The organism is Lacrimispora amygdalina (assembly GCF_003432035.1).
GTDB lineage: Bacteria > Bacillota > Clostridia > Lachnospirales > Lachnospiraceae > Lacrimispora > Lacrimispora amygdalina.
Genome location: NZ_QOHO01000007.1, coordinates 1 through 50,515, shown reverse-complemented (window position 1 = coordinate 50,515; position 50,515 = coordinate 1). Strand labels below are relative to the sequence as shown.

Here is a 50,515-nt window from a genome sequence, read left to right as displayed (position 1 = left end):
AGCCGGTGGTCATGATTTATAGGATTTTTGAAATCCGACCCCGATGAAAAAGTCTTATCAGCCCGCATTTTGCGGGCTGATGTTAGCCGAGTCGGGGAAGCTTTTGACCCCGGCTCTTTAACCTGCATCATTTTCGCCCCCATGGTTCATCCCTGCTTTTGAAGAAAAATAAGGCGAGAATTTACTAGTTAAGGAATTTATAAATGGTTGCGATTGTGCGACTTGATGGATATGAAAAACTGGTCTATATGCGACATTTTTCTGAAAAAGCAACCGGAAGACGAACAGGAGGCCATAGCAATCCAAACAGTTATCAGGTGCAAAGGGAAAATCCTATGTTTTTCAAATTTGCCTAACGAGATGTTTAATTGCCTGAATCCCAGTTACAGTAAATTCTTCAGCGAGATAGATGGTAAGCCCGCATCCTAATATTATTGGAAATTTGGTTAACGTATATAGTAATAATAATGCTTTTTAAGCAGCGTATATATTATGAAATTACAATTATTCGATAAGATATTTCACTGCGATAATCGCTATCAAATGATATTCTATTAATTGAAAAACAACGGGGTACTACTCAAATTTACAATAATTTATTGGGAGGTTAAACTATAATGGAGAGTAGAAAAGCATTGAAGTCTTTAGCAATTGCGCTGGTCCTAATAATTTTAGGAAGTATTTTTGCAAGCGTAATTAATTCGGATTTTAATTCTGTAAAAGTTTCACAGCTAAGTTTTGATACAGAAAGAGGAACTTTAGCGGCGAACTTGTATATGCCAAAAGGTGCAGGTCCCAATAATCCCAGACCGGTTATTGTACTCACACATGGCTATCTGAATTCAAAGGAAATGCAAGATGCAACAGCAGTTGAGATGTCACGAAGAGGATTCATTGTTTTAGTAGTGGATCAATATGACCACGGATTGTCACGTTGGTCGGCAGATATTCCAAACGGAACAGAGCTTGGAACATTCTGGGTGTTCTCAATGTCTGACGCGGTTACATATGCTTATAACCAACCTTATACGCTAAAGGACAAAGATGGTAATGGTTATATTGGATGTAGCGGACATTCAATGGGTGGTTTATCAACAGTTATGGCTGTATTTTTTGATGAAATGCAATCATTGCAAAGTGGACATAGAATGATATATGCAGCAATTCCTGAAAGTGCTGATTTTACATTCACAAACAATGTTGCTCCCCTTGAAACAATTTTAGCTTCATACGGCAACAGAACAATGGGTATCGTATCAGGGCATTATGATGAGTTCTTCTTTGGTAATAAGGGAGAAGGAATGTTCTATAAAGATTTTATTAATAATAGTGAAAGTGGAGCTGTGTTTTTAGGTAAAAATAATGATGCTGAAAGAAAATCAGGAGAATTTTATGATGTTCCATCAGGTGATCTGGTGCTTGACGGAAAAACCGTAAGAGAATCACAAGCTGGAAAACATATTGTGTATTTAGTGAACGAGACACATGCACAGAACCATTTTTCTGTTACAGTTGAATCACACATTATCGACTTCTTCCAGACTGCTTTTAAGGGAGTTTATACACCTGATATGACTCTTGTAAATATGGTATCAGCTAATCAAGCGTGGTGGTTAAAAGAAGCAGGTAATTTTGTAGCATTAATCGGATTCTTTTTATTCTTCGTACCATTTATCTCGTTAATAACGAAGAACGGATTCTTAAAAAATGCGGTTACAGAAGAAGTATCTGCTGTACCGTTACCAAAAAAGAAATTGGACAAAGTAATTTATTGGTCTGTAGTTATGGTATATACAATATTACCGGCGTCTTTATTCGTGACATTAACTAATATAGATGAGATGTTCGTCCAGGTTGCAGGTAGTATTAAGCTTCTTAGAACTATAATGATAATATTTGCTGTAATCATGCTATTAATTGGTATTATAAGTAAATTGAAAGCTTCAAAAGATAGCAGCGGAAGATTTGCAAGCTATGCAATGGGGGCGTTTATAACAACTGCAATCTCTGTAATCGATATACTTATTTTGTTTAAGTTTAAAGCTTTTGCTCAAAGTGCTTACTTTAACTCAACAACTTCTAACTGGTATGCCTTCTTTAGCTTAAATCTTGGACTGCTATTCGCAATTATAGTTGTAATGATGTATTACTTCATTAATAAACCAAGTGGTGCAGGACTTGCTGAATATGGTTTGAAAGTAAAGCCGGTTTCGATATTTGCTGCATTTTTAACTGCTGCCATTACAGTAATTGCAGGATATATAATTCTGTTTATTATAAATAATGTATTAAATGTTGATTTTAGAATATGGACTTTTGCCGTAAAAACATTTAAATCAGAACACTTTATAACAATGCTAAAATACTTACCGATGTTTTTCGTGTTCTACCTCGTTATATCAATTTCAATTAATGCAACTACAAGAGCTTTAAAACATGGCAATTTAGTAGCAATATTGTCTACAACAGGCGGTCTAGTGTTATGGTTTGTTTACCAATATGGAACATTCTTCATTACAGGAAAAGCTCATTGGTCAAATAGCGGTATGATTTCAATCGGACTTTTAGGGTTGATTCCTTCGTTGTTAATAGCAGCTATATTCACTAGAAAAATATTCGAAAAGACACATAATGTGTGGACTGCAGCATTCTTGAATTCAATGCTATTTACTATGATACAGGTGGCAAATACTATCCTGCTATGGAACCTGGTTAATCCATAATATACATCCAATAAAAAATGGGGTAAACTGTACCCTGATAGTAAGACACAGAAAAAGAGGCTGTGTTTAACTATTGGGGTACTTTTTGTTATATAATACTGTAAAAAGATTATGGAGGTTTTTATGGGAGGTAAGCGAATAGGTGAAGGGAGTATTAAATTATAGTATAAATTGCACAAAAAATGATCATATATTTGGTAATTGTTAGGCATTGTTTTTAAAAAATCCTTATGGTAGAATCAATATAGTTTCCACGGTAAACAATATTAATTCGAAAGAAGGGATTTTAATTGGAATTAGAATGGTTAGGCAGATATCGAAAGCTAGTAAATTCACTAATACGATTTTCAAATAACTACGCTTTAACATTAAATAAAGAACTAATGGGTGAAGAAGTTAAGTATTCGTTTGTTCAGATTCAAGTTATTGAATACTTAATTGAAAATGAAGACCATGTATTTAACATGTCTGAGATTGCTAAAGCTTTAGGGATATCAAGCAGTTCTTTTACGAAATTAACAAAGAAACTTGCTGATAAGGGATTACTGCAAAAGTATCATGTAAAAGGAAACAAAAAAGACATTATTATCCAAGCTACACCGTTTGGACGTAATATCTACAATGAGTATACTGAGAGATATGCTAAGAGAATTTTCCAAGAGATGTTTGAGATTGGAGATAATTTAAAAGACAGTGAACTTAACATGTTTACTCAAATGATTGATTCTCTTTATGAAAGAGTAATATGGAAAGATGGAGAACCTATTATACTAGTAGCCATTGATTGATCATACATTCGGAGGTGTGTTGATTGAATGATGTCAAGAGTTTTAGTAATATAGTAGATTTAGATTCTTGGGAAAAGCTTCAAAATGCAATATCTGAAGTAACAGGTATGGCAATACATACGGTTGATTACCGGGGTATTCCGATAACCACACATAGTGGATGCAGTGAATTCTGTTCACATGTCAGGAGCGAAGAGAAGCTTAGTAATTTATGTCAAAAGTGTGATGCGAGAGGAAGCCTTGAAGGTGTTTTGAAAAAAAGACCGTATATATATCAATGTCACTTCGGTATCGTAGATATAGCCATCCCAATAATAGTTGAGGATTCATACTTAGGAGCTGTAATGGCAGGTCAAGTACATGTTAAAGGTGAATCGGAAGAAGAACTTGAGCAGATTCTGACAATCGATTCATATGAAACAGAGGCAATAATAGATAAATACAGGAAATGTTACAACAAAATTCCTTCCTATACAAAGGAACAACTTGACCATATGACTAAAATGCTTTTTCATTTATGTTCATTTTTTGCAACTGAAATACTAAAAAAAGGTAACAATGATTCAGCTAATATAGATATAGAGAAAAAATTATTAATAGGAGAACAGAGTTTTTATTATCCTAACCTCTCTAATCAGATAATTATGAAGGCAATTAATTATATGTATTCCGAGAAGGAAAAAATGATCACATTAACCGAAGCAGCTGATTTTTGCCATGTAAGTGCACCCTATTTTAGTAAACTATTTGCAAAAGAAATTGGTGAACCATTTACAACATTTATAACTAAACTGAAAATATCCTGGGCAAAAGATTTCCTGAAAGGTTCAGATATGACAGTTAGTGAAGTAAGCATAAAGCTTGGATTTAGTGAACCGGGATATTTTATTAAGATATTTAAAAAGATTACCGGTGAAACGCCAATGGGCTACCGTAATCGCTGCAAGAATTATGGGGTAGGTGGTACAATACAAATTGCTCGTGTTAAATAAATTTATTAGGGGCTGTAGCAAAATCAGTTTATGAACTGATTGTGCGACAGCCCCTTATTCGAGAAGTTTTTATCGGAAATGCTGGCGTCACACCTTTCCAGGGCTCAGGTCTTACGGTTGACAAGAAAATTAAATAGTGGTATATTTATAACATAATGTTAGAAATATACCACTATTGGAGGTCTTTTATGAAAGTCAATAAACTGGGTTTCCTGTCCATTCTCGCTTTGTTAGGCTTTATGGGTTTCACTGTTAGTATTCCGTTTTTCGGTTTCTTCGGCTTTGCCCAATACATCCGGTATTTTTTTGTAACACCGGATGAGCTGTTTCAGCAAAATGTCAGAAAAGCGGCAAGTTATGGTTTCTTTTCCGGTGTATGGGCCACTGGTCTTGCCATTGCCGTACATTTCCTGTTTCCAGCAATTCTGCCAGTCAACATTGTATTGGTATCGTGCTACGTTGTCTCTATGATTTGTTTTACAATCAGTCTCGTGGTACTGGAAATAAATGAACAGCGGGAGATATAAACATGGCCTTAATTACTAAATTGCGGGAATACAGAGCAAAGCAAAGCTTAACACAGGATGAACTTGCTGTACTTGTTGGAGTGCGGCGGGAAACGATTATTAACTTGGAAAAAGGCAGGTATAATCCATCATTAAAACTTGCCATGGATATTGCTAAGGTATTTTCTTCTACAGTGGAGGAATTGTTTTTCTTCTATGAGGATGAATAAATCTTTATGAAATGAGTTGGTATTTCTAAAAAAGATATTGGAATTGATAAAAAGGATGCTCTGCAGCAAAGCGTCCTTTTTTGGTTGATAAAAAGTTACTTACCAAATCCTCCTTTATACAGCCGGGCAGCATTAATTTAACAGTTTCTTTATATTGTAAAATCCTCACCCATTGCACCGCCTGTATAAATAAGTTGTATATTTTTTGTACATAAATGTTAAAAAAACGTAAAATAATTGGGAAAAATAGTTGGAATTTGATGCGTTAAATATTTAACTTGTTCAAAAATTAGAGTTTTCTCTTTTTTCTGGAATAGTTTTCCATATTTCGCATTTTTATATTAAAACTGTGTAAATTGTACAGATAATAAAACATTGACAACGTTTTTTCGTGTGATATAATGAGCTCGAATTGATCAATTATGTAATTTGACATCATGGGTTGTGGCATTTGAATAACTGAAGATAAAATTTTTGTGATTTCCTGACAGATATTATAAAAAGTAAGGTGATGAATGTATGGGTGCGATTACGGTATTGATATTATTTCCTCTGCTTGCAGCACTTGCTGTATATTTGGTGAGAGAGGATGAAGTAAGAAACAAAATTGTCCGGGTGAGTGCAGGTATAACAGCAGTTTTGACACTGATTGTTGTCTGTTTGTTTTTCAATAAGGGAATTGCTTATACATACCTCTGGGAAAAAGCAATTGATTTCATTATGGCAGCGGTGGAAGTGGCTCTTGCCGCTTATATCATTGTAACCGGAATACGTTATAAAAATTATGCCATCTCAATTCTTTCTTTTTTGCAGACGGCAGCCATGCTTTGTTTTGAACTGACTGTAAAGAGCCGGATTGAAGTTGATAAAGCTATTATCTTTGACAAGCTTACCGCAGTCATGGTGGTAATTGTGGGAGTGGTCGGCAGTCTGATCTGCATTTATGCGGTTGGTTATATGAAAACATATCATATTCACCATACGGAATATGAGGATCGAAAGGGCTTCTTTTTTGCAGTTTTATTCTTATTTCTTTCTGCAATGTTTGGTATTGTGCTGAGCAACCAGCTCACCTGGATGTATTTTTGCTGGGAGCTTACGACCTTCTGTTCTTATTTGCTTATCGGGTACACAAAGACGAAGGAGGCAAGAAACAATTCGTTTCGTGCACTTTTCATTAATCTTTTAGGCGGAGCTGCTTTTGCTGCCGGAATCATCATCATCGGCATCAGCAGACATACGCTGGAGCTGTCAGTTTTTACAGCCGGAGAGCCGGATGCATTCCTTATGATTCCAGTATTTCTTCTGTCTCTGGCAGCACTTACGAAATCGGCTCAGCTGCCGTTTTCTTCCTGGCTGCTTGGAGCCATGGTGGCGCCTACCCCCACATCAGCATTGCTTCATTCCGCAACCATGGTGAAAGCAGGTGTGTATTTAATCATCAGGCTGGCCCCTCTTCTTGGTGACTCAGCGGTGGGAAAAACCGTAACACTTGTGGGAGGAGTGACGTTCCTGGCATGTTCTTTCATGGCGATCTCCCAGAGTGACGCAAAAAAGGTTCTGGCCTATTCCACACTGGCAAATCTGGGACTCATTGTTATCTGTGCCAGCGTCGGGACAGAGGAATCCATCTGGGCAGCGATTCTGCTGATTATCTTTCATGCAGTATCCAAATCCCTGCTCTTTATATCCGTTGGTTCTGCAGAACATCAGATTGGAAACCGGAATGTGGAAAACATGGATATGCTTCTGGGAGTTTCAAGAAAACTTGCGCTGTGTATGATGATCGGAATTGCCGGAATGTTCCTTGCTCCTTTTGGCATGCTGATTTCCAAATGGGTTGCAATGAAAGCATTTATTGATTCAAATAATATTCTGATTGTTATCATCCTTGCCTATGGCAGCGCGGCAACGTTGTTCTACTGGGCGAAGTGGATGGGAAAGCTTGTGTCAAAAGTTAATATGAGACAGCAAAGTGAAAATAAATTCCACCTGGATGAAGAGATTCCTATTACCATACTTGCAGGTTTGGTGGTAGTATCCTGTTTTACTTTCCCTGTAGTCTCCAAATACGCCCTGATCCCGTATTTGAGCGGAGTTTTTCATAATCAGGCTTTGATGCCCATCGGGGAAGGTGATATTAAGCTGATGCTGTATATGTTAAGCATGCTTATAATACTGCCAGTCAGTTTTATCCCTGTTTATAAGAATGATAAAAGAAGAAAAGCTCCGATTTACATGGCAGGTGAAAATACAGGGGACAATGAAACCTTTTACGCATCCTTTGGCGGAACGCGTCAGGTTGAGCTTCGGAACTGGTATATGGACGGCTATTTTGGGACAAAGCGGTTATCTTTCTTTAGTGACATTTTATCTTTTGTCATTCTTGTATGGGGAGTGATTCTGCTGATTGGAGGGATTGCATCATGATGAACTTACTAAGGGTTATGGGGATCATTATTCTTGCACCTGTTATGGGAGGACTGTTAACCGGTATGGACCGGGTCATCACAGCCCGTATGCAGGGCAGGCAGGGTCCCCCGGTTGCCCAGCCATTTTACGATGTGCTGAAACTGATGCAGAAGGAGTCCATTGAAGTCAATTCCATGCACCGCTTTTTTGTGTATGTTTCAATGGTATTTGCCGTATTTACCACGGTTATCATACTTTTGGGCGGCGATATTTTATTGGCAATCTTCGCATTGACACTGGGATCTGTGTTTTTTGTCCTGGGAGGCTACGCATCAAACTCTCCTTATAACACCATCGGATCAGAGAGAGAGCTTTTACAGATCATGGCTTATGAACCAATGGTGCTTCTTACCTGTATCGGTCTGTATTATGCGGAAAAAAGCTTCTTTATTAAAGATATTATTATGACTGACAAACCATCGATTCTTTATCTGCCCGGAGTCTTTATGGGATTGGTATTTATATTGACCTTTAAACTGAGGAAATCACCCTTTGATTTAAGCATGTCCCACCATGGACATCAGGAAATCGTCAAGGGCATTACAACCGAGTATTCCGGAAAGGATCTGGCTGTTATTGAGGTTACCCACTGGTATGAGGTGATCATCTCTTTATCTCTTGTTTATGTATTTTTTGCTACCTCTGCACCGGGCAGTCGTGCAATTGCAGTTGTCGCCTGTCTTTGTGTGTACCTGTTTGAAATTATTGTGGATAACTGTGCAGCAAGGCTGAAATGGCAGCATGCGCTTAATTCTGCGTGGATTGTTACGGGAGTAATGGGTACGGTGAATCTGGTGATTCTTTCATTCTTTATGAAATGATGCCCTGAGAAAATTGAGGAGAGTACATATGAATGTAAATGTGGTAAAGAAATCACCCTGGATTCTGCATTATGACGGCACAAGCTGCAATGGCTGTGATATCGAGGTACTGGCGTGTCTGACACCATTATATGATGTGGAACGTTTTGGTATTATCAACACCGGTAATCCCAAGCATGCGGATATCTTACTTATAACCGGCAGTGTCAATGAACAGAATATTCCGGTTGTGAAGCAGCTCTATGAACAGATGCCGGAACCAAAAGCAGTGGTAGCAGTTGGAATCTGCGCAACCTCCGGCGGCATCTTTGCAGAATGCTATAACGTAGCCGGTGGAGTTGATAAGGTAATTCCAGTGGATGTTTATGTACCGGGATGTGCGGCACGTCCGGAATCAATTATTGACGGTGTGGTGAAAGCCCTTGATATTCTGGAAGAGAAGAAAAAGGCTATGCCCAAAAAGCGGATTGGAGAAACATGAAAGAACAAATATTAAGAGAAATCTCCGCCAATGATCTGCTGACGGAGATCATGAAAATAAAGAATGATGGTTACCGGCTGGTAGCAATTTCCTGCACGAATAAAGATGGAATGGAATTAACCTATTCCTTTGATAAGGATTATGAACTGCTGAATATAAGGCTGATCACAGATACGAAAACCGAACTGCCAAGCATCTGCATTCTTTATCCATATTCTTTTCTTTATGAAAATGAGATAAAGGAGTTGTTCGGGGTAAAAATAACAGGAATTTTGCCGGATTTCAATGATAACCTTTATAAGATTCCGGTGAAGACACCATTTGGCATGAACGAATAGCTGCTGTGGCAGCCCGCAGCAGTACGGAGGTTATTTATGGGAAACAGGACGATTGTTCCGTTTGGTCCGCAGCATCCGGTTCTTCCGGAGCCGATCCATCTTGATCTGGTGCTGGAGGATGAAACGGTTGTAGAAGCAATTCCTAGAATTGGATACATTCACAGAGGCTTGGAAAAGCTGGTGGAAAAAAGAGATTATCAGCAATATTGTTACGTTGCAGAACGGATCTGCGGAATCTGCTCTTTTATGCATGGAATGGGATATTGTATGTCCATTGAGCGTATTATGGATGTAGAGGTGCCGGAGCGGGGAGAATTCTTACGCACAATATGGGCAGAACTGTCTCGGCTACACAGCCATCTTCTCTGGCTTGGACTTCTGGCTGATGCTTTTGGATTTGAAAGTCTGTTTATGCAGTCCTGGAAATTACGGGAGCAGGTTCTGGATATTTTCGAAGAGACAACAGGCGGACGAGTTATTTTTTCCGTATGTGATATCGGTGGTGTGAGAAAAGATATCAGTTCCGGGACTTTAATGAAGATCAGGACTGTTTTAACGGAGATGGAAAAGGAATTAAAAGAGACCACCGGTGTTTTTATAAACGATACTACAGTTAAGCTCCGCACCAAAGGGGTAGGCGTCCTCTCAAAACAGACGGCTTTTGATTTAGGCGCGGTAGGACCTATGGCGAGGGCAAGCGGAATCGAAATGGATATGAGAACACAGGGATACAGCGCCTATAGCAGGCTGGAATTTAAGCCGGTCACCAGTGAAGGCGGGGACTGCTATGCAAGAACCAGGGTCAGGATCAAGGAAATGTTTCAGTCAATCGATTTAATCAGACAGTGTATTGATTTAATTCCTGACGGTGACATCAATGTCAAGGTAAAAGGAAATCCAAATGGAGAACATTTTATACGGCTGGAGCAGCCCCGGGGTGAAGTAGTTTATTATACCAAAGCCAATGGAACCAAATTTTTGGACAGAGTAAGGGTCCGTACACCTACCTTTGCCAATCTGCCTGCATTGCTTGAGACGTTAAAGGACTGTTCCCTGGCAGACGTACCCATACTGATTCTTACCATAGATCCCTGTATCAGCTGTACCGAACGGTAGATGTGAAGAGGTACGGTGGAAAACAGGTAACAGGATAACATGTGATTGCTGTCATAAGCAGCAGAATAGAGGGTATTATGTCTGTATTTAAGATGTCAAAGACACTGTTAAAGAATATATTCCATGGTCCCTATACTGTGCCCTATCCGGTAAAGAAGAAGGAACCGTTTGAGCGGACCAGAGGAAAAATAGGAATTTCCATTGATGACTGTATTTTCTGCGGCATGTGTGAAAGAAGATGCCCTACCGGGGCAATTCAAACGGAAAAGGCAAAGACGTCATGGAGCATTGAAAGACTGAAATGCATCCAGTGCGGCTACTGCACCGAGGTCTGCCCGAAAAAATGCCTCACTATGGAGAATGAGTACACAGCTCCGTCATATGGGAACGTAAGGGATGAATATGTAAAATGCACGAATATCCAATCACCAGGCGAATCATAGAAATCGCCGGAGAATATGCAAAAGACAATGGTGCACCGCAGGTAAAGGTGATCAATCTGGTTGTGGGAGATTACTGCGGTTATGTGGCCAGCTCCATTGAACTCTATTTCGAGCTGATTGCCGAGGGCACTTCATGTGAGCACGCAAAGCTTCATATCGAGAGGGTGGTCCCAAAACTGCGGTGTACAGGCTGCGGCCAGCTGTTTGTGAGAAAGCCCTTTACTTTTGAATGTCCCTTCTGCAAAGGAGAAGGAGTACCGACTGAAATAGGACAGGAATTTTATATAAAATCTATAGAAATACAGGATTTGGATGAGCCGGAAAGCGGATTCATATTATGAAAAGCAGGGAGATTGCCATGTCAGAAAACAAAGAAATTGAAATTATGCAGTCTGTCTATGAAAAGAATGACCAGGCTGCAGCTAGGATCCAGGCTTCTTTAACAAAGAGCGGTATTTATGCCGTCAATGTGATGGGAGCGCCGGGAGCCGGAAAAACCACCTCTCTGATCCAGCTGATCAAACGTCTGGAAGAAGTAACCGCTTACGTGATTGAAGGTGACATTGAGGCGGATTTTGATACAAAAACCCTGAAATCTCTTGGTGTGAAGGCAATACAGATCAACACCGGGGGAGCCTGCCATCTGGATTCTCCGTTAATCGGCCAGGCGGTAGAGGAACTTCACATCAGTGACGGAGTACTGTTTATTGAAAATATAGGAAATCTGGTTTGTCCTGCCGAATTTATGATTGGTGAGCATGCAAAAATGCTGATATCCACTGTAACAGAGGGAAGCGATAAGCCTTATAAATATCCCCTTGCATTTGAAAAGGCAGATATCATTCTGTTAAACAAATGTGATCTTTTGCCCTATGTGGACTTTGATGAAGATTTCTTCATGAAAGGAGTCCGGGCATTAAATAAAACGGCTCCGGTGATCAGGGTGTCAGGAAAGACCGGAGAAGGTTATGAAAAGGCAGCAGAATGGATAATGGAAAAAATACAGAAACAGCAGTAAAAATTAAGGTCTGCGGTATTGTACAGGGGGTTGGATTCCGGCCCCTTGTTTATCGTGCAGCCAGGGAAATGGGGATCAAAGGCTGGGTACGAAACGTTGGCGGTGATGTGGAAATTGTGGCCCAGGCGTCAAAAACAGCAGTGGACCGGTTCTTATCTGATTTAAAAGAGAATAATGAGCGAAGATACGAGATTTTAAATATGGAGATGGAAGAACTGCCGGTCTGTATCCTTGATGATTTTGTTATTATACCAAGCGGTGAGGCAAAAGAAGTCACCATGATCCCGCCGGATTTGCCGGTCTGCCCGGACTGCTTAAAAGAACTTGACGATGATTCAGACAGAAGATCTGGCAATCCTTTTATCAGCTGTATGTCCTGCGGTCCCAGATATACGATTATAGAAGATATGCCTTATGACCGGGACAATACCGCCATGAAAGATTTTCCCATGTGCAGTGTCTGCAAAAAAGAATACACCTCTCCCCAAAGCAGACGGTTTCATGCACAGACAATTTCCTGCAATGACTGCGGTCCCTATCTTTTATACAGGGATAACAGGAAGCCGGAAGCAGAAGAGTTTACCGACCGGGAGGCCTTAAAGAAAGCCATAAAAGTGCTGGCTGCCGGCGGAATCGTGGCAGTAAAGGGAATTGGAGGTTATCATCTGGCGTGTTCGCCTTTTCTTGAACAGTCGGCAGTCCGGCTGCGCCAATGCAAAGGACGGGAAGAAAAGCCTTTTGCCGTGATGTTTCATTCTCTTACTGAAATAAAGAAGTACTGCAATGTTTCCATGGAAGAGGAGGCATTGTTAAAATCCAAAGCAAAACCTGTCGTGCTTCTTCATATGAAGGAAGATCTTATGGCCCCATCCACCAATAAGAAAAGCGTTTACTGCGGCGCATTTCTTCCCTATACTCCCCTCCAGCATCTGCTGACTGCAGAACTCGGACCGCTTATTATGACAAGCGCCAATGTGTCCGGCCAGCCGATTATACGTGAGGATGATTGTATGCTTTCTCTTTCTGATCCATTTATTGATGGAGTATTATATAATAAAAGAAGAATTGTGAGATCCGTGGATGATTCTGTAGCAAAGATTGTGGCAGGGAGCCCGCAGCTGATCAGAAGGAGCAGAGGGTATGTTCCCTATCCGGTTTTTCTGAATAAAGAAAATGCCGGGGAAACAGACGTTTTTGCTGCAGGCGGAGATTTGAAAGCGGCTTTTTGTCTTTGCCGCAAAGAGAGGGCAGTTGTATCCCAGTATTTCGGGGATTTGGAAGAATGTGTTGTCATGGAGGAATATAAAAAATCCTACAAAGACTTAACCCGCCTTTTAAACATCACACCGGGGCTGGCAGTTTGTGATCTCCATCCCAATTACCACTCTGCCCGTTTTGCCCGGAGTCTGCTGCTTCCAATCATAAAGGTGCAGCATCATCATGCTCATATTGCGTCTGTCATGGCGGAGCATGGGCTGAAAGGTCCTGTAATAGGCGTGGCTTTTGACGGGACCGGCTATGGAACCGATGGGAGCATCTGGGGAGGAGAATTCTTAATCTGTGAAGGAAAGGAATTTGTGAGGGCTGCTCATTTGAGCCCGTTCCCTATACTGGGAGGCGATCAGTCCATGCGGGATGGAAAAAAGACTGCAATCTGTTATCTGCATCATGCAGGTCTGGACAGTTACTTCCCGGACGAGAGGAAACATATCATAACGGCTGCACTGGATCAAAGAATCAATACGGTTTTTACCTCCAGTATGGGACGGCTCTTTGATGCAGCGGCCTCTGTCCTTCATATAGCCAACGAGAACCGGTACGAGGGAGAATGCGCCATTTTGCTTGAAAGAGAAGCTGAGCTTGCAAAAAGAGAACATATAAAACCTCCTTCTCTCCCATTTCTTATAACAGAAGAAGATGACGTCCTGAAACTGGACCCAAAACCATTTTTTGAAGCGTCAGTAAGATACATGGACAGTGAGAAAACCGGTGCCCTGGCACTGAGTTTTCACCATGCAGCGGCGGAAGGAATAGCAGAAATCTGCGATAGGCTGAGAAGCCGTTATCACATTAGTGAGGTGGCATTAAGCGGAGGTGTATTCCAGAACACCGTACTTACAGAGCGGACGATTACCCTTTTGAGGGAAAGAGGATTCCGCGTATACATAAACCGCCTTGTTCCTCCGGGTGACGGCGGACTGAGTCTTGGACAGATATACTTAGGAAGAGAGCATTTAAAGGCAGTTAACACATAACCGGCAGAAAGGAGAGGAATTCATGTGCGTTGCAATACCAGGAAAAGTCATAGAAATACGGGGAGATTATGCAAGAGTGAATGTAATGGATAATATTACCGATGTGAATATAAAGCTTGTGGATGCTGGAATAGGAGATTATGTTCTGATCCACGCAGGCTGTGCCATAGAAGTGATAAGCAGGGAAATGGCTGAGGATATACTCAGCCTGTTTTCAGAACTTCAGGAGGACAGATATGAAGATCCAGGAAGTGATTGAGGAACTGAAATCTTATGACGGGAAACCGGTAAAAATCATGGAGGTGTGCGGAACCCATACTTCCAGCATTTTTAAAAACGGGATCAGAAGTATGATTTCCCCTAAAATCCGGCTGATCTCCGGTCCCGGATGTCCGGTTTGTGTTACCTCGGCGGCCTATATTGACCGTTTAACGGAATTTTCCTTAAAGGAGGATCACTGTGTCCTGACCTTCGGTGATATGATGAAAGTGAAAGGCAGCAGCATGTCCCTGACAGAAGCGAAGGCAGCAGGAGGAAAAGTGAAAATCCTGTATTCTCCGTTGATGGCCGTAAAGGAAGCCGTGGAGCATAAAAATATCCAGTATCTGTTTGCGGCTGTGGGCTTTGAGACGACGGCTCCCATCTATGCTCTCATGCTGGAGGAAATGCAGCAAAAGGAGATAACCAATCTAAAACTTTTAACTTCAGTAAAAACAATCGTTCCGGCCCTTTCCTATATCTGCGAGAGGGAAAAAAACATTGATGCATTCTTAAGCCCTGGCCACGTCAGCGTAATCACAGGAGCCGACAGTTATCGGGAACTGGCAGAAAAATACCGGAAGCCTTTTGTAATTGCAGGTTTTGAAGGAGAATATATTCTGGCAGCTGTCTATGAAATTATGCGCCAGCTGAGAACAGGGCGGTTTGAAGTGAAAAATATGTATGCCAGTGCAGTGAAAGAAAAGGGCAATGAGAAAGCACGCGCTTTGCTTTTGGAATATTTTGAGCAGGGAGATGATTTCTGGCGGGGAATTGGTATCATAGAAAATTCTGCTTTAAGGTTGAAAAAGAAATATGAGATCTATGATGGCGGAAGCCGCATTCAGGGCAGGAACGAGGAAATGCCAAAGGGGTGTAAATGTACGGAGGTAATTCTGGGACGGAAAAATCCGGGAGAATGCCCTTTGTTTAAGACGGTCTGTACGCCGCTACATGCTGTGGGTCCCTGTATGGTATCATCAGAAGGGGCCTGTGGAATCTGGTATCAGAATTCTTAAAAAATCCGTTTTATAATAACAGTCGAAAGGAGCAGGGCAGAAGCTATGAAAATTGACATGTCTTACGGCAGCGGAGGAAAACAGACGGGTGATCTGATTAATCAGGTTTTTTTAAAGCATTTTCATAATAAAACATTAAACAGGCTTGAAGATGCGGCGGTGGTGTCTGCTGAGGGGAAGATCGCCTATACAACAGATTCCTTTGTTGTTACTCCGCTGTTTTTTAAAGGCGGGAATATTGGAAAGCTTGCTGTATGCGGGACAGTTAACGATTTGTCTATGATGGGAGCTGTTCCTAAATATCTCACTGCAGGTTTCATCATTGAGGAAGGTACGGAACTGGATGCCATCGAGGAAATTGCCCGCACCATGGCTTTGACAGCGAAAGAGGCAGGAGTGAAGATCGTTGCAGGCGATACCAAGGTGGTGGATGGAAACGGCGGGGTTTTTATCAATACTTCCGGAATCGGAGAAGTGAAAAAGGGAGGCATCAGCATTTCTAACTGTAAACCAGGTGATGCCGTCATTTTATCAGGAAACTTAGGAGAACATCATGCAGCCATCCTTTCCCACCGCATGGGCATAGAAAATCAGATTGCCAGCGATTGTGCTCCGCTTACATCCATCGTTCGGAATTTATTGGACAGCCAGATCCGGGTGCACTGCATGCGGGATGTCACCAGGGGCGGCCTGGCCACTGTTTTAAATGAAGCTGCAGAGAAGTCCGCGTGCAGCGTGGAGATATGGGAGGAGGCTCTTCCTGTCAGCCCGGAGGTGAAGGGCTTCTGCGGCATACTGGGGCTGGATCCTCTCTATATGGCCAATGAAGGAAAGATGATAGCTGTTATACCTGGCAATCAGGCTGAAAAGGCGCTGAAAGCAGTGAAGAGCAGTAAATACGGAACAAATGCCAGAATAATCGGAACTATTCTTGAAGGAAGCGGAGTCAGAATGAAAACCAGGCTGAAGGGACTGAGAACCATAGATCTTTTATATGGAGAAGGGCTTCCAAGAATCTGTTAGAGTAAATAAGAGGTCGGCTGATTTTAAGCAGGCTTCTTTTTTTATTATGCCTGAATAAATTTTATTGACGTAGTAACAACTTATTTGTTATAATAAAGTTGTTTCTTTTGGGGCAAAAGGAGAATAAATATATGGAAAAAGAAGAAAAACGTCAGATATCACTTAAACGGGCAGATGAACTGAAGGGGAGGATTGAAGATTTTCTTGAGGCGAGGAAGTCAATTCCCACTGGAATCAGCAAAGAAAATGTGCTGAAGGAACGGAAAAACAAAATTCTTCATATTTATTCGGCAACGGAAGAGGACTGGAATGATTACAAATGGCAGCTGAAAAACAGAATTACAGATGTGGAGAGCTTAAGCCGGATTCTCCCGGTCAGCGAAAAAGAAAAGCAGTTGATCCGGGAAGTGGGGGAGAAGTTTCGCTGGGCAGTTTCCCCATATTATCTAAGTCTTGCAGAACCGGACGACAGATTTGATCCCATACGTCTGATGAGTATCCCAAATTATAAGGAACTTAAAGATACCTGCACAGATTTAGATCCTATGGCAGAAGAATATACCAATCCTGCCGGATGCATTACCAGGCGGTATCCGGACCGTCTGATCATCAATGTGACCAATGAATGTGCCATGTACTGCAGGCACTGCCAGAGGCGGCGCAACATCGGTGAACAGGATGTGCACAATTCCCGTGAAAAAATAATAGAATCAATCAATTACATCAGAGAGAATGAGGAAATCAGAGATGTTCTCATAACAGGGGGAGATGCACTGACTCTGTCAGACGAACAGCTGGAATGGATCATCAGCCAGTTAAAGGAAATTCCTCATGTGGATTACATAAGGCTTGGAACCAGAATTCCGGTGACCATGCCACAGAGAATTACGAATGAGCTTTGTAACATGTTAAAGAAATACCACCCTATTTATTTAAACACTCATTTCAATCACCCCATGGAGATTACAGGTGAATCAAAGGCTGCCTGTGAAAGACTTGCAGATGCCGGAATCGTCCTGGGAAATCAGGCGGTCCTGTTAAATGGTGTTAACAATAATAAATTTGTGATGCGTGTGCTGAATCATGAATTGTTAAAATGCCGGGTACGGCCTTATTATATTTTTCATGCAAAACACGTTCAGGGAACAAGCCATTTTAATACGTCCATAGAGGATGGGATAGAAATTATGGAATATCTAAGAGGATACACCTCCGGCATGGCGATTCCCACGTTTATTGTCAATGCGCCGAAAGGGCAGGGAAAAACTCCCATATTCCCCAATTATATTATTTCAAGAGGTCCGGGGTATGTAAAATTCAGAACCTGGGAGGGTAATGTAGTTAAATATGAGGATCATGAGACTAAAGACATTCATGAGCTTCTCTGATTCAGGAAAAACGCTGATCCAAAGGTGATGATTCGCTTATGGATCAGCGTTTTCCTGCTACACGTTAACCATTTACCGCCTGGCGTTTCATCTGGCTGATGGCTTCGATGACTGGAGGCAGATATAAAATTACAACAGTTACAACCATCTCAGGAACAATATAGGTGGCGTTGTATCCGAGGGTATACAAAAGCGGATTCATGCCTTCCGGTGCATAGGAAGCAAAGAATACGTAACCGGAAATAACATGGCAGAGATATCTGCCCAAAACACCTGTAACATAACCAGGAATCAGTCCGTACTTTCTGTTATGAAACAACCCCGAAAGTCCCAGGCATCCAAATGCAATCGGATAGTCCAGGAGGAACTGAACGGGAGCATAGATATATGGCTCCACAATGAACTGAAGAATTCCGTATGCCACTCCTGTCATAATTCCGGCCTTAACGCCGTAGATATAGCCGGTCAGACAGATGAACAGCATGGAGAACAGTGTGATGGAACCTCCAAACGGGAGTGAAGCAAATTTGATGAAAGAAGCCACCAGCGCCAGTGCCATCGCGCCTGCGCAGGTTACCATCTGGCGGGTTTTCAGCTGTCTGGTAGGCAGGGTTTTGCCTCCAAGCAGATGAAGTCCCAGCAGAATCACCAGTAGCGTGACAACCACCAGTCCGTATCCGGCTGGTTTTAAAAAGTATTCTCCGGATTCCTGAGAATAGGTTAGAAAAAATGACATAAAAAAACCTCCTTCGTATGCACAGGAGGGGACTACTACTATTGCTTCCTTCCGCCGGCATTATCCGGTTCAAGTAGTAAGGGTCAGGTAAATACCATTCTCAGCCCGAGGCTCCCCCAGCGTGTCATAATTTTTTCATTTCGGTGTGAGTATAACTGAAATAAAAGGGAATGTCAAGCTATTTGAGCATGTAAAATAAGTATAAAAAAGTAAATTAAGCACAACCTAGTAAAGCAGTGCATCATTGCATTTTTTCAGATTAAAAATACAGATGCGGAGGTTGTGTAAATGACAGGCTTTATCATAGCTCTGATATCAGGAGCACTAATGAGCATACAGGGAGTATTAAATACGGGAGTGTCCAAACAGACAAGTATGTGGGTGTCCACCGGCTGGGTTCAGCTGACCGCTTTTCTGACCTGCCTCATACTATGGTATTTTTCCGGGAGGGACGATATTTCAGCCCTTCTTTCGGTTCACCCCAAATACATGCTGATCGGAGGTATTATCGGCGCATTTATTACTTATACAGTTGTAAAAAGTATGGGGACCTTAGGGCCGGCAAAAGCCGCGCTGGTTATAGTAGTATCCCAGATCATCGTGGCTTATGCAGTGGAGGTATTTGGATTATTCGGCGTGGAAAAAGTTGGATTTGAGTGGAAAAAACTGATTGGGGCAGTTGTAGCCATCATAGGCATTATAATCTTTAACTAATTTGGAAATAGTGCTTGTATTTACTTATTTCTTTAGGTAGAATAGGTACAAGGGCTGAGGATGGGATCCTTTTTTGCAAAATTTTGTAAAGGGAGGATTCCATGAACTATCATAGGATTAAGATCGCAGCCATAGCTATATGTGTAATCATATGCAGCATCTGCTATGGCTTAAACAGAAATCATATATACCGGGAAGAAAAAGCTTTTGTTTCGATTCAGGAGCCGCCTGTTACCTCTGCGGAGGAAACTACGGCTTCGGTTTCCCAGGAAGCACCGGAAGTACCGTCACGTATTTGTTATGTACATATATGCGGAGAGGTGGTTTCTCCGGGAGTCTATGAGCTGGAGGAGGGTAGCCGTGTTTTTCAGGCTGTTAAGGAGGCCGGAGGCTTTACGGAGAATGCAGCTGCCGATACGTTAAACATGGCAGAACAGGTCAAAGACGGGATGAAGATTCAGGTGCCGGATCAGGAGGAAGCCAAAAGGCTTCACGATCAGGGAACATCTGTCTTGGGAAATTTACCGGAAGGCAGTCATAAGGTGAATCTTAACACGGCAGGCAAGGAAGAACTGATGACCTTAAGAGGTGTGGGAGAGGCAAAGGCGGATGACATCATCCGTTACCGGGAGAGTCACGGCGGATTTCAGAAGATTGAAGATATTATGAAGATATCAGGGATTAAGGAGGCAGCCTTTCAGAAGATAAAAGACGATATAACGGTTTAAATAGAAGACAGAGGTGCAAAATGGCAAGTGTTTTAGTAGTAGATGACGAAAAACTGATTGTAAAGGGAATGAGATTCAGTCTGGAGCAGGACGGTATGGAAGTGGACTGTGCCTATGACGGTGAGGAAGCCATTAATCTGGCAAAGCAGAAGGAATACGATGTAGTGCTTTTGGATGTGATGCTTCCAAAGTATGATGGATACGAAGTTTGTCAGGCGATCCGGGAGTTTTCCGAGATGCCCATCATCATGCTGACAGCCAAGGGCAATGATATGGATAAGATTCTCGGGCTGGAGTACGGAGCCGATGATTATATTACAAAGCCCTTTAATATTCTGGAGGTAAAAGCCAGGATAAAGGCAATCATGCGGAGAAATGCCAAGAAGGGCAGACGGGATCATAAGGAAGACAGCCATCTGGTGACAGCCGGTGATTTAAAACTGGACCGGGATGCAAGACGGGTCTTTATCGCAGATAAGGAGATCAATTTAACGGCCAAGGAATTTGATCTTCTGGAACTTTTAACCTGCAACCCCAGTAAGGTTTACAGCAGAGAACAGCTGCTTACTTATGTTTGGGGAAACAAGGCTATGGACACAGGCGATGTCCGTACGGTAGACGTTCATGTAAGGCGTCTGAGGGAGAAAATTGAGCCCAGTCCCAGCGATCCCAAATATGTGCATACCAAATGGGGTGTGGGATATTATTTCCGCGTCTAGTGAAAAAAGGAGGATTTCTGCCGGGGAACCGGAGAGATCCGCCTTTTCTTAAATTAAGGAGTGCTGATACGATGAAGAAAAGCCCGCAGGGGGAACGATGGAGAAGGCTTGACAATACGGCAAAGATTTTTCCTGTCATAGCCGATGAGAATTTAAGCAATGTGTTCCGGATCAGTACTGAGCTGAAGTGTGAAGTGGTGCCAGGAACTTTGCAGAGAGCATTAGAGGAAGTTCTGCCGCAGTTTGAAGGGTTTTCCGTGAAACTGCGGAGAGGTTTTTTCTGGTATTATTTTGAACACAACAGCCGTATGCCGGTCATTGAACGGGAGACAACCTACCCCTGTAAGTATATTGACCCACACAGCAACCAGCTTTTTTTATTCCGGGTCACTTATTTTGGCAGGAGGATCAACCTGGAAGTATTTCATGCTGTCACAGACGGCCTGGGAGCTGTTAATTTCTTAAAGGCACTGGTTTACCGTTATCTTGATCTGGTAAAGGATTCAAGAACCGGTCACAGGGCGCCGCAGAAGATTTCTTCCGATGTTTCCATGAATGTGGAGGACAGTTATGTCCGCCACTATAAAAAGATACGAAAACAGAAATACAGTTCTGCAAAAGCGTATCATATTACCGGAGAATATCTCTCCCTGGATGAGGAGAACATTCTTCACGGCTATATCGGTTTAAAAGAGATGAAGGCTGTGAGTAAGCGCTACGGTGTCAGCATCACCCGGTTTTTGACCGCTGCACTGATCTGGTCCATTTATCAGGAATATTTAAAAAAGAAACCTTCTGAACATTCCATTGGCATCAGCATTCCCATTAATTTAAGGAATTTTTTCGGCTCTGAGACAATGGCTAATTTTTTTGCTGTAACTCTGGTGGAATTTCTTTCTTCCGGAGAGAATCACACATTTGAGGAAATATTAAGTGCAGTCAGCACTCAGATGGATGAGAAAATCACGAAAGAGAAGATGGAGGAGACCATTTCCTATAATGTTTCCAGTGAGAAGAAGTGGTATCTGCGCATTACCCCTCTGGTGATAAAATGGCTTGCTTTGAATCTGATATTCTGGAGGAACAATGGGGCATATACCATGACACTGTCAAACATCGGTCCCATTGAAATGGATGAAGACTATGCAGACGAGATTGAACGCTTCACCATGATGATCGGAGTTTCACGCAGACAGCCAATCAAATGCGGGGTCTGCTCTTACGGGGATGAGGTTATCGTCACCTTCAGTTCTGTTTTTCAGGATACAAGGCTTGCAGATACATTTTTTGGTTTTCTGAAGAAAGAAGGGATTCCGGCAGAGCTTGAAAGCAATGGGGTGCCGGATCACAGAGATGATAAGGGGCAGTATCCCCAGATCCGGTATGACAAGGAACGAATGAAAAAGATTGCCAATGTCTTTTACGGAATCATGATTTTTGGAGCAGCAGTTCTTGGTATTATTAACCTAGCAACTTTTTCCGGCTCCATATGGTCTGTGATTGCAATCGTCTTAATGGCTTATTCCGTCATGACAGTCCGGTATTCCTTTATGCGCCATTCCAATCTGGCAGGGAAAGTTGTCATGCAGACCATAGCGGCGGAGATCGTATGGTTTTGTATTGATCATGCAACAGGGTACAGCGGCTGGTCGGTAAACTATGGCATACCAAGTACCATATTGTTTGCTGATCTGGCAGTGGTATTTTTGATTCTTGTAAACCGAATGAACTGGCAGAGTTATTTCATGTATCAGATTGCAGTTACCGTTTTCAGCTTTATTCCACTGATTCTATGGGCAGCAGGACTGATTACCAGACCCCTCCTGTCCCTTGTGACAGTGGCAGTGACCGTGATTATTCTTGCAGTCACCATTGTTTTGGGAGACCGGAGAGTAAAGAATGAGCTGATTAGACGGTTTCATATATAGAAAATGCTGTCTGGAAAGGAGGTATGACACATGAGAAGAAAAAAGGTGAGTGTGATGGGAAATCTGGTGAGAGATATGATGCAGAATGTGATGGAGACTTCTTTTAAGCAGCCAATCCAGACCGGAGAATTGAGAAAGAATCCGGTGGAGCCTGCCTGGGTATGTCCGGCTGGATATGAATATGAGATTATTGAAAAATGTAATCTGAAGATGGAGTATTTAAGACCTGTGGGAGTAGTTACCGGACGTGTGATTCTTCAGCTTCACGGAGGCGGTTATATCGGTCCCATGAAAAATATTTACCGGAGATTTGCAGTCCGGTATTCCAAGATAAGCTATGGAGGAGATGTACTGACTCCGGATTACCGGGTAGCTCCCGAAGATCCCTATCCGGCTGCTTTGCAGGATGCTGTTTCAGCTTACCAGTGGCTTTTGCAGGAGAAGGGGTATGCCCCCGAAAATATTGTGATAGCAGGAGATTCGGCCGGAGGAGGTTTAGGCCTTGCTCTTGGCCTTTATTTAAAAGATAATCACCTGCCTCTTCCGGGAGGTTTTCTTACCATGTCTGCCTGGACGGATTTAACAAACAGCGGCGAAAGTTACCAGGCTAATTATGAGCTGGATCCACTTTTCGGCAATTCCACCCACAATATGCTTTACAATTCCACCTATATCGGAGAAGCGGATCCGACGGAACCATATATCTCTCCGTTGTTCGGAGATTTTGTCGGATTTCCTCCCGTACTCATGCAGGTGGGAAATTATGAGGTTTTATTAAGTGATACTCTTATGGTGGGAGAGAAGTTAAAAAAAGCGGGTGTGAAATGCAGGATATCCGTCTTTGAAGGAATGTTTCATGTATTTCAGATGGGACTGGATTTAATACCGGAGAGTCGGGAAGCCTGGGAGGAAGCCGAAGAATTTTTGCGGGTTGTTTATCATATTAATGTAAAACCGGAAGGAAAGGTTGTCCGGAAAGTGAAGACAGGCCAGAAACATTCTGCAAGGGATATCACTGGCTTTTTAATCGCCATGATGAAGAAAGAACTGAATGGATAGAGGAGATACGAATGAAAATCACGTTGGTGACTGTGGGGAAGATCAAAGAAAAATTTTATACTGACTCCATAGCCGAATACAGCAAAAGACTGAGCCGCTACTGCAAGCTTGAGATTATACAGGTGGCAGATGAGAAGACACCGGATCATGCCAGCGAGACGGTGGAACGGCAGATCAAGGAGAAAGAGGGTGAGAGGATCCTTCTATCTATAAAGGAAGGGGCCTATGTGATCGCTCTGGCCATTGACGGTGATACTCCTGATTCGGTGAAACTGTCAGAAAAGATAGCGGCTCTTGGAGTCGGCGGAGTAAGCCAGATTGTATTTATCATAGGCGGTTCCCTTGGTCTGGCGGAGGCTGTGTTAAAGCGGGCGGATTACAAGCTGAGTTTTTCTAACATGACGTTTCCCCATCAGTTGATGCGGGTGATTTTGCTGGAACAGATTTATCGGAGTTATCGGATTATCAATGGGGAACCTTATCATAAATAGATACACAGTTACAGAGCTCATTACACATTAATAGTGTAACGGGCTCGGTTTTTAGCCTGTTTTGAAGTTAAAGCCTGCTGCAACCATCAGTAAGGTTAGTTGTGTTATTTTGTTGTTAAACTGGTAAGCGTTTATTATTTAATAAGTGTAAAAATACTGAATATTATTCACACAAACAGTTGTCAAATCTTGTCGTTTTTTGTATAATATACATATATAAAACTGTTAAATTTTAAACAAAAATAGGGGGATTCTGCATGAACTTGCCGCAGTTATATTATTTCATAAAATTAGCAGAATTACAGCATTATACGAAAGCAGCAAAAGAACTTTACATCGCTCAGCCCTCATTAAGTGACTCGATTGCTTCACTGGAAAGTGAGCTTGGAATATCGTTATTTCAGAAAAAGGGACGCAATGTAATACTCACAAAATATGGTGAAGAATTTTATATCCATGTATCCCAGGCACTAAACGAACTGGAACGTGGAATTGCCACGATGAAGATGCATTCCGGGCAGCTTGGAGGCACCATTGATGTAGGCTGTATTCCCACTTTATTAGGTGATTTTCTTCCGACTGCAATTCAAAACTACATGAAAAAAAATCCTCAGGCCAAATTTAATATATTCCAGGGGATGTCTATTGAGGTGGCTCATGGAGTGGCGGCTGGAAAATATGACTTAGGTTTTTGTTCTATGGTGGAAGAGGAGCCGGATCTTTTATTTGTTCCCATCATGGCGCAGGAGCTGGTTTTGATTGTTAACGACGCCCATCCGCTGGCGGGAAGAAAAGAATTGTGTTTAAGCGAATTAAAGAATTACAATCTTACTACATATCGTGATTGCATACCCATTGGAAAGGTAGTTCGAAATCTTTTGCAGCAGCATGAGGTGGAGGCAACGTTTTCTTATGATGATGAAATTTCTATCGGAGGTGTGATTTCTGAGACAAATCTGGCAGCTATCGTTGCCCGTACTCCCTTTTTAAAACAATTTGATAACCTGGTACTCATCCCTCTTACTGATGTTCCAAGGGATACCCGTCTGATTTATATGACATTCAGCAGAAAGAATTTTGTTTCCTCGTCCGTGGAAGCGTTTGCAGATTTTATTGTGGCACATGAAATGAATCTTCCATAAACAGACAGGCGGAATGGAGTAAATATGAAATTGATATATGGAACCGGAAATCCTGCCAAATTATCAGCTATGCAGAAACGGTTGTCAGGATTTAACTTAGAGATAGTCGGGTTAAAAGATTTGGTCATTGTGATACCGAAAGTAACGGAAACAGGTTCATCGCCATTAGAAAACGCTTATTAAAAAGCGACTGCTATTATAAATTACTTATATGATTCTATTGTTGGGAACCTGGGGATGAAATTTGGAGCCTTGGTTTTAAGAAAAATACCTAGAGCCAAGAATATAAAAATTGTTAATAAAATGTGTAGAATGCTACAACCAAAGGAAATTTATCTTAGATATGAAACTCCTATGAACTTGACACAGTCGCGGTAGAAGACAGCTTTTAGAGTTTTTAAATAAAATCAAATTAATAGAATAAAACAGCGGTGTACTCCACAAGAGCATACCGCTGTTTCCCTGTCTATAAGCCATCAGGCTTCCAGCAGTTATACAATACCTGCCGTCGCCATAAGTGCAATTACCAGTCCACCAATAAAAGCCGGAATCATGGTACCTAAAATAATATGTTTGTAGCTTTCTTTTAAGCTGCATCCGCAGATGGACATGGTAAGGATTGCAACCGAGGAGTTGGGCAGTTTATTTAAGATCAGGGCGGATTCTGTTACAATGCGGTGGAGAGCAGCAACATTTACTCCCATATCAACAAATGCTTTTCCAAAGCTCTCCATAAAGATGGTTTCTCCTGAGATTGCGGAACCGGTAAGTCCGGTAAGTACCGTTGTGCCAAAAAATGCTTTCAGATATGCGGGCATATTCATGGCAAGCACTGCCTGCTGAAGCTGCTGGAATGCAGGGGAAGCGCCAAGAACCTTGGAAAGTCCCATAACAGCAGCAACCGTAAGCATGGAGTTTAAACCGGAGCTGCTTCCAGTCTTGATGGAGGTTTTCATGTTCTTAATCCGTTTTAACTGAGTGCAGATAATTAACAGGATACCAATTACCAGAGAGAACATAATACTTGGGGAAGTTCCCCAGCCTGAGGTAGCAACGACACAGCCTAAAACCAGAACAAAAGGAAGAACGGAAATGAAGATTCCGGGAAGCTCTTCTTCAGAGACAGACGTCTGCTGTGTCTTATACATGGCCAGAAGCTGTTCCGGAGTATTATTTTTCATACTCTGCTTTTGTGCGTAATTAAAATATAAGAAATAAGAAACGGCAAGGATCGCAGTAAATACAAAGGAAAGCAGGGGCGCTGATCCGAGGGAGGTATTTAAATATTTGCTTGGCAGTACATTGCAGATATCTAAGGAATAGGCAAATCCGTTGGCAGAGGCACCGCCGCCTAAAAGAAGGAAGGGAAGCACCCGCCGGTCCATTTTATTTTCATATAAAAGGTTATCGGCAATGGGATAAAGGACAAATACCATAATATAACCGTTGATACCAAGCAGAGTGATGAAAAAGGTACAGATCAGGATTACAAGACCTACCATTTTTGTTCCAAGCTTCTTTGTCAGTGTCTGGGCGATTTTTGTTGCAAGACCTGTTTCTAAAACCAGCTGGCCAAAGACTCCGCCAAGTCCCAGGATCAGAAACCAGGAGGCCACAAAGCCGCCGGCACCGCCGGAAAATGTGGTCAGAAACCCTTCCTTAAGATCCAGTCCGCTGGTGACCAGAATAATAGCTGCTGTGACCACCGTCGCTGTTATCATATCGATGCCTTTGATAATCATTACGACTAAAAGTGCAATGGCAATAATAAGACCAATCGTAGCTAACATAATGTTCCCTCCAATATTTAAATAGTCTGTCAGTCATGAAAACTCTGGATTAAGCTTTCTCTTTTGCACCGGACTGCCACTGCGCCGTCATTTTGTCAAGCGGAATCGCTGTCAGCCCTGTTTCCCTGGAATAGGAATAGATTACAAATCCACGTTTACAGCGGAAGACGCATTCCAGGCATGGGTCTTCATCGCAGTAGGCAAAGGCATCGGTGTCTGCCAGGGAAAAAACAAGAGGAGGACGCTTTGCCCTGGGTATATATTTTAAATAACCTCCGGTAAATGTTTTTAAATACATCCATTCCGGCATATATTCCGGTTTTAGAGCTTCCCAGAATACCTCCACGGCGTTGTCATTGTAGCCGCCGGTGATTCGATAGCTAAAGTGTATCTTTTCTTTTACCAGATCCGGTGATTCCGGTATTAAATGGACCGCTTTTGAACCACAGCATACGATTTCCATTTCACTGAGGGTTGGTGTGCCGGTGGCGGGAAACAGTCCGCCACACGTTTCGCATCGGTAAAAGGATACCTCCGGACACTGGTTTGCAGGAGGTTTTCTTGTATCACGGCATCTTCTTGGTCCGAATGTTTGTTGAGTCATAGCCAGTCACCCCTTCATCCGTTTTAACAGCTCTTCCCGCAGCATATATTTTTTTACCTTTCCGCTTCCTGTATGGGGGATCCGGTCAATTAATTCCAGACGTTCCGGCCAGAAGCGTTTGGATATGCGCTGCTCCTTTAAATATTCGATCACATCAGACAGGGATAAGCTTTCAAAACCCTCTGCGGGAACCACAAAAGCGCAGATCCGTTCCCCCAGACGTTCGTCAGGCATACCGATGACCGTATGATCCAGAATGCCGGGACAGCCCTCTAAATTGTCGTTGATTTCATTGGAATTTAAATTTTCTCCGCCCCGGACGATCATATCTTTCTTTCGTCCGATAATCCGGATGTTCCCATCCTCATCCATAACGCAGAGATCTCCGCTGTGAAACCAGCCGTCATCGTCAAGAACTTCATCTGTAATCCCGCGGTTTTTTAAATATCCCACAAATACATTGGGGCCTCTTGACAGTTCTTCTCCGGCAGTTCCAAAAGGAACGTCCGCACCGTTTTCGTCCACCACCCGGATTTCAATTCCCGCAAGCGGTTTTCCCGAAGTGGTTCCGTTCAGTTTTAAAGCATCACCGGGTCTGACGAAAACATGAGGAACGCTTTCCGTAGAGCCATACACCTCGCATAGAAGAATTCCGTAATCCCAGGCCTTCTGTACCATATAGCCCGGAACAGGAGCGCCACCGCATAAATAGAATTTAAGAGAGGGGATGGCACCTCCGTTGGTCTCTAAATCCCTTAAAATATCATAGATAAAAGGAGTGGCGCCCATGGAATAGGTACAGGCCTCCCGGTTCATTAAGTCAATGGCCTCCCGGCAGCAGTATTTCTGCTGCAAAACTACCTTTGCACCGGTAAGCATGGGAGCGATAATACCATGATGAAAGCCTGTTGCATGGTTTAGGGGAGCAGGCATAAACATGATATCTTCCATTGTAAGTCCCAGCTCCCGGTTAAAGGTTTCCTCACTGTAACGGATGTTGTCGTGAGTTAAAATCACGCCCTTGGAGCCGCAGGTAGTGCCGGATGTTCCAAGAATGGCGGCAATATCCTGCCCTGTCTGCTTAAAACAATCCTCTTTCCTTAACGGCTTATAGTCATGAAGAATTTCCTTCCAGGTATAGCAGCTGCTTTTTTTCTCCCTCATCTGATCCAGCAAAACCACTGCGCGAAGGCTGTTAATATGGGGCAGTGCCGATAGAATCAGCTCCTCATAATCGGTTTTGTGAAAGTAAGTGGGAGCGAAGTAAGCCTTCGACTGCGTTAAATTCAAACAGCGGACCAGTTCCTTTTCCTCGTATGACATGGCAATCGGGTGGGCGGCGGCACCTGCCTTAAAGCAGGCGATGGTGATCACTGCGAATTCGCTCCAGATGGGGATCTGATAGGAAACCACATCACCGGGGCCGATTCCCTGGGAACGGAGAAAGGCCGCCACTTTGGAAGCGGCCTCATCCATCTGCCTGTATGTATACCGGTTTCCACGGTCATCAACGACATATTCCCGGTCCGGATATTTTTTAACTGACTCATGAAAGCAGTCCGTAAGTGTCCGGTCCGACCAGTATCCGTTACTCAAATACTGAAGTTTTAAATCAGGATTTATTTTTATTTCTTCAAGCATAACCCTTCTCCTTGGAAATGAAGAGCAGAGGTATGATCCGGTTATCCCTGCTGCCTCGCCTTCAGCTCTTTGACCAGAGCAGGAACCACTTCAAATAAATCGCCCACGATGCAATAGTCCGCAACCTCGAAAATCGGAGCGGTTTCATCTTTGTTAATGGCAATGATGGTTCCTGATTCACTCATTCCGGCTACATGCTGCACTGCTCCTGAAATACCGCAGGCAAAATAAATTTTCGGGGAAACGGTTGCACCCGTCTGCCCAACCTGCTTGGTCTGCGGCATCCAGCCTGCATCAACCGCAGCGCGGGAGCAGCCTACCGTACCGTTAAGCACATCGGCCAGCTCCTTTAACAGGACAAAGTTTTCGGCAGATTTCATTCCGCGGCCGCCGGAAACGATGATTTCAGCTTCATCAAGACGGATGTCATTGTCATCACAGGCTTTGATAAAGTCAATTACCTTCGTCCGTATTTCTTCGTCCGGGGTCCGGATTTCCCTGCGGATCACAACCGGTTCGTTATCCGGATTTTTTTCCGGTTTCTTAAATGCACCCGGTCTGCAGGTGCCCATCTGGGGTCTGGTTTCACTGCAAAGAATCTGTGCATATAAATTGCCGCCGAAAGCAGGCCGCTCCCAGACAACATTGCCGGTTTCCTCATCAACGCTGAGGGCGGTACAGTCTGCAGTCAGACCGGTGCGCAGGCTTACGGCGATTTTGGATCCCAAGTCCCTGCCATTTACCGTCGCGCCAACTAAGATCGTATTGGGATGATACAGTTCACACAGTTTTAAAAATACATTTCCATAGGCATCGGCAGAGTAATCTTCATATTCCTCTCCCTCAACCACATAAATTTTATCCGCACCATATTCTCCGGCAGCTTTCACGGCTTCTTTCGTATCTTTTCCGATTACCACAGCGCAGAGATCCTGTTTTAAACCTTCTGCCAGCTTTCTGCCCTGGCCTAAAAGTTCCAGTCCCACACTTTTGGGCTGATCTTTAAAACATTCTACAAATACCCAAACATCCTTCCATGTCTCAAAACTCATTTTCTTCGGCCTCCTTTTACAGTATTTTCCCGTCGGCCAGCTTGCCGATCAGTGCGTTAGCAATTTCACCGGGAGTATTTCCCTCTATGGTCACGCCGCAGGCGGTCCGTTTTGGTGTGAAAGTGGCTTTTACCTTGGTGGGAGAGCCTTTGAGTCCCATTTTTGACACATCCGCATCTGGTAAGTCAGTCAGAGTGATCTCCGGAATCTCTGCTTTTAAAGAGGCGATTTTTCTCTTTATGGTCGCATATCTGGGTTTGTTGCTTTCCTTTGTTGCAGTACAAAGAATGGGAAAGTGTGCCTCAATCACTTCAATGCCTTCCTCCACCTGCCGTCTGGCAGTTACCTTATCCCCTTCTGCCTCTAAATCCAGAATATAAGTAAGCCTTGCAGCGCCAAGGTGTTCTGCGATACTGGGAGCCGTCTGTCCTGTATCACCGTCAATGGCCTGCTTTCCGCCAAGAATTACATCGAAGTCACCAAGCTTTTTAATGGCCTGTGACAGGATATAGCTGGTGGCATAGGTATCAGAACCGCCGAATGCACGGTCAGTCACCAGATAAGCCTCATCAGCTCCCATGGAAAGAGCCTCTCTTAACACAGCCTTTGCCTGAGGCGGTCCCATGGAGATAACGGTCACTTTTCCGCCGTAGCGGTCCTTTAAGGAAAGCCCTGTTTCTAAGGCATTTTTGTCAAATGGATTCATGATGCTTGGTACACCTGTACGAATCAGGGTGTTTTTTACCGGATCGATTTTAATCTCTGTTGTATCCGGAACCTGCTTGATGCAAACAACAATATTCATCCTGTTATGTCCTCCTATCTGTATTCCTTATCCAGAACGTTTGCAATGGTCATACGCTGGATCTGGTTGGCGCCTTCAAAGATCTGGAATACCTTGCAGTCTCTCATCAGCTTTTCTACCGGATATTCCTTGCTGTATCCGTATCCGCCGAAGATCTGCACTGCATTGGAGGTGACCTCCTGTGCACAGTCGGAGACAAAGGTTTTGCAGATGGAGCCTTCTTTCTGAACCATGATTCCCTGGTCCATCATGCGCATGGTGTTATTAACCAGGCATCTGGAGGCCTCAACCTTGATTGCCATATCCGCAAGCAGGGCCTGAACCATCTGAAACTTAATTAAAGGAGTTCCGAACTGTTTTCGTTCTTTGGCGTATTTTACGGATTCATCAAGGGCTCTCTGCATAATTCCCACTGCCAGAGTTGCCACAAATGCACGGGATAAGTTCAGCGCATTTAAAGCCAGCTTAAAGCCGGAGCCTTCCGGGCCAACCATAGCGGAAGCTTTTACCCGCACATTTTCGAAGATTAAGTCAGTGGTATTGGAAAGCCGAAGCCCCATTTTATTTTCATGAGCACCGACAGTAACGCCAGGTGTATCAGCATCGATAATAAAGGCGGAAATTCCCTTGTGTCCGGCAGCCGGGCTGGTTTTGAAAAATCCTACAAATACATCGGAGAGCGCTCCGTTTGTAATGAAGGTTTTTGTTCCGTTTAAGATGTATTCATCCCCATCTAAGACTGCGGTGGAACGCATGGCAGCCGGGTCAGAACCTGCATTTGGCTCGGTTAAGGCAAACCCTGCAAATGATCCGGGTCTGATTTTATCTGCAAAATACTGTCCCTGCTCCTTAGTTCCTGCAAGAATTACGTTTCTTAAGGCAACGAAGGTAGTTACAAAGGTAATGGCATAGCCTGCATCTACCTTTGCCAGCTCTTCAAATATCATGGCAGTGGTTTCATAGCTTAAGCCGGTTCCGCCGTATTCCTCCGGAATTTCCAGCATGTGAAGTCCCATATCAAAACCCCATTGAAAGAGTTCTCTCGGACACTCGCCCTTCTCATCTGCTTCTTTTACGTAAGGCTTGATTTCGTTTTCAGCCATCTCTTTTACGAGAGCAAGAAGCTCTTTTTGTTCTTCGGTGTATAGTAAACTCATGTCATCTCACCTTTCCATTCTATCGTGGTTATTTTTTCAGCTTTGTTTCCCCGGTGGCTGCGCCGGAGGCAAGAATCTCACCGATTTCACCCTGGCTGTATCCCAGGTGTTCCAGGATCTCAATCGTATGGGCACCCTGGGAGCCGCCAATCCGATATTCCGGTTCTCCGGCAGAACCAAAGTTTACCGGGTTTGTGGGAAGGTAGCGTTCACCGGATGGATATGGGATCTTTGCTATGATGTGATTGGCCCAGACCTGTTCATCTTCGTACATATCAAGAGGCTCATAGGCAGCCTCGCAGGCTAAGTCATTGGCTTTAAACATGCTCATTAAATCTTTTCTTGTGAGTTTGCCGATTGCTTCATCAAGAATATCAATGACCTCATGGTTTAAATGTCCGGCATTTACCTCGGCGCACCTCATGTAGCGGGAATTTCCCACCATGTCCGTTCTTCCTAACAGTGTCATGATCTTTTCATAGTCTCTGTCATACTCCGGACAGCAGATTACCACCCATTTCTGGTCGCTGGTGCGGTATACGTTATTAAATGGATTGGGAACTTCCTTCCTGCTTTTTGGATACTGGTTGCCGTACTGGGCGGAAATCACTCCAGTGCTCAGTGCGTAAACTGCAGCATGATGGAGGGAGACTGTGATTTTATCGCCTTTTCCTGATTTTTCCCGTGCATAAAGAGCAGCACAGATTCCCGATGCAAGGCCTAAGGAAACCTGGAAGTCGCCAAAGCCGTTGGTGGGGATCATGGGAGCATCGCCTTTGTTTACGGTAGTTCCAAATACACCGCCTCTGGCCATGTAGCAGGTAACATCAAATCCGGCAGAATCCTTCTCCGGACCGTTTTCCCCATAACCTAAGACCTGTGCAAAGACCAGCTTTGGAAAACGTTCACTTAACGTGTCATAGTCAAGTCCCAGCTTTGTTAAGGATTTGGTTCTGGTATTGGTGACAAAGACATCTGCTTCTCCAATCAGTTTGTATGCGATTTCCAGACCTTTTTTGGATTTTAAATCCAGGGTGATAAAGCGTTTGTTCATGTTGGCAACATCAAATGCCAGGTTTTCATCGTCTTCATAGGGCATATTAAATACTGCGCCCTGTGTTCTTGCAGGATCACCCTTGGCGGACTCGATCTTGATGCAGTCGGCGCCCCATTCCCCGAGAACGCGGACTGTGGTAGGGGCTGCAAGATATGTGGTTAAATCTACAACTTTTACTCCCTCTAAAGGTTTCATGCTGATCCTCCTTTACAAAAACCCGGGGTCATCAGGCCCATACGGAACCGATGACCCCAAGGTGAATTCCTGTTAGATGATGTATTCCATTTTTGCGCCATGCTTGATGGTATTTCTGGAAATGGTGATGCGCTGAACGGTAGGAGCGCCTTCTTCCAGCCACATTGCGCGGCAGTCACGGTAGAGGCGTTCTACAGGACCGTACTTGCAGTCTTCAAAGTATCCGACTCCGCCGAAGATCTCTAACATCTCGTCGCTGACCTTTCTGGTGGTATCAATGCTGTACAGCTTGCACATTGCTGCTTTCTCTTCAATGTACTCGCCGGTTGGATTCTCTTCATAGGATTTTGCAAAATCGTAAACCATACAGCGCAGTGCATGAACCATCATGGACATATCAGCAATTTTGCAGCGGATTGCCTGACGGGTTCCGATTGGTTTTCCGAAGGTTACACGGTCATTTGCATACTGTAAGGAAAGTTCCAGCATTCTCTGAGCCATACCTAAGTTGCTCGCTGCGATATGGGCACGGGATACAGATAAGGAATGCATGGCAATTTCAAGGCCCTGGCCTTCTTTTCCTAATAAATACTTCTTGTCAATCTTACAGTTTGTAAATTTCAGTTCCCCGTGTCCGGCTCCGCGGCAGCCCATCATATGAGGCATGTTGATTACTTCAAATCCGGGAGCATCCATCGGAACAAAGAATGCGGAAAGTCTGTCATCCTTTTTGGAATCAGGATTGGTAACTGCGATTACATAAGCGAATTCACAGCAGTCTGTATGGGAGATTAAAGTTTTCTCTCCGTTTAATACATAGGAATCGCCGTCTTTTACCGCCATGGTATGTAAATCGGCTCCGGTTCCGCCGGTTGCCTCAGTCAGTGCAAAACAGGTAAATACGGATTTATCCTGGAACTTGTTCATGTATTCGTCTTTCAGTTCCCTGCTGCCGTAATCATCAAGGATTCTCCAGTTTAAGTCCATTGCATAGTGGAGATGCATTCTCATTCCGCCCGGTCCTCTGGAGAATTCTTCCTGTACCTGTAAGATCTCAAGCTCGGACAGACCGTAGCCGCCGTATTCAACCGGAAGAGCGCAGCGGTATAAATCATTTTTTATTGACAGATCGTAAAATTCTTTCGGGAATTTATTGGTAACCTCGACTTCCTTCTGGATCTCTTCTAACGGTCCTTCCGCCAGCTTTCGGATCTGCATTAAATAGGCCTGAAATTCTTCCTTGGATAATTTACTCATAGTTCCTTCCTCCTGGTATTAATAAATATTTTTTTAACAATCTTGCTGTTTTTATTATAAGCGTTGCATCTGTAAAAATCCAATCGGCTCTGTTCGGCCTTTTTTCCTTCATTGATAGCCGGTGCCTATGCATAAATTTTAAAGCTTTGGTTTATTTTGGTTGTCCGGACAGAAGCTGTATGGCATAATAAAAGGCAGAACAGGAAAAAAGGGGTATGGTTAGATGAAAGAGAAGCTGCTTGCGCCGATTCTTTCAGGGGAAGAGGTATTAATCCTTACAGATGAAGCGGAATTATACAGAAAAAAAGAGAATGAAGAAGAACTCAGAGATGCAGTGATACAAAACGTCCGTATGAGCGGGGAGGATATTTCACGCATGCAGTTTTCCGCTGTGATCTTTGAAAACTGTTTGTTTCAGGATTGTTCCTTTGAAAAAGGGGAATTTACCGATGTTATTTTCCGCTCCTGTGATTTTTCCAACTGCGGTCTGGAGGACTGCTATTTTAACCGGACGGAATTCAGCTTTTCCAAAGGAGTGGGCACCCGGTTTTGCGGCAGTACCATGCTGCATACCAGAATTTCCGACTGTAATTTCCGCTATGCCAATTTTGACGGATCGAAGATGGAGCATATTCATTTCTCGGGCTCGCAGCTGGATGGGGGATTTCTAACCCAGTGCCGCATGAAGGAAATTTTGTGGACGCAGGTGAATCTGGATAATGCCAGCTTCTTTAAGACCATGCTGAAGGGAATGGATTTTACCAGCTGCACCATACACGGAATTGTGCTGTCTGATGAGTGCAGAGAATTAAAGGGGGCAGTTGTGGATTTGTTCCAGGCGGCTGAACTGGCAAGGTATTTAGGGGTGGTTGTAAAAAGCGAATGACGTGATCATTTTTATATCTGTAACAAATATGAGGTATTTTTTTTCGGAAACCTGTGCTAGAATGGAAACGATACGGCGGGTAAACGAGTGTTGAAAAGGAGGCGGGTTATTTTATGATGGAACCCTCAAAGACTGCATAGCACGGGTTATGCAGTGAAACTATAAGTAATTGTACAGCCTTTGCTATTCCGGACAGAAAATATGTTTGGGAGGCAGCGATGCGCTATCAGAAGGCCAATGAAATTCTGCCAGAAGAGCTGGTGGAACTGATTCAGAATTATATTGACGGGGAGTATGTCTATATCCCCAGAAAACAGGAAAACAAAAGAACCTGGGGTGAAGGGACCGGAGCCAGAGAAGAGCGGAAACGCCGGGACCGTTCCATTTACAAAGATTATGTATCCGGATTTTGTGTAAGGATTCTGGCAGAGCGTTATTACCTGTCAGAGAAGAGTATTCAAAGGATCGTACTCCAGGAAAAGAAAAAGGATACAGGCGGTGTGTCATAACAATGATGCGCTGCCTTTTTTTTATTTCATAAACGAAAGTGAGGTGGGAAGGCGGCACGGTTCATAGTAGAGTTATCCGTAAAGACAACAACATGGAGGAAGATATGAATCGTAATTTACGGAAGCTGTGGCTGATTGTTCCCGACCAGCTGCCCGCTGTCATAAGAAGGTGCCCAAAATGCAAAGAAAAAACGGAATTTCAAAACAGCGGAAAATTCAGGGTGAACGCCAATGGAAAACTGCTTGATGTATGGCTGATTTACCGCTGCAGTCATTGTGATACTTCCTGGAATATGACCATTATTGAGCGGGCAAATAAAGAGAACATAAATAAAACGGAGTATGAAGGATTTTTAAGCAACAGCCCCCGGCTGGCAGCCGGCTATGGAAGTGACAGGGAACTGTTTATAAAAAACAAAGCGGAAATTGCGGAAATAAAAACCGGGTATCATATTCTTGAGACAGGAACAGTCGAACCGGTTGATGAGACTGCATATATGGAGATACAGATAAAAAATCCGTCCGGGCTTAAGCTGAGGGCAGATGCACTGCTTGCAGGAGAGCTTAAAGTATCCAGGAGCCAGATTAAAAAATGGTTTGATGGGGGTCTGGTGATATCCGGACAGGAGGTTCTTTCGCCGGGGGCAAAAGTGGTGGATGGGATGTTCATTCAGATAAAAAAGGAGGAAGCCATCAGGCAGGAATTGCTTGACGTTTGAATCATGCTGATTTATTCTTATAATGTAATAAAGTATAAGAACAAGGGTGATGAAAAATATGATAAAAACAGTTGCATCCGTAGGTTTGCCTGTAGGAGAAAGCTGGAACATATATAAAAACAGATTAGAGCCTGAGACAGTGACCGGTAAAGAAAAGCGGATCAGTATTGTCACCGGAGTTCATGGGGACGAGCTGGAAGGCCAGTTTGTATGTTATGAAATTAACCGCATTCTTAGGGAAAACAGGGAGTTTTTAAAAGGAATTGTGGATATTTATCCGGCGCTTAACCCACTTGGAATTGATTCGATTACCAGAGGCCTGCCCGGGTATGACATTGATATGAACCGTATATTTCCAGGTGATGAGGAGGGAGCTGTTTCGGAACACATAGCTTCTGAGATCATGTCTGATATTTCCGGTTCTGATTTTTGTGTGGATTTACATGCCAGTAACATCTTTTTAAGAGAGATACCACAGGTCCGTATGAGTGAGGCCTATGCAGAGAAGCTCATTGGATATGCAAAGCTGATGAATGTGGATCTGGTCTGGGTTTATGAGAATGCCGTAGTGCTGGATTCCACCCTGTCCCATGGTTTAAACAGCATTGGAGTTCCTACCTTTGTGGTTGAAATGGGAGTGGGAATGCGGATCACAAAAAGCTATGGAAAGCAGCTGACAGAAGGGCTTCTCTGCCTGATGAAGGAGCTGGGAATCTGGACCGGTGAAACCATCGTCCCCAAAGAGCCCATGATTTCCTTTAACCGGGATCTTGGACTTCTGCATGCGGAAAGTCCGGGTATATTTATGCCTCTGGTGGAGCATCTTGGTACGGTAAGGGAGAACCAGCCCATTGGACAGATATTAAATCCACTGACCGGAACGATTCTGGAAGAAGTGGTTTCCCCCATAGACGGACTGGTATTTACTCTCAGGGAATATCCGGTGGTATCGGCAGGATCACTGCTTGCGCGGGTGCTGGGAGGGGAACAGGTATGAGGAAAGAGACCATTTTCACACTGAAGAATCTTTACAGGGACGATATGAATCTGTATGGCTATCATTTCGGCAAAGGGGAAAAGTCGGCGTGTATTGTAGGTGCATGCAGAGGCAATGAGGTACAGCAGCTCTATATCTGTTCCCAGTTAATCAGACAGCTAAAGGAACTGGAAGAGCGGGGAGCCATAATTAAAGGAAACGAGATTATGGTCATCCCTACTGTGAATACAGCTTCCTTTAATGTTGGAAAACGGTTCTGGCCGACGGACGATTCGGACATCAACCGTATGTATCCCGGTGACGGAAGCGGAGAAACCACCAAACGAATTGCGGCGGGGATTTTTGATGCAGTGAAAGAATACAGCTATGGAATCCAGTTTACCAGCTTTTATATACCCGGCAATTTCGTACCCCATGTGCGTATGATGGATACCGGATATCAGAATCCAAGTCTGGCTAATCTCTTTGGACTTCCCTATGTGGTGGTCCGGGATGCCAAGCCATTTGATAAGGCGACACTGAATTATAACTGGCAGTTAAAGAATACCAGTGCATTCTCCATCTATACCAGCGGAACGGATCAGATTGACGAACCCTCTGCCCGTATGGCGGTAGCTTCTGTACTGCGGTTTTTAACCCGTATGGGAATGGTGCGCTACACCAGTCACAGCGGCTATATTGCCACGGTTCTTCATGAAAGCGATTTATCCAGTGTAAGGACAGACTGTGCCGGTATTTACCGCCCCCACGTAAAGCCGGGCGAGGAAGTGAGCAGGGGGGAGATTCTGGCAGATATCCTGGACCCTTATGAGGGAGAGATTATAAGCCAGATTCTTGCACCCACAGAAGGAATCGTATTTTTTTCCCATTCCCAGCCATTCGTTACCGAAGGGGGTATTATCTTTAAAATTATACGGCGGCTTCATGAATAATGTGCCGTAACGCATGGAAAGGAGAGCGGACATGCAGTATGCTGCTCTGGAGCGGATGCTCATTAATTCAATTAAGGAAGTACAGATGAAACTGGGATATGAAAAGGAAGCCATTCGTTTTTATTATCCGGAAAAAGCACTGCTTAGAATCCTCAAAGCAGGGGATTCGGAAGACGAAATAAAAACAGCACTGAAGGAATTTAAGGCGTATGTAAAAGACCGGCTGGGAGAAATTAAAATTACCAGAAGCCAGGAGCGGTTCTGTTTTCTGATTCCTCCAAAAGGCGTACAATACGTCAGTGAACAGATAGAAGAAAACGGATTTTTGAGAGAATTTATTGAGACGATTGAAAAGCCTGGTGTACAGCTGGAAGACATTAAAAACGTGTTTTCCAGGTATTCAGACGGTGACTATGTCTGTGAAAGCTGTGACGGGGAAGAATGTGATTTCATTCTGTATTTTAAAGATTCCGCCATTGATTCTTACCGATATTTTATTAAATTCCATGAAAACCATGGGACATACCACAGATTTCTGTCAGAAGACGTGAAAGATATGGGATTATAAAACCACAGGAGAAGTAAACCATGCATAAGAAAACATTGATTACGGTTTTATTCACAGGACTTATGATGGCAGGTTTGGCCAGCTTTCCGGCAAAGGCTGACACTGCTTTGACAAACGGGGGAATTCCTCTGGTAGAGCCTCTTGTTATAAATACTGTTAACGGTCCGGGAGCCGGAATGAACGGACCTGCTTCAGCCGGTCCGTCTGCTGCAGCGGATCAGGTAGTGTCATATGCAAAACAATTTTTAGGAAATCCCTACCGGTACGGAGGGACAAGCCTGACAGAAGGAGCGGACTGCTCCGGTTTTGTACAGAGCGTTTATAAAAATTTCGGAATTAATCTTCCAAGAACCTCACAGGATCAGGCAGCAGCAGGAGTGGATGCAGGCGGTATTGAAAATGCCAGACCAGGAGACCTTATTACATATACAGGACACATCGGGATTTATATCGGCAATGGCCAGCTGATTCATGCCAGCGGTCCGGAAGATGGTATTAAGATATCCAATGTGGATTTCCAGCCGGTTCAGTCGGTGAGAAGAATTTTAAACCAGTAGAGAAAAAACGTATTGAGGATAACAGCCTCATACGTTTTTTTTTGCTTAAAGAGCAGAAAGCAGGTACATGGTAAAGGTACCCGCGGCCAGAAGCGTACCTTCCGAGGAAGTGACCTCCACTCTGTTTACCACAGAACGGCTTCCCTTATGAATGGCATTGGACTCTACAAATATCAGACCGGAGCTGATTCCCTTTAAAAAATCGATGTTTCCATGCTGTGTGACATTGGCGTACTCGTAAGCATAAGCAGCCATACCCGATGTGATGTCACAGAGTGTAAAGATAAAGCCTCCATGGAGATTTCCATACAGATTCAGTGCACTTTCTGTAATGTCTATGGAAATTTTTGAGTGTCCGGGCCATACTTCTAAAAGACTTGCATTCTCCACGCCGCTTAAAGGGAGGATGTGACGCCTGATTCCTTCCATAATTTCTTCCCGCATTTGGTCTTCCTCCTTCTTAAACTGGGAATGTTGTTCGTACTTTCTGCAATATATCATACTTTTCCGGCAGGATACAAGCAGTAAATAAACATATGGTTAAAAACTATCAATCAGCTTTTACACATAGGATTGATCGATTGGATGTTATTTCATACATGACTTATAATATGACTATATTGTTAAAAAAACGACATAGATCGACTTTTGGGATGAAAGAGACACTGGGTCGTCATAATGAAGAGGAGGATGGTATCATGAGCACCGGAAAAGCAGTTTATAGAAATCAATCCAGTGCGGTAGACTGGAAAACGGTAATTGTATTTGTTTCCATTGCATTCAGTTCCCAGTGCGGGGGAGGATTTGCCGCCGGTTCCACACCCTGGTCCTATTTTTTTATGAATACGGGGTTTTACGGAATGCTTCCTAAAGTAACACAGTCTTATTTCTGTCTGTTTATGCCGCTTGTGGTAGCGGCAATCAACTGCTTCATCATCTATTTCTTTATGAAATTTGCAATGGATTTCAAGGCCTTTGACTATGGGGAGTTTCTGAAAAAATACGGTTCCCGCTTCTTTGGAGGCAGGCTTGCAAAACCAATGCAGATTGTGTACGAGTTTAATTTTAACTGGCTGTTGATCGTTTGCATGGCTCTTGCCTATTCCTCTTCCGGATCTGCGCTGGCAGAACTGTCCGGAATGCCTTATCTGCTTACAACCTTTGCCGTTGGTATCATCATGTTTCTCCTCTGCATGAAGGGGGCAGGTCTGGTCAGGAAAAACGCGGTTTTCATGAGTGCAGTTATTTTTGTTACTTTACTGGCAATTCATGTTCCCAATCTTTTCTATAACTTGAACGGCGGCAGATTGACAAGAGAACTGGGAGTGATGGGAGATTCCTTAAATAAGTCAATCGCATCAGGAGCCGGAAGCTTTTTGAGCTATCTTCTGACTGCCCTTTGCTGGGCTTATATATTTTCCGGTCAGAATCTTGGCGGCTTTGGGGCTTATGTAAATCATGCACAGATTTTTAAGAATAAAAGCACTCTGCGCTGGGCAGTGGTTCTTTCTGTCATTTTAAACTGGATTTTTCTTGAGATGACAGTGGTCAATTTAGCTTCCAATTATTCAGAAGTGCTGGAAGGCTGGAAAGCAGGAAAAGCGGTGTATACCATTTTGGTGGTGAAAAACGGCTTTGGCGGTGAGCAGATGAAAGCGGTTTTACTGACGCTCATTACCATTTCCATATTTTTTGCCACAATTTCCACAGCCATCAATTACGCCCAGGGCTTTAATGACCGCGTGCTCAACTGGTATCAGAAAAAAACAGGAGAAGACCCGGAAACTGCTAATTTAAAGAGAAACAAAAGAGGGGCTTTACTTACATTGTTCTATATTATATTGACCTGGGGGGTATCACAGGTCGGGCTTACCAGCCTTGTTTCCAAAGGGCTTACGCTGGTATCCTATATTAATTTATTTACACTCATCATTCCCACTGTGATCAATGTACTGATTGGATGGAGGGATGGAGAATACTCAAAAGAATAAAGAAGAAGGGGCAATATGATGGAAAAAGAGAACAGGAAAACATTGAAACAAAAGAGTTCAATCGGTGGAAAAATTAAAAATACAATGAAAAACAAGTCAATTAAGAGAAGGCTTCTTTTTGGAATCATCGGTATGGCAGTTTCCATATCAGCCATCTACGGATTGATGAACGGCATGATGTTTTACCGGGATGCCAAGGCTAATATAAAGCTTCGTCTGACGGAATGTGCCACTGCCTATAGTCAGTCAGTGGAAAATTACATTAATCTCTACAGAGCGAGAATTGAATTTATTGCACAGAATCCGGAGATTACAGATCCATCCTTAAGTTCGGATCAGAGAACCCAGTTACTGGCCCGGATTGCAAAAGACAACGGATTTGCAACACTTTCCATTGCAGGTGCCGACGGGAAAACCAGCGACGGAGGGGATGCAAGCGAACGGGAGTATTTTAAGCAGTCCATTGGAGGAAATACATATATTTCATCAACAATTGTGAGCAAAGTAACCGGCAAAACCGTACTGGTTGTATCTGCGAAGGTAAAGAGCGGAAATTATAACGGAATCGTCATTGCAACTCTGGATTCTGATACCTTCAGCACAATGATTGATGGTGTAGCGGTCGGCAAATCCGGTTACGGATTTATTATTGATAAAGAGGGAAAAATTATCGCCCACAAAAACAGAGACCGGGTGAAAGATCAGACAAACTACATTGAAATGGCAAAAACAGATAAGAACTACCAGGGAACATCCGATGAGATGAAAGATATGATAGCAGGAAAGACAGGAATCCAGACCGTGAATTTCAAAGGAGTAAATATGACCACAGGCTATACTCCAATAAAGGGCACAGACGGCTGGTCCATCGGTGTGGTGACAAAGGAATCAGAGATGATGTCAAGCTTTCGCTCCTCCATTTTTAATACCATGGTGATCACTCTGATTATGGTCATCCTGTCATTTGTCATTGCCTTCCGTATTGCAAAACCCATCGTTGAACCTGTTTTAAATCTGGTTAACAGGATCCGGCTTCTGGAAGAAGGAGATCTTCATTCTCCAGTTCCCCAGTTCAATACAGGCAATGAACTTGAGACACTTTCCAAATCATTTACAGGTACAGTTTTCACATTAAACAGCTATATTAATGAAATTTCGGTCATACTCTCCAGTCTGGAAAAAGGGGACTGTACGGTCAGCGTAAACCAGGATTACAAGGGAGATTTTGTCCAGATAAAGGATTCCTTAAGAGGAATTATTCTTAATCTGAATTCGGTTTTAGGAAATATCCGTGTATCTTCTGATCAGGTGGCGGAAGGCTCAAGGCAGATATCCGGCGCTTCCCAGTCCCTTGCAACAGGGGCTGCTGAGCAGGCGGCTACTGTGGAAGAATTAAATGCTTCTATTTCAAATGTATCCGGTCAGGCAGAGGAAAATGCTAAACGGGTTGAGAATGCGGCCAGATTTGTAAAGGAAGCTGTATCAGGGGTCAGAGAAGGAAATGAATGTATGGGTCAGCTGGACCGCTCCATGAAAGAGATCGGTGCGGCGTCAGAGAAGATCAAAAATATTACAAAGGTAATTGAGGATATTGCATTTCAAACCAACATCCTGGCTTTAAACGCTGCCGTGGAATCAGCTCGGGCAGGAGAAGCAGGTAAGGGATTTGCAGTAGTGGCTGATGAAGTACGTAATTTAGCGGCAAAATCCGCAGAGGCTGCCAAGCAGACCGCAGATTTGATCGGTTATTCCGTTACTACGATTTCAGAGGGAGGAAAACTGGCTGACCAGTCTGCGGAAATTCTAAAGGTGGTGGAAGAAAAAGCAGGTCTGATAGACGACATTATTCAGGAAATCGCCCTGGCATCAAAAGAGCAGGTGCAGGAAATGGAGGAAATTAACCAGGGATTATCCCAGGTGTCTACAGTTGTGCAGAATAACGCCGCTACAGCCGAGGAAAGCTCTGCATCCAGTGAGGAACTGGATTCTCTTGCCCAGTCACTCAAACAGGCGGTGGAGACTTTTAAACTGAGAGAAATTTAGGGTTTTTGTATCTTTTTATCCATTCTGCACCCCCTTTCCGCTGATGCGGTCCAGAAAAATATTTTCATAAACAAAAAGAAGTACTGTCACGACGCTGGCAACAGTCGGAGACAGTACTTTTTTTAAGTCATAATTTGTCCCACTTTTCATATATTGAGGTAAGAGGAGGGATGAGAGTGGAGAGAAAAGACGAGCTGATCAATCTGTTTTCCAGAAACATAAGAGAAATCTTAAACCAGGTGGCCTTAAGTTTTGACGAAGTCCAGGAAATAAGGCTCCGTGTGGCCGCCCCTCTTATGCTGGTGTACAAAAACGAAGAGTATTATTTAACCGGATCCGGGGATATCAGCAAGAAACTGGAAGATGCATATATTGTCTCAAAAAACGAATTGAAGGAAACCATGGAGTACATGAGCAATTACTCTTTGTATGCTTTTGAAGAAGAACTTAAGCAGGGCTTCCTTACTGTACAGGGAGGCCACAGGATTGGAATCGCAGGCAAGACAATTCTTGATGAGTCCGGAATAAAAACCATGAAATACATATCATTTATTAATATCCGTCTGTCCCATCAGGTGAAAGGATGCGCTTCCCCCATACTGCCTTTTGTTTATAAAAATCACAGTGAGGTATGCCATACACTCATTATTTCCCCGCCCAGATGCGGAAAAACCACACTTTTAAGAGATTTAATCCGGCAGATATCTGATGGTTCAGGAGAATTTAAAGGCATGAATGTTGGGGTGGTGGATGAACGGTCCGAGATCGGGGCCTGTTACCAGGGAGCACCTCAGAATGATTTGGGAATCCGCACCGATATCTTAGACTGCTGTCCCAAGGCAAAGGGAATGATGATGTTAATCCGCACCATGTCCCCCAGAGTAATCGCAGTGGATGAGGTGGGCAGCAGAGAGGACTTAGATGCCATAGAGTATGTGATGAACTGCGGATGCAAACTGATTGCGACGGTACACGGCAGCTCCATAGAGGATTTAAGGCAGAAGCCGGTACTTCGGACCCTTTTGGAAGAGCGGATTTTTGAACGGTATATTGTCTTAAACAACTTCAGTAAAATCGGAAACATTGACCAGATCTTTGATTCCAGGGGAACGCAGATGTATAAGGCAGATAAAATTGTGACCGGAGTCCGGCCGGACAGGCAGGAGAGCAGGGCTTATGGATAATACATGGTTGAGAGTGACAGGGGCAGCCCTTGTAATACTATCCTGCTCCGGTCTTGGTTTTTATATGGCGGCTCAATGGAATGAGCACTTAAAAACTGTTGAGCATTTAAGAAAAATGATTTTTCTTTTAAAAGGAGAAATCGTCTACGCCAATTCTCCCCTGGCGGAAGCCTTTGAACGGACAGGCAGGAAAGCAGGGGGGCAGATGGGGGATTTGTTTTTAAAGGTATCACAACGTTTAATGGGACAAAGAGGAGAAAGCTTTTACGGTATCTGGCAGGAGGAAATCGACGGGCTTTCCAAAGAGGTGTGCCTTTCCGGTGAGGATAAGCAGAATTTAAAGGGGCTGGGTGAGCATCTGGGATATTTAGATACCGGAATGCAGGAGAGGACAATCCTTCTTTATCTGGAGCAGCTGGATCTGACAATCGGTTATTTAAGAAATCATAAGCAGGAAAAAAGCAGGCTTTATACAAGCCTTGGCATCATGGGCGGTTTATTCCTGAGCATAGTCATGTATTAAGGAGGATAGCATGGGAGTCAATTTGATATTTAAAATTGCAGCAGTTGGAATCCTGGTTTCCGTCATCTGCCAGGTATTAAAGCACAGCGGACGGGAAGAACAGGCATTCTTAACAAGCCTGGCAGGGCTCATCCTTGTGCTGTTCTGGCTGGTACCTTACATCTATCAGCTGTTTGAATCCATTAAAAATCTGTTTGCATTGTAGGTGAGAATATGACAGTTGTATCCATAGCTGTTGTGGGGATTGTGGCAGTGCTTCTGGCGGTTTCCTTAAAAGGAATGAAGGGGGAATACGGAACCTTTCTGGTCCTTGCGGCAGGGTTTTTTATCTTTTTTTATGGAGTGGGGAAGCTTAGCACAATCCTTGATACTATGAAAGAAATCCAGTCCTATATAAAAATCAACAGCGTGTATCTGGCCACTCTGGTAAAAATGATCGGAATTACCTACATAGCAGAGTTTGCATCCGGAATCTGCAAAGATGCGGGCTACGGTGCAGTAGGAACCCAGATTGAAATTTTTGGAAAGCTTTCCGTGCTGGCAGTCAGTATGCCAATTCTTCTGGCACTGATTGAAACACTTCAGGTATTTTTATCATGACAGGAGGAAGGACCATGAAAAGGAGGTTTTTATTTCTTCTTAGTATTCTGTGTTTTCTTCTCCCCTGCAGCCTTTCCTGGGGAGCTGAGGTTCCGGCCGGAGAACAGGAAACAGAGGTTACCCAGGGGCTTGATCTTGGCCAGTATGATTTGACAGACATTCAGAAATTTCTGGATCAGAGGAATGGAAAACAGGGGCTTGATCTTTCCTTTCAGGATTTAATGAAAAGTCTTATGGATGGTAAGCTGAATGAAGTCTTAAGCCAGACTGGAAGCGCATTGAAGAAAATGCTGATGGGCGAAATAGAAACCAGCGGGCATATGATGGGGCAGATTATTGTGCTGGGCATCATTGGGGCAGTTTTTTCTAACTTTTCCAGCGTCTTTACAGGCAGCCAGATTTCAGAAACGGGATTTTTTGTTACCTATTTATTATTGTTTACATATCTGGCGGCCAGTTTTTTTACCAGCATCACCATTGTCAGCGATGTGGTGGGACAGATACTTGGATTTATGAGAGTGCTGATGCCTGCGTATTTTCTTGCGGCAGCATTTGCAGGAAGCAGTGCAACGGCAGTGGCCTCCTATGAGTTTACCCTGGTCATTCTGTCCGCAGCCCAGTGGCTCTTAGGGTCTGTTCTATTGGCAGTGATCCGGGTGTACGCTCTTTTGGTCATGGCAGGGCATATCGCAAAAGAAGACATGCTCTCAAAGCTGACAGAGCTGTTGGAGCAGGTGGTTTCCTGGAGTTTAAAGACTTTAGTCGGAGTGGTTCTCGGCTTTCAGATGATCCAGTCCATGGTGCTGCCTTATGTGGACTCGTTAAAGACAGGGGCGTTTCAGAAACTGGTGGGTGCGATCCCCGGAATCGGCCAGGGGGTCAGTTCTGTAGCACAAATGGTATTAGGTTCCGGTGTACTGATTAAGAATACAATTGGAGCTGCCGGTATCCTGATTCTTCTGATTCTCACCATTGTTCCCATTATAAAGCTTGTTATTTTAATGCTATTTTATCAATGTGTGGCAGCCCTTTTGCAGCCGGTATGCGATAAACGAATTATTTCCTGTATTTCCGATATGGCAAAAGGACATAAAATGCTTTTGTCAGTTGCTGTATCCGGAATGATTTTATTTATCGTTACCATTGCGCTTGTGTGTGCTTCTACCAATGTAACCTATTATTCAGGGTGAGTGGCATGGATCAATTATTTGAGTGGATCAGAAATATTACTTATTATCTGATTTTTATAACAGTGGCAGAAAATCTGCTGCCAAATAAAAAATATGAAAAATACATCAAATTTTTCGCCGGCATGGTTCTCATTCTCCTTGTGTTAAAGCCGGTTACAGGAGGCTTAAGACTGGATGACAGACTGGCTTATTCTTTTGAAGCCATCAGCCTGAAAAAAGAAGCAGGTGAATTAACAGGGAAAGTTTCAAAGATGGAGGAAACAAGGCTGGAACGCATGATTTCCGGCTACGAGAAAGCGGTGGGAACTGATTTGGAGACAATGGCTGAGACGGCAGGTTTTTCCTGTAAAAAAACCAGTGCAAAAATTAACAGCGACCAGTCCAGTGACCGTTTTGGCCATGTGGTAAAGGTTTCTCTTGTACTTGCATCAGGAAAAGAAGAGATGGAGGCAGAGGAAGCAGCTTCTGTTGGCAGCAAAATTGATCCTGTTAAGAAGGTTGAAGATGTAAAAAATATTAAAATAACAGTAAAAGAATCGGATCAGAGTGGCGAAAAAATACCGGAAGACGGAAAAAAAGAAGAGCAGAAAGAAAATTCCAGTCTTTCTGGTCTTAGAAGGAGGATTGCGGAATATTATGGTTTGGAAGAACAGGATATTGAAATTCAAATGGAAGATGGGTAAGGATAAATGGCTGATCCTGCTGGCGGTTGGAATGATAATCCTGATCCTTACATTTCCGTCCGGTCCGGGAATTGCAAGTAAAGTGGAAAAAACTGCACAGAAAGAAGATAAGAAGCAGACCACTTTACAGCAGGGGATTGTAACACAGCCTGCAGACGGTGATGCTGCCGCTTCCGTTTCGGCGCAGCGGTCCTATGAAGAAGAGATGGAAGCCAGGGTGAAGAAAATATTAAAAACCGTGGATGGAGTCGGTCAGGTGGATGTGCTGATTGTATTAAAATCTTCTGAGGAAAAGGTATTAAGAGTGGATAAAGACAATTCCAGTTCTTCTACCGAAGAAAATGATACATCCGGAGGATCGAGAAAAATTACAAGCGCGGAATTAAAGGAGAGTACCATTCTTACCGGCCAGGGGGAGAATACAGCTCCAATTGTGGAGAAAGAAATACGTCCGGAAATAGAAGGAATTATCATCAGTGCCCAGGGCGGAGGCAGTCCTACGGTAAAAGCTGAAATTTCCAGTGCCATGGAAGCATTATTTAACCTGCCCCCACATAAAATAAAAGTATTAAAGAGGGTGGAATAAAAAGGAGTGTCAGGTATGAAAAGTTGGAAAACAAGCAATGAACCCAATGTCCCGAAAACCCCAAAGAAAATGGATATGAAGAAACTGTTTCGAAGAAACCAGATAATCATTACAACTCTGGCAGTCATGATCGCTGCCGCCGGATATTTAAATTATGCCGGAAAGCAGGAAGCAGCCTCCGGAACCGATGTTTATGAAGCAGGAGCGACTGACATTTCCGAAGATGACATTTTAGCAGAGAACCAGGCATTAAATGGCAGTGATTCCAGCAAGGATATCGCCAGTCTGGATCAGGATGCCGAAGATATTGACAAACTGGCAGCAGCCGAATCTGCGGGCAGCGCGGATAATGCAGCAGCCGGAGATACAAAGGTAGCGGCAGAGAACCAGACAGCAGAAAGCCTTGCGGCTGGCGAGACCCAGGCAGCAGCAGGTGAGACCCAGGCAGCAGCAAACCTTGCAGCTGGTGAGACTCAGGCAGCTGATACTGGTCTTGATAATCCCGGAGAAGCTGTTTTAACCAGCGGAATGAACGTAGCAGATTACATATCCAGCGTGCAGTTAAACAGAGAACAGGTAAGGGCAAGAAACAAAGAAACCCTGATGAATTTAATCAACAATCCGAACATTGAAGAGGCCGCAAAACAGCAGGCCATTCAGCAGATGATTGATATGACAGCAATTGCCGAAAAGGAAAATGCCGCAGAGACCCTTCTCCTTGCCAAAGGCTTTGCCAATCCGGTTGTCAGCATCTCAAACGGAAAAGTTGATGTAGTCATCAATGCAGCCAGCATTACAGATCCCCAGCGTGCCCAGATCGAAGATATCGTAAAGAGAAAAACAGAAGTTGGAGCAGAGAGCATTGTTATTACTCTGATGAAACTGGAGGAGTAAAAAGCCTTTGCAAACAGTTGACAATTTTGCTATAATGATTTCAGAACCCAGAAATACTAAACAGGAGGGAATCGAAGTGGCAGAATTGGAAAACAGAAATACTCACAAAGTATATGAAAAAGATAAAATCGGTGAAGTACAGATCGCAGATGATGTTGTAGCTATCATCGCAGGTCTTGCTGCAACGGAAGTAGACGGAGTGGATTCCATGGCAGGCAATATCACCAACGAACTGGTGGCGAAGCTGGGCATGAAAAACTTATCCAAAGGTGTCAAGGTGGAACTGACAGAGGAACACGTTTCCGTAGATTTGTCCTTAAACATAAAATATGGTTACAGTATCCCTTCCGTCAGTGAAAAAGTTCAGGAAAAGGTGCAGAATGCCATTGAGAATATGACTGGTCTTTCTGTTCTTGATGTGAACATCCGGATTGCCGGAGTAGCACTGGAGGAAAACAAATAAATTCATATTTTGCAGCGGGGAGAACCGGTCATCCGGTCCGTCCCCGCTGTTTTTTTGTATCTCGGTACAATAAAACCACCGGCTATGCCGGTGTGTCCCCAACTAGCTTTAGCTTCAAGCAAAAAACCTCCTATGTTATAATAGTTGTGGGTTTGCCAACCACAAAAATCACATAGGAGGTATCCAAAATGGATATGAATAGTTTAGCTCCTGTCTATTATACTCATCTGACGCGGCGGACTAA

At 43.5% G+C, this 50,515-nt stretch carries 54 protein-coding genes and 1 riboswitch; of the genes, 44 read left to right on the top strand and 10 right to left on the bottom strand.

The annotated features are described in order from the left end of the window. The first annotated feature begins 617 nt into the window (after positions 1-617). From DS742_RS02025 to eam, 18 genes are all read left to right on the top strand, one after another. Complete coding sequence (locus tag DS742_RS02025) at positions 618-2,723, top strand: alpha/beta hydrolase (protein WP_117415373.1); 2,106 nt, start codon at positions 618-620, stop codon at positions 2,721-2,723. Positions 2,724-3,013: 290 nt separating this feature from the next. Then, positions 3,014-3,511, top strand: a complete 498-nt coding sequence (locus DS742_RS02020) for a MarR family winged helix-turn-helix transcriptional regulator (protein ID WP_117415372.1) — start codon at positions 3,014-3,016, stop codon at positions 3,509-3,511. Positions 3,512-3,534: 23 nt separating this feature from the next. Continuing rightward, positions 3,535-4,503 (top strand): PocR ligand-binding domain-containing protein, encoded by a 969-nt coding sequence (locus tag DS742_RS02015; RefSeq protein ID WP_117415371.1) that lies wholly within the window; start codon positions 3,535-3,537, stop codon positions 4,501-4,503. Positions 4,504-4,691: 188 nt separating this feature from the next. Next, positions 4,692-5,030 (top strand): DUF3796 domain-containing protein, encoded by a 339-nt coding sequence (locus DS742_RS02010; RefSeq protein ID WP_170313339.1) that lies wholly within the window; start codon positions 4,692-4,694, stop codon positions 5,028-5,030. 2 nt (positions 5,031-5,032) lie between these two features. Then, positions 5,033-5,239: a helix-turn-helix transcriptional regulator gene (locus DS742_RS02005; RefSeq protein WP_117415369.1), complete on the top strand. Its 207-nt coding sequence runs from the start codon at positions 5,033-5,035 to the stop codon at positions 5,237-5,239. 519 nt (positions 5,240-5,758) lie between these two features. Further along, a complete protein-coding gene (locus tag DS742_RS02000) occupies positions 5,759-7,669 on the top strand; it encodes a proton-conducting transporter transmembrane domain-containing protein (RefSeq protein ID WP_117415368.1) in 1,911 nt (636 codons plus the stop codon). Continuing rightward, the gene (locus tag DS742_RS01995) at positions 7,666-8,532 is read left to right on the top strand and encodes a respiratory chain complex I subunit 1 family protein (protein ID WP_117415367.1); all 867 of its coding nucleotides are present in this window, start codon (positions 7,666-7,668) and stop codon (positions 8,530-8,532) included. The genes DS742_RS02000 and DS742_RS01995 overlap by 4 nt, the downstream gene beginning before the upstream one ends. A gap of 28 nt (positions 8,533-8,560) precedes the next feature. Continuing rightward, complete coding sequence (locus DS742_RS01990) at positions 8,561-9,013, top strand: NADH-quinone oxidoreductase subunit B family protein (protein ID WP_117415366.1); 453 nt, start codon at positions 8,561-8,563, stop codon at positions 9,011-9,013. Beyond that, the gene (locus DS742_RS01985) at positions 9,010-9,351 is read left to right on the top strand and encodes an NADH-quinone oxidoreductase subunit C (RefSeq protein WP_117415365.1); all 342 of its coding nucleotides are present in this window, start codon (positions 9,010-9,012) and stop codon (positions 9,349-9,351) included. Before DS742_RS01990 ends, DS742_RS01985 begins: the two co-directional genes overlap by 4 nt. Positions 9,352-9,387: 36 nt before the next feature. After that, on the top strand, positions 9,388-10,467 hold the full coding sequence (locus DS742_RS01980) for a hydrogenase large subunit (RefSeq protein WP_117415364.1): 1,080 nt from the start codon (positions 9,388-9,390) through the stop codon (positions 10,465-10,467). Positions 10,468-10,544: 77 nt separating this feature from the next. Beyond that, positions 10,545-10,910 carry a 4Fe-4S binding protein gene (locus DS742_RS01975; RefSeq protein ID WP_117415363.1) on the top strand — a complete coding sequence of 122 codons (366 nt, stop codon included), beginning with the start codon at positions 10,545-10,547 and terminating at the stop codon, positions 10,908-10,910. Further along, positions 10,877-11,251 carry a hydrogenase maturation nickel metallochaperone HypA/HybF gene (locus DS742_RS01970; RefSeq protein WP_117415362.1) on the top strand — a complete coding sequence of 125 codons (375 nt, stop codon included), beginning with the start codon at positions 10,877-10,879 and terminating at the stop codon, positions 11,249-11,251. The genes DS742_RS01975 and DS742_RS01970 overlap by 34 nt, the downstream gene beginning before the upstream one ends. A 17-nt stretch (positions 11,252-11,268) precedes the next feature. Beyond that, on the top strand, positions 11,269-11,928 hold the full coding sequence (gene hypB / locus DS742_RS01965; protein ID WP_117415377.1) for a hydrogenase nickel incorporation protein HypB: 660 nt from the start codon (positions 11,269-11,271) through the stop codon (positions 11,926-11,928). Continuing rightward, positions 11,895-14,183 carry a carbamoyltransferase HypF gene (gene hypF / locus DS742_RS01960; protein ID WP_117415361.1) on the top strand — a complete coding sequence of 763 codons (2,289 nt, stop codon included), beginning with the start codon at positions 11,895-11,897 and terminating at the stop codon, positions 14,181-14,183. The genes hypB and hypF overlap by 34 nt, the downstream gene beginning before the upstream one ends. A gap of 22 nt (positions 14,184-14,205) precedes the next feature. Beyond that, positions 14,206-14,442, top strand: a complete 237-nt coding sequence (locus DS742_RS01955; RefSeq protein WP_117415360.1) for a HypC/HybG/HupF family hydrogenase formation chaperone — start codon at positions 14,206-14,208, stop codon at positions 14,440-14,442. Beyond that, entirely contained in the window at positions 14,420-15,460 is a 1,041-nt protein-coding gene (gene hypD / locus DS742_RS01950; protein WP_117415359.1) for a hydrogenase formation protein HypD, read from the top strand. Before DS742_RS01955 ends, hypD begins: the two co-directional genes overlap by 23 nt. Positions 15,461-15,505: 45 nt before the next feature. After that, positions 15,506-16,483, top strand: a complete 978-nt coding sequence (gene hypE, locus DS742_RS01945) for a hydrogenase expression/formation protein HypE (RefSeq protein ID WP_117415358.1) — start codon at positions 15,506-15,508, stop codon at positions 16,481-16,483. Between the two features lie 131 nt (positions 16,484-16,614). After that, positions 16,615-17,871 (top strand): glutamate 2,3-aminomutase, encoded by a 1,257-nt coding sequence (gene eam / locus DS742_RS01940; RefSeq protein ID WP_117415357.1) that lies wholly within the window; start codon positions 16,615-16,617, stop codon positions 17,869-17,871. Positions 17,872-17,935: 64 nt separating this feature from the next. On the opposite strand, the gene thiT is transcribed toward eam, so the two are convergent. Continuing rightward, positions 17,936-18,607: an energy-coupled thiamine transporter ThiT gene (thiT, locus tag DS742_RS01935; RefSeq protein ID WP_117415356.1), complete on the bottom strand. Its 672-nt coding sequence runs from the start codon at positions 18,605-18,607 to the stop codon at positions 17,936-17,938. A gap of 29 nt (positions 18,608-18,636) precedes the next feature. Continuing rightward, a riboswitch (TPP riboswitch) is annotated at positions 18,637-18,735 on the bottom strand. Positions 18,736-18,895: 160 nt separating this feature from the next. Here thiT and DS742_RS01930 point away from each other — a divergent pair. The 8 genes from DS742_RS01930 (at position 18,896) to DS742_RS28680 (ending at position 25,571) form a co-directional block, all read left to right on the top strand. After that, the gene (locus DS742_RS01930; protein ID WP_117415355.1) at positions 18,896-19,321 is read left to right on the top strand and encodes a DMT family transporter; all 426 of its coding nucleotides are present in this window, start codon (positions 18,896-18,898) and stop codon (positions 19,319-19,321) included. A 101-nt stretch (positions 19,322-19,422) separates the two neighbouring features. Beyond that, positions 19,423-20,049 (top strand): helix-hairpin-helix domain-containing protein, encoded by a 627-nt coding sequence (locus tag DS742_RS01925; protein ID WP_117415354.1) that lies wholly within the window; start codon positions 19,423-19,425, stop codon positions 20,047-20,049. A gap of 20 nt (positions 20,050-20,069) precedes the next feature. Further along, the gene (locus DS742_RS01920) at positions 20,070-20,768 is read left to right on the top strand and encodes a response regulator transcription factor (protein WP_117415353.1); all 699 of its coding nucleotides are present in this window, start codon (positions 20,070-20,072) and stop codon (positions 20,766-20,768) included. Positions 20,769-20,839: 71 nt separating this feature from the next. Further along, positions 20,840-22,696 (top strand): DUF6320 domain-containing protein, encoded by a 1,857-nt coding sequence (locus DS742_RS01915; RefSeq protein ID WP_117415352.1) that lies wholly within the window; start codon positions 20,840-20,842, stop codon positions 22,694-22,696. Between the two features lie 30 nt (positions 22,697-22,726). Further along, the gene (locus DS742_RS01910; RefSeq protein ID WP_117415351.1) at positions 22,727-23,755 is read left to right on the top strand and encodes an alpha/beta hydrolase; all 1,029 of its coding nucleotides are present in this window, start codon (positions 22,727-22,729) and stop codon (positions 23,753-23,755) included. Positions 23,756-23,766: 11 nt separating this feature from the next. Then, on the top strand, positions 23,767-24,246 hold the full coding sequence (gene rlmH / locus DS742_RS01905) for a 23S rRNA (pseudouridine(1915)-N(3))-methyltransferase RlmH (protein WP_117415350.1): 480 nt from the start codon (positions 23,767-23,769) through the stop codon (positions 24,244-24,246). Positions 24,247-24,503: 257 nt separating this feature from the next. Next, entirely contained in the window at positions 24,504-25,388 is an 885-nt protein-coding gene (locus DS742_RS01900) for a LysR family transcriptional regulator (RefSeq protein ID WP_117415349.1), read from the top strand. A gap of 24 nt (positions 25,389-25,412) precedes the next feature. After that, the gene (locus DS742_RS28680; RefSeq protein ID WP_170313338.1) at positions 25,413-25,571 is read left to right on the top strand and encodes a Maf family protein; all 159 of its coding nucleotides are present in this window, start codon (positions 25,413-25,415) and stop codon (positions 25,569-25,571) included. Between the two features lie 308 nt (positions 25,572-25,879). Here the strand turns inward: DS742_RS28680 and DS742_RS01895 are convergent, their stop codons facing one another. The 8 genes from DS742_RS01895 to DS742_RS01860 form a co-directional block, all read right to left on the bottom strand. Beyond that, a complete protein-coding gene (locus tag DS742_RS01895; RefSeq protein ID WP_117415348.1) occupies positions 25,880-27,178 on the bottom strand; it encodes a GntP family permease in 1,299 nt (432 codons plus the stop codon). 49 nt (positions 27,179-27,227) lie between these two features. Then, a complete protein-coding gene (locus DS742_RS01890; protein ID WP_117415347.1) occupies positions 27,228-27,782 on the bottom strand; it encodes a hypothetical protein in 555 nt (184 codons plus the stop codon). Positions 27,783-27,788: 6 nt separating this feature from the next. Then, positions 27,789-29,423 (bottom strand): medium-chain fatty-acid--CoA ligase, encoded by a 1,635-nt coding sequence (gene fadK, locus DS742_RS01885; RefSeq protein ID WP_117415346.1) that lies wholly within the window; start codon positions 29,421-29,423, stop codon positions 27,789-27,791. Positions 29,424-29,464: 41 nt separating this feature from the next. Next, positions 29,465-30,475 carry an electron transfer flavoprotein subunit alpha/FixB family protein gene (locus tag DS742_RS01880; protein WP_117415345.1) on the bottom strand — a complete coding sequence of 337 codons (1,011 nt, stop codon included), beginning with the start codon at positions 30,473-30,475 and terminating at the stop codon, positions 29,465-29,467. A gap of 16 nt (positions 30,476-30,491) precedes the next feature. Then, positions 30,492-31,280 (bottom strand): electron transfer flavoprotein subunit beta/FixA family protein, encoded by a 789-nt coding sequence (locus tag DS742_RS01875; RefSeq protein WP_117415344.1) that lies wholly within the window; start codon positions 31,278-31,280, stop codon positions 30,492-30,494. 14 nt (positions 31,281-31,294) lie between these two features. Then, the gene (locus DS742_RS01870; protein WP_117415343.1) at positions 31,295-32,437 is read right to left on the bottom strand and encodes an acyl-CoA dehydrogenase family protein; all 1,143 of its coding nucleotides are present in this window, start codon (positions 32,435-32,437) and stop codon (positions 31,295-31,297) included. A 28-nt stretch (positions 32,438-32,465) separates the two neighbouring features. Beyond that, on the bottom strand, positions 32,466-33,689 hold the full coding sequence (locus tag DS742_RS01865) for a CaiB/BaiF CoA transferase family protein (RefSeq protein WP_117415342.1): 1,224 nt from the start codon (positions 33,687-33,689) through the stop codon (positions 32,466-32,468). A 72-nt stretch (positions 33,690-33,761) separates the two neighbouring features. After that, on the bottom strand, positions 33,762-34,946 hold the full coding sequence (locus DS742_RS01860) for an acyl-CoA dehydrogenase family protein (protein WP_117415341.1): 1,185 nt from the start codon (positions 34,944-34,946) through the stop codon (positions 33,762-33,764). Positions 34,947-35,169: 223 nt separating this feature from the next. On the opposite strand from DS742_RS01860, the gene DS742_RS01855 reads away from it, so the two are divergent. The 7 genes from DS742_RS01855 (at position 35,170) to DS742_RS01825 (ending at position 40,114) form a co-directional block, all read left to right on the top strand. After that, a complete protein-coding gene (locus tag DS742_RS01855; RefSeq protein ID WP_117415340.1) occupies positions 35,170-35,832 on the top strand; it encodes a pentapeptide repeat-containing protein in 663 nt (220 codons plus the stop codon). 218 nt (positions 35,833-36,050) lie between these two features. After that, positions 36,051-36,341 carry a CD3324 family protein gene (locus tag DS742_RS01850; protein WP_117415339.1) on the top strand — a complete coding sequence of 97 codons (291 nt, stop codon included), beginning with the start codon at positions 36,051-36,053 and terminating at the stop codon, positions 36,339-36,341. 104 nt (positions 36,342-36,445) lie between these two features. Next, on the top strand, positions 36,446-37,060 hold the full coding sequence (locus DS742_RS01845) for a DUF1062 domain-containing protein (protein WP_170313337.1): 615 nt from the start codon (positions 36,446-36,448) through the stop codon (positions 37,058-37,060). Between the two features lie 58 nt (positions 37,061-37,118). Next, positions 37,119-38,057, top strand: coding sequence for a M14 family metallopeptidase (locus DS742_RS01840; RefSeq protein WP_117415337.1), 939 nt, complete (start codon positions 37,119-37,121; stop codon positions 38,055-38,057). Continuing rightward, a complete protein-coding gene (locus tag DS742_RS01835) occupies positions 38,054-38,989 on the top strand; it encodes a M14 family metallopeptidase (RefSeq protein WP_117415336.1) in 936 nt (311 codons plus the stop codon). Before DS742_RS01840 ends, DS742_RS01835 begins: the two co-directional genes overlap by 4 nt. Positions 38,990-39,020: 31 nt before the next feature. Further along, positions 39,021-39,557 carry a DUF3877 family protein gene (locus tag DS742_RS01830; protein ID WP_170313336.1) on the top strand — a complete coding sequence of 179 codons (537 nt, stop codon included), beginning with the start codon at positions 39,021-39,023 and terminating at the stop codon, positions 39,555-39,557. A gap of 20 nt (positions 39,558-39,577) precedes the next feature. Next, on the top strand, positions 39,578-40,114 hold the full coding sequence (locus DS742_RS01825) for a C40 family peptidase (protein WP_117415334.1): 537 nt from the start codon (positions 39,578-39,580) through the stop codon (positions 40,112-40,114). A gap of 45 nt (positions 40,115-40,159) precedes the next feature. Here DS742_RS01825 and DS742_RS01820 read toward each other — a convergent pair whose 3' ends face one another. Then, the gene (locus DS742_RS01820; RefSeq protein ID WP_117415333.1) at positions 40,160-40,558 is read right to left on the bottom strand and encodes a PaaI family thioesterase; all 399 of its coding nucleotides are present in this window, start codon (positions 40,556-40,558) and stop codon (positions 40,160-40,162) included. A 254-nt stretch (positions 40,559-40,812) separates the two neighbouring features. Between DS742_RS01820 and DS742_RS29350 the strand changes: the two genes are divergently transcribed. The 11 genes from DS742_RS29350 (at position 40,813) to DS742_RS01765 (ending at position 50,271) form a co-directional block, all read left to right on the top strand. Beyond that, positions 40,813-42,105 carry a hypothetical protein gene (locus tag DS742_RS29350; protein WP_242996359.1) on the top strand — a complete coding sequence of 431 codons (1,293 nt, stop codon included), beginning with the start codon at positions 40,813-40,815 and terminating at the stop codon, positions 42,103-42,105. A 15-nt stretch (positions 42,106-42,120) separates the two neighbouring features. Then, on the top strand, positions 42,121-44,148 hold the full coding sequence (locus DS742_RS01810) for a methyl-accepting chemotaxis protein (protein ID WP_117415332.1): 2,028 nt from the start codon (positions 42,121-42,123) through the stop codon (positions 44,146-44,148). Between the two features lie 176 nt (positions 44,149-44,324). Further along, positions 44,325-45,332, top strand: a complete 1,008-nt coding sequence (spoIIIAA, locus tag DS742_RS01805) for a stage III sporulation protein AA (RefSeq protein ID WP_170313335.1) — start codon at positions 44,325-44,327, stop codon at positions 45,330-45,332. Continuing rightward, on the top strand, positions 45,325-45,855 hold the full coding sequence (locus DS742_RS01800; RefSeq protein WP_117415330.1) for a stage III sporulation protein AB: 531 nt from the start codon (positions 45,325-45,327) through the stop codon (positions 45,853-45,855). The genes spoIIIAA and DS742_RS01800 overlap by 8 nt, the downstream gene beginning before the upstream one ends. A 10-nt stretch (positions 45,856-45,865) precedes the next feature. Then, on the top strand, positions 45,866-46,060 hold the full coding sequence (spoIIIAC, locus tag DS742_RS01795; RefSeq protein ID WP_013273849.1) for a stage III sporulation protein AC: 195 nt from the start codon (positions 45,866-45,868) through the stop codon (positions 46,058-46,060). Positions 46,061-46,068: 8 nt separating this feature from the next. Beyond that, positions 46,069-46,455 carry a stage III sporulation protein AD gene (gene spoIIIAD / locus DS742_RS01790; RefSeq protein WP_117415329.1) on the top strand — a complete coding sequence of 129 codons (387 nt, stop codon included), beginning with the start codon at positions 46,069-46,071 and terminating at the stop codon, positions 46,453-46,455. A gap of 14 nt (positions 46,456-46,469) precedes the next feature. Next, a complete protein-coding gene (locus tag DS742_RS01785; protein ID WP_117415328.1) occupies positions 46,470-47,645 on the top strand; it encodes a stage III sporulation protein AE in 1,176 nt (391 codons plus the stop codon). Positions 47,646-47,650: 5 nt separating this feature from the next. Beyond that, entirely contained in the window at positions 47,651-48,328 is a 678-nt protein-coding gene (locus DS742_RS01780) for a stage III sporulation protein AF (protein ID WP_242996358.1), read from the top strand. Beyond that, complete coding sequence (locus tag DS742_RS01775; protein WP_117415326.1) at positions 48,282-48,914, top strand: SpoIIIAG-related protein; 633 nt, start codon at positions 48,282-48,284, stop codon at positions 48,912-48,914. Before DS742_RS01780 ends, DS742_RS01775 begins: the two co-directional genes overlap by 47 nt. A gap of 15 nt (positions 48,915-48,929) precedes the next feature. Continuing rightward, positions 48,930-49,808, top strand: a complete 879-nt coding sequence (locus DS742_RS01770) for a SpoIIIAH-like family protein (RefSeq protein WP_242996357.1) — start codon at positions 48,930-48,932, stop codon at positions 49,806-49,808. A 76-nt stretch (positions 49,809-49,884) separates the two neighbouring features. Beyond that, positions 49,885-50,271: an Asp23/Gls24 family envelope stress response protein gene (locus DS742_RS01765; protein ID WP_097003041.1), complete on the top strand. Its 387-nt coding sequence runs from the start codon at positions 49,885-49,887 to the stop codon at positions 50,269-50,271. The last annotated feature ends 244 nt before the right edge of the window (positions 50,272-50,515 follow it).

What these genes read in the sequence shown, in the direction of transcription:
- DS742_RS01970 (WP_117415362.1), top strand. Translation starts at nt 10,877, where the DNA reads ATGCACGAATATCCAATCACCAGGCGAATCATAGAAATCGCCGGAGAA.
- DS742_RS01980 (WP_117415364.1), top strand. Translation starts at nt 9,388, where the DNA reads ATGGGAAACAGGACGATTGTTCCGTTTGGTCCGCAGCATCCGGTTCTT.
- DS742_RS01840 (WP_117415337.1), top strand. Translation starts at nt 37,119, where the DNA reads ATGATAAAAACAGTTGCATCCGTAGGTTTGCCTGTAGGAGAAAGCTGG.
- DS742_RS01975 (WP_117415363.1), top strand. Translation starts at nt 10,545, where the DNA reads ATGTCTGTATTTAAGATGTCAAAGACACTGTTAAAGAATATATTCCAT.
- DS742_RS01770 (WP_242996357.1), top strand. Translation starts at nt 48,930, where the DNA reads ATGAAAAGTTGGAAAACAAGCAATGAACCCAATGTCCCGAAAACCCCA.
- DS742_RS01995 (WP_117415367.1), top strand. Translation starts at nt 7,666, where the DNA reads ATGATGAACTTACTAAGGGTTATGGGGATCATTATTCTTGCACCTGTT.
- DS742_RS01830 (WP_170313336.1), top strand. Translation starts at nt 39,021, where the DNA reads ATGCAGTATGCTGCTCTGGAGCGGATGCTCATTAATTCAATTAAGGAA.
- DS742_RS01920 (WP_117415353.1), top strand. Translation starts at nt 20,070, where the DNA reads ATGGCAAGTGTTTTAGTAGTAGATGACGAAAAACTGATTGTAAAGGGA.
- DS742_RS02010 (WP_170313339.1), top strand. Translation starts at nt 4,692, where the DNA reads ATGAAAGTCAATAAACTGGGTTTCCTGTCCATTCTCGCTTTGTTAGGC.
- DS742_RS01870 (WP_117415343.1), bottom strand. Translation starts at nt 32,437, where the DNA reads ATGAGTTTACTATACACCGAAGAACAAAAAGAGCTTCTTGCTCTCGTA.
- DS742_RS01855 (WP_117415340.1), top strand. Translation starts at nt 35,170, where the DNA reads ATGAAAGAGAAGCTGCTTGCGCCGATTCTTTCAGGGGAAGAGGTATTA.
- spoIIIAC (WP_013273849.1), top strand. Translation starts at nt 45,866, where the DNA reads ATGGGAGTCAATTTGATATTTAAAATTGCAGCAGTTGGAATCCTGGTT.
- DS742_RS29350 (WP_242996359.1), top strand. Translation starts at nt 40,813, where the DNA reads ATGAGCACCGGAAAAGCAGTTTATAGAAATCAATCCAGTGCGGTAGAC.
- hypE (WP_117415358.1), top strand. Translation starts at nt 15,506, where the DNA reads ATGAAAATTGACATGTCTTACGGCAGCGGAGGAAAACAGACGGGTGAT.
- DS742_RS01785 (WP_117415328.1), top strand. Translation starts at nt 46,470, where the DNA reads ATGAAAAGGAGGTTTTTATTTCTTCTTAGTATTCTGTGTTTTCTTCTC.
- DS742_RS02025 (WP_117415373.1), top strand. Translation starts at nt 618, where the DNA reads ATGGAGAGTAGAAAAGCATTGAAGTCTTTAGCAATTGCGCTGGTCCTA.
- DS742_RS01780 (WP_242996358.1), top strand. Translation starts at nt 47,651, where the DNA reads ATGGATCAATTATTTGAGTGGATCAGAAATATTACTTATTATCTGATT.
- DS742_RS01955 (WP_117415360.1), top strand. Translation starts at nt 14,206, where the DNA reads ATGTGCGTTGCAATACCAGGAAAAGTCATAGAAATACGGGGAGATTAT.
- DS742_RS01775 (WP_117415326.1), top strand. Translation starts at nt 48,282, where the DNA reads ATGGTTTGGAAGAACAGGATATTGAAATTCAAATGGAAGATGGGTAAG.
- DS742_RS01810 (WP_117415332.1), top strand. Translation starts at nt 42,121, where the DNA reads ATGATGGAAAAAGAGAACAGGAAAACATTGAAACAAAAGAGTTCAATC.
- DS742_RS01930 (WP_117415355.1), top strand. Translation starts at nt 18,896, where the DNA reads ATGACAGGCTTTATCATAGCTCTGATATCAGGAGCACTAATGAGCATA.
- DS742_RS01825 (WP_117415334.1), top strand. Translation starts at nt 39,578, where the DNA reads ATGCATAAGAAAACATTGATTACGGTTTTATTCACAGGACTTATGATG.
- DS742_RS28680 (WP_170313338.1), top strand. Translation starts at nt 25,413, where the DNA reads ATGAAATTGATATATGGAACCGGAAATCCTGCCAAATTATCAGCTATG.
- spoIIIAD (WP_117415329.1), top strand. Translation starts at nt 46,069, where the DNA reads ATGACAGTTGTATCCATAGCTGTTGTGGGGATTGTGGCAGTGCTTCTG.
- DS742_RS01875 (WP_117415344.1), bottom strand. Translation starts at nt 31,280, where the DNA reads ATGAATATTGTTGTTTGCATCAAGCAGGTTCCGGATACAACAGAGATT.
- DS742_RS01895 (WP_117415348.1), bottom strand. Translation starts at nt 27,178, where the DNA reads ATGTTAGCTACGATTGGTCTTATTATTGCCATTGCACTTTTAGTCGTA.
- hypD (WP_117415359.1), top strand. Translation starts at nt 14,420, where the DNA reads ATGAAGATCCAGGAAGTGATTGAGGAACTGAAATCTTATGACGGGAAA.
- DS742_RS01845 (WP_170313337.1), top strand. Translation starts at nt 36,446, where the DNA reads ATGAATCGTAATTTACGGAAGCTGTGGCTGATTGTTCCCGACCAGCTG.
- DS742_RS01835 (WP_117415336.1), top strand. Translation starts at nt 38,054, where the DNA reads ATGAGGAAAGAGACCATTTTCACACTGAAGAATCTTTACAGGGACGAT.
- DS742_RS01910 (WP_117415351.1), top strand. Translation starts at nt 22,727, where the DNA reads ATGAGAAGAAAAAAGGTGAGTGTGATGGGAAATCTGGTGAGAGATATG.
- fadK (WP_117415346.1), bottom strand. Translation starts at nt 29,423, where the DNA reads ATGCTTGAAGAAATAAAAATAAATCCTGATTTAAAACTTCAGTATTTG.
- DS742_RS02000 (WP_117415368.1), top strand. Translation starts at nt 5,759, where the DNA reads ATGGGTGCGATTACGGTATTGATATTATTTCCTCTGCTTGCAGCACTT.
- rlmH (WP_117415350.1), top strand. Translation starts at nt 23,767, where the DNA reads ATGAAAATCACGTTGGTGACTGTGGGGAAGATCAAAGAAAAATTTTAT.
- DS742_RS01990 (WP_117415366.1), top strand. Translation starts at nt 8,561, where the DNA reads ATGAATGTAAATGTGGTAAAGAAATCACCCTGGATTCTGCATTATGAC.
- DS742_RS01820 (WP_117415333.1), bottom strand. Translation starts at nt 40,558, where the DNA reads ATGCGGGAAGAAATTATGGAAGGAATCAGGCGTCACATCCTCCCTTTA.
- DS742_RS01850 (WP_117415339.1), top strand. Translation starts at nt 36,051, where the DNA reads ATGCGCTATCAGAAGGCCAATGAAATTCTGCCAGAAGAGCTGGTGGAA.
- hypF (WP_117415361.1), top strand. Translation starts at nt 11,895, where the DNA reads ATGGATAATGGAAAAAATACAGAAACAGCAGTAAAAATTAAGGTCTGC.
- DS742_RS01800 (WP_117415330.1), top strand. Translation starts at nt 45,325, where the DNA reads ATGGATAATACATGGTTGAGAGTGACAGGGGCAGCCCTTGTAATACTA.
- DS742_RS01900 (WP_117415349.1), top strand. Translation starts at nt 24,504, where the DNA reads ATGAACTTGCCGCAGTTATATTATTTCATAAAATTAGCAGAATTACAG.
- DS742_RS02005 (WP_117415369.1), top strand. Translation starts at nt 5,033, where the DNA reads ATGGCCTTAATTACTAAATTGCGGGAATACAGAGCAAAGCAAAGCTTA.
- eam (WP_117415357.1), top strand. Translation starts at nt 16,615, where the DNA reads ATGGAAAAAGAAGAAAAACGTCAGATATCACTTAAACGGGCAGATGAA.
- DS742_RS01860 (WP_117415341.1), bottom strand. Translation starts at nt 34,946, where the DNA reads ATGAGTAAATTATCCAAGGAAGAATTTCAGGCCTATTTAATGCAGATC.
- DS742_RS01925 (WP_117415354.1), top strand. Translation starts at nt 19,423, where the DNA reads ATGAACTATCATAGGATTAAGATCGCAGCCATAGCTATATGTGTAATC.
- DS742_RS01985 (WP_117415365.1), top strand. Translation starts at nt 9,010, where the DNA reads ATGAAAGAACAAATATTAAGAGAAATCTCCGCCAATGATCTGCTGACG.
- DS742_RS01915 (WP_117415352.1), top strand. Translation starts at nt 20,840, where the DNA reads ATGAAGAAAAGCCCGCAGGGGGAACGATGGAGAAGGCTTGACAATACG.
- DS742_RS01880 (WP_117415345.1), bottom strand. Translation starts at nt 30,475, where the DNA reads ATGAGTTTTGAGACATGGAAGGATGTTTGGGTATTTGTAGAATGTTTT.
- DS742_RS01865 (WP_117415342.1), bottom strand. Translation starts at nt 33,689, where the DNA reads ATGAAACCTTTAGAGGGAGTAAAAGTTGTAGATTTAACCACATATCTT.
- thiT (WP_117415356.1), bottom strand. Translation starts at nt 18,607, where the DNA reads ATGTCATTTTTTCTAACCTATTCTCAGGAATCCGGAGAATACTTTTTA.
- hypB (WP_117415377.1), top strand. Translation starts at nt 11,269, where the DNA reads ATGTCAGAAAACAAAGAAATTGAAATTATGCAGTCTGTCTATGAAAAG.
- DS742_RS01890 (WP_117415347.1), bottom strand. Translation starts at nt 27,782, where the DNA reads ATGACTCAACAAACATTCGGACCAAGAAGATGCCGTGATACAAGAAAA.